Source organism: Rhizobium sp. Leaf321 (assembly GCF_001423215.1).
GTDB lineage: Bacteria > Pseudomonadota > Alphaproteobacteria > Rhizobiales > Rhizobiaceae > Neorhizobium > Neorhizobium soli.
The window spans coordinates 56522-112779 of sequence record NZ_LMOF01000006.1 but is presented as its reverse complement, the minus strand read 5'-3'; the positions used below and the strand labels follow the sequence as shown (position 1 = coordinate 112779).

Here is a 56258-nt window from a genome sequence, read left to right as displayed (position 1 = left end):
CGCGAAGGCCTGACGCAGCTGCGGAATGTCGGCGACGTGGGCGAGGACGCGCAGCTCGATCTGGCTGTAATCCGCGGAGAGAAGCTTGTGGCCGGGGGTCGCGATGAATGCGGTGCGGATCTTGCGGCCTTCGGCATTGCGGACCGGGATGTTCTGAAGGTTGGGTTCCGACGAGGAAAGACGCCCGGTCGTGGTCGACGCCAGCGAATAGGACGTGTGGACGCGCTTGGTCTGCGGATGGACGTAGCCTGGAAGCGCATCGGTGTAGGTGGATTTCAGCTTTGTCAGCTGGCGCCAGTCGACGATCTTGCGCGGCAGATCGTGACCAGTCGCGGCCAGATCCTCCAGCACGCTTGCCGAAGTCGACCACTGGCCGGTCTTGGTCTTGGCACCGCCGGGCAGGCCCATCTTGCCGAACAGGATATCGCCGAGTTGCTTGGGAGAGCCGATGGTGAATTTCTCGCCGGCGAGCGCATAGATCTCGTCTTCGAAGGCCGCCGCCTTCTGCGCAAGCTCGCCGGAAAGGCGCGACAGGATCTGCCGATCGATAGTGATGCCGCGTTCTTCCATATCGGCGAGAACAGAGACCAGCGGTCGCTCGAGCCGTTCGTAGACGCGTGTTAGGCCCGCTGCGGCGAGCTGCGGTTTCAGCACCATCCAGAGACGCAGCGTGACATCCGCGTCCTCGGCCGCATAGGCAGTCGCCTTCTCGATATCGACGTAATCGAACGTCACCCCGCTCTTGCCGGAACCGGCAACATCCTTGAAAGCGATCGGCTTATGATTGAGCCAGCGTTCGGACAATGCGTCCATGCCGTGGTTGGCCTTTCCGGCCTCCAGCACGTAGGACATCAGCATCGTATCGTCATGGGCCTGGACGGTTATGCCGTGCCGCTTCATGACGAGGTAATCGAACTTGAGGTTCTGCGCGACCTTGAGGACGGTCGGATCTTCCAGCAGCGGCTTCAGGCGATCCAGCGCTTCGCGGCTGGCCATCTGGTTTTCGGCCAGACCGCCGCCTAGGAGATCGCCGACACCGGTCTTGTGGGTGAGCGGGACATAGGCGGCGCGGACTTCGAGACCGGACGGGCTGTCGGTATTGTCGGCGATCGCCAGCGAGAAGCCGACCAGTTCGGCCTGCATCGGGTCGAGCGAGTTCGTCTCCGTGTCGAAGGCGACGAAACCGGTCTCGCGCGCCGCGCGGATCCAGTCATCAAGCACTTCCACATCGCGGATCGTGACGTAGTTTTCCATATCGAGCTTGGCCTGCCCGAATGCGGCGATACGAGCTTCGGCAAAGGAGGCTGGCGTCGCTTCGCCGGTTACCTTTGCGACCGTCGAAACCGCTCGCTCGACCGGCGCCGCGGCTGCGGTCTCTCCCGTGTCGGCCTTCGCCGCCTCGCCCGCATCGAGGTCTGGACCGTGGGCGGCATCGCCCCATTCGACCTCGACATCCGCCGCTTCGATTTCATCGGCGTTGCAGTCGCAGGCTGTGGCAACCCTTCGCGTCAACGTTCCGAAGTTCATGGCCTTGAGGAAGCCGATCAGCTTTGGTCCGTTCTGGGGTTCGAGAACCAGCGCATCGAGTTCGAGCTCCAGGGGTACATCGGTGCGCAGCTCCACCAGTCGCCTCGACAGGCGCGCCTGCTCGGCAAAGGCGATGATGCTTTCGCGGCGCTTGACCTGCTTGATCTCTCCGGCGCGGGAAAGAAGCGTTTCGAGATCGCCGAACTCTTCCAAAAGCTGCGCTGCCGTCTTCGGCCCGATGCCCGGAATACCCGGCACGTTGTCGACCGAATCGCCGACCAGAGCCTGGAGATCGATCATCTTTTCAGGCGCTACCCCCCACTTTTCGACGACGTCGGGCACGCTGATCTGCTTGTCCTTCATGCTGTCGTACATGTGGACCATCGGCGTCACCAGCTGCATCAGATCCTTGTCGGAGGACACGATGGTGACGTCGGCGCCGGTCGCTTCGGCCTGGCGGGCATAGGTGGCAATGATGTCATCCGCCTCGAACCCCTCCGTCTCGATGCAGGGCAGGTTGAAGGCGCGGGTCGCCTGGCGGATCAGACCGAACTGCGGAACGAGCTCTTCCGGCGGCGCGGACCGGTTGGCTTTGTACGCATCGTAGATCTCCTTGCGGAAGGTCTTTGAGGAATAGTCGAAAATGACGGCGAAATGCGTCGGCGTGACGCCGACAGACGTATCGCGCGCATCGGTCAGAAGCTTCCACAACATGTTGCAGAACCCCGACACGGCGCCCACCGGCAGCCCGTCTGATTTGCGGGTGAGCGGGGGCAATGCATGAAACGCCCGGAAGATGAAACCGGAGCCGTCGATGAGGAAGAGATGATCGCCTTTTTTCATGGGGATGGAATACCCCGAGGCATCTTCGGCGTCCACGAAAAGTTCGCCGGCAGCGCCACCGAACGCTCACCGCAACGTTACCGATTTGTAATAGACCAATCCCTTGAAAAGCCGCATTTCGCCGCACATTTCAAGCTTACCGGCGATTGATCACGCCGCAGTCTGGCACCCGGCTTGCCCCCTGCCGCGTCAGACCGGACAAAGGCTCACCCCCCTCTCCGGGCCTTTGTTCTTCTATCATGCCGCCACGACCGCTCCCCTCCCGGTCGTGGCGGTTTTTGTTTGCGGCTCACAGCATCTAGCGAAGCGTTGCAGGGTTGGCGAAAGCACGGCGTGCGATATATCCTTCCGGGCAAGGTCTGTTTGGACTTTCAACCGGGAAGCAAGATACCGAAGCCATGGCATTCGATCGCTCTCATTCCGCAACCTATCTCGCCAACCAGCTTGCGAAGGGTTTTGCGCGATCCCTGCAACAGCGCTCAAGCAGCCTCGGCTTTTCCCCGGGCCAGTTTCCCGTTCTCCTGGAACTCTGGCAGCAGGATGGCCTTACCCAGAAGCAACTCCTGGACAAGCTCGAGGTGGAGCAGGCGACGGTCGCCAATACGCTCGCGCGGATGCAGCGCGACGGTCTCATCGAGCGCATCCCCCATCCTGACGACAAGCGGGCAAAGATCATTACCCTGACGGCGCTTGGCCGCAGCCTGGAGGCCCGTGCGGTGGAGGCGGCAGCGGAAGCCGACGCGGCCCTGTTTTCCGGGTTCAAGCGATTCGAGCGTGACCTGATGATCGAATACATGCGGATGATTTTGGAGAACGCCCGCAAGCTCTAGGGGGCGCCAGAGACTTGTCAGTGCAAGGTTGCAGTCGACGTTACTGCCCGCTAGTTGTCCTGCACCAATCAGCCTTTTCCATTGTACGGTGACATAAAGGCTTGCTAGTTTCCGGAACGAGCGTCGCAAGCCACGTCTACAGCGGCGCCGAGCATCCACACACAGGATATTGTTATGACCGAACTTTCCCCCGTTCTTGACCGTGCCGATCAGAACCTCAGCGCCAGCATCGATCGGATGTTCGATCTCGTGCGCATCAAGTCCATCTCGACTGATCCGGCCTTCAAGGACGATTGCCGCAAAGCTGCTGAGTGGCTTGTCCAGGAATTGACGACGCTGGGCTTCGAAGCGTCCTTGCGCGACACCCCCGGTCATCCGATGGTGGTCGGTCATCACGCGGGAGCAACGCCGGATGCGCCGCACGTTCTGTTCTACGGTCACTACGACGTGCAGCCGGTTGATCCGATCGAGCTCTGGGAAGATGATCCCTTCGATCCGAAGCTGAAGGAGCTCCCGGGTGGCCGCAAGATCATGACCGGACGCGGGACATCCGACGACAAGGGCCAGTTGCTGACCTTCGTCGAAGCCTGCCGCGCCTACAAGGACGTGCATGGCGCGCTGCCGATCCGCATCACCATCCTGTTTGAGGGCGAGGAAGAATCCGGTTCGCCGTCGCTGAAGCCTTTCCTCGAAGCCAATGCCGAAGAGCTCAAGGCCGACTTCGCCCTGGTCTGCGATACGGGCATGTGGGACACCGACACACCGGCAATCGCTGCCGCCCTTCGCGGCCTGGTCGGCGAAGAGATCACTGTCACCGCTGCCGATCGCGACCTGCATTCCGGCCTTTACGGCGGTGCTGCCGCAAACCCGATCCACATTCTCACCGGTATCATCGCCGGCCTTCGCGACGACACAGGCCGCATCACCCTTGAGGGTTTCTACGACGGCGTCGAGGAAACGCCTGAAAACATCAAGGCAAGCTGGGAGACGCTTGGTCGCTCGGCCGAAAAGTTCCTCGGCGAAATCGGGCTCTCAGAGCCGGCCGGCGAAAAGGGCCGTTCGGTTCTGGAAATGACCTGGGCCCGACCGACCTGCGAGGTCAACGGGATTTGGGGTGGCTATACCGGCGATGGCTTCAAGACCGTGATTGCAGCCAAGGCTTCGGCAAAGATCTCGTTCCGCCTCGTCGGCACGCAGGACCCGGACAAGATCCGCGACGCGTTCCGCGCCTATGTGACATCCAAGATCCCGGCGGACTGCAACGTCGAGTTCCACCCGCATGGTGGCTCGCCTGCGATCCAGCTTTCCTACGACTCACCGGCCCTGACCAAGGCCAAGAGTGCGCTTTCGGACGAATGGGCAAATCCAGCCGTCATCATCGGCATGGGCGGCTCCATTCCGATCGTTGGCGATTTCCAGAAGATGCTCGGAATGGATAGTCTGCTGGTCGGCTTCGGACTCAATGACGACCGGATCCACTCGCCGAACGAGAAGTATGACCTGAAGTCCTACCACAAGGGGATCAGGTCCTGGGTCCGGATCATCACGGCCCTCGCAAAGTGAGGGCATCGGCGGGGCGCAGCAGACAGCGCCTTTGCCGATACACGTCCAACTCATACGAAACGAAAAAGGTCGGGCTAGCCCGACCTTTCTGATCCCAATCACAAGTGCCAGTACATCCGTGGTCACTCTTATGGGCATGCAATGCGAAACAGCCGCCGTCGACGACATTGGCTCTAATGTTCATCGTCTCGCTAATTGGTTAATATTTGGTTAACGGCGCTCTGTGCCCTGCTCGAAAGGCATCGTCGGAACGCAAAAAGGCCGGTCGATGACCGGCCTTCATAAATAAATGAAACGGGTATCTTAGACGGCGCGGAGGCTGTCAGCCGATTCCTTGCCGGAACGGCGGTCGGTCGTCAGTTCGAAGCCGATCTTCTGACCGTCCTGCAGCTGGCCGAGGCCTGCGCGCTCGACCGCGGTGACGTGAACGAAAACGTCCTTGCCACCGTCGTCAGGGGTGATGAAGCCGTAGCCCTTGGTTGCGTTGAACCATTTTACAGTACCAGTCGCCATAACGATGCCTTTCTCTTGCAAATGACCGACTGCCCCGTTCGGAATTTCCCGGGGCGTTTGTGTTTCGTATTTGAAGAAAGATCGTCGCAGGCGGGGCAGTTTAGCCACGTGCTGGCTTGTCAAACAAATATCGATGCAGAGGATTTAAGGTCTGGCCGTTTTGGCGTCAAGCCTGCAGGACCGGGCGCAAATCGATCGATCCAGACGCGATCGTGGTGCCCTGCATCCGCTACATCGACGCAAGTTCTTGGAGTTGCGGGCCTTTTCGAGAGCTTCAGGCGCTTAAGATATCTCATCGCTCCAGCCCCTCAGAAAACAGAAAAGCCCGACGCGGGAGGAGGTGCGTCGGGCTTCTGAAACTGGCCAACAACTGGGAGGAGGAGTGTTGCCGGCCCCATCGGGGACGCTGGGAGGAGGAGTGCGTCCGTCGATGATTTAAAAATACAGCGGAAACGCACAAAAAACAGACGTAATTTCGCACCGCAGCATTGCAAGAATTGCATGCCTCGCGAGACTTGCCCGCTGGATGCGCTTCGGTCATGCTGCACCCATGAGCCTTGAATCCGTACGCAGCTTTTTCGCGACCCACGCGCCTGACATCGAGATCATCGAGACCGAACAGAGTGCGGCGACCGTTCCGCTTGCAGCACTCGCGCATGGCGTCGATCCTGACCAGATCGCGAAGACAATCTGCCTGCGAGCGGGCGACGTCATGCTGTTGGTCGTAATGTCGGGAAACAGTCGCATCGACAATAAGAAGTTCAGGTCGGTCTTCAGCGCCAAACCGCGGATGCTGTCCGGCGATGAGGTCATGGCAGCAACTGGCCATCCGATCGGAGGGGTATGCCCGTTTGGTCTTGCGACTGAGCTCCAGGTCTATTGCGACCTTTCGCTAAGGGATTACCCTGAGGTCGTGCCCGCAGCTGGAGCAACGAATGCTGCGATCAGGATAGACCCGGAACGACTTGCAGAACTCACCAAGGCCTTCTGGATCGACTGCGCCAGCCGAACGGATAGTTCGGCCGGCTAGACGGATAAGGTATTCTTAGAAGCGGTCGTTGATGTAACGCTGATACCAGGCCTGCTTGCTGTCGACGGACGCGTTGGCGACGAGATAGCCGATCGCAAAGCCGATACCGCCAATCAGGGTGATCAGGGTCGTGGTTGCTGCAGGATGCTCGCGGACAGTGGCGGCCACGGAATTTGCTTCTTCCGAAACGTAGCTTGCGGCATCGGACGCGCGGCTTGCAACGCGGTCATAAGCAACGCTGCCTTTTTCTGCCAACAGATCACGCAAATTGGCGATCTCGGACTTGAGGCTGGCGATCTCGGAATTAAATGCCGAATTTTCGCTCGGCACATGATCGAAGGATGGCGACTGGGATTCGGTTGGCTTCAGGCTCTTTACGGATTCTGCCATTTTGGCCTCCTGTCTGTTGTTGATCGAGAGCACGGTCAACTTTCGAAGACAGGATATGTTCCTTGAATGGCCCGAATGTCTGTTCGACCCGGAATCTACCGCGCCTTGGCGAGAGTTTCCGCCAATGCAGCCAGTTTCTCTTTTTCGTCGGCGCCCTTTTGAAGCGAGTTGACGAGAATGAGCGCCAGTGCTTCTGCATCTGGACTGCTTTTATCGATGTGGTGCTCGGAGCAGGTCTCGTCGAAGACTTGCTGCAATAGGTTGAGCTGGCCGGAACTGACCGGCTTGCGGATAAGCTGACTTGGCATTTGCCCCTCACGTGCGGATGGCGAGGCTCCTCCCCATACCCCTGGGAGCCGCGATCAGGCTAAAAGACTTATCCGCTTGCAGCCTCCAAACCTCAGCGAAGGAAACGAGTGGATGCAGCCGGCAGTGTGAGATCTGACTAATTGAATAGCAATAACAAGATCGCACGGGTGCAATTTAGGGGGTTATTAACAATAGCCACACCCTTATCGCGAGCCACGCCGCCCAGCGCGCTTGTCACCGGACGGCGTAGATCATCAATTTCTTCGGACCACGAATCAGGCAGCGCCTGCCGGGTCTCCCGTCGGCATCAGAGCCGGCTCCAATGTGGGATCCTGCGGGTTTTTCGTATCCCCCGGATCCTGCGTCGGGGTCAGCGGCGGCTTTTCCTGCGTGCGGTCGGGCACTCCGCCAGTCCCCACGGGACCACGGGGAGTCTCGACGCCGGGAGTTGGCAATGGGTCACGATTCGGCATGAATGCCTCCTTTGTCTCCGGGTAGGTCTAGAGGAAACGGCTATAACCAATGATTGTTCCGGTCCGCTCATCGGGCAGGGCTAGCGCTGCACGCGGATCGCGGGTCAAAGCCAGCGTTGCCTGTCGTGGGGCCGGGACGAAACGCCTAGCAGATAACCGAGTAGAAATGCCGCCACGCCGATGGATGCGGCAACGGATGCAGTAGCGGCCGGGTGATCCACAGCATGCGCTGCGACCATTCCCGCTTCGTCCTTCACCTTCGCGGCTGTGGATTTTGCTTTTTCAACGACGCCCGTTTCAGGGTCGATATCACCGGTGAAGCCGACATTGAGTGGTTTTCTCGCCATGGTCATCTCCTTTTGAAGACAATCCACGGGCCGGAATGAAGTTCCGTCCGCAAGACGCGACTGGGCATGCAGCGCCGCCGTAGCGGGTTTGCGGGCAAGGCCACCGAGCTTCTACATGAGCTGCAACTTCGACAGCGCCTCTCGCGTCAGAAACACATCGGTCTTTCCAGCCTCATAGGCCGGATGACTGAATTCAAACATGCCGCTGGAAAAGACACCGTTATGTGGCATCTCGAGCGCCTGCTTGACGCTAACGAGACCGACCGGAACACGCCGGTCGCCATTGATGACCACAGCCTCAACGATCCTGTTCATGCACTCCCCTCCTCCAAGGTGGAACTCAAACCGATCCGACAGGCAAATTACCGTATATAGAAAGCAACTGTTTTACGTAGAAATCCAGCCTTTTTTAGGCGGCACTCATATTAAATAGCGTCCGATCGGATTTTACATCTCCTTAAATCGCCGCATTTACACTGCAGCGAGATAACTCGGGCGACAATTTGTGAGAACAGCGCATTCAGGATGCGCGTAACGGGGATATGCCGGCTCATCATGGCAGCCAGAAAATCGGACAAACGCGTCGAACCGTCTTTTGGCGGATCGCAGGACAAAGACGACTTCCGTCTCGACGCGGACGACCGCATCATTGGCAATGGACGCTCTACCCGGCGTGCGCAGAAGGCCGATGACGAGTACGACGATCTCCCGCCTCGCAAGACACGCAAGCAGTCCGACCCGTCCAACGACCGCGACAGATCTTCGCGCAAGGCATCGTCAAATCGCGGTGGCGACAATGGTGGCTTCTTCGCGCCCCTGAAACGACTGGTTTACTGGTGCGTCGTCCTGTCGATCTGGGCAGCGATCGGCATCGGTGGACTTGTTCTCTACTACGGCGCGCAGATGCCGTCTGCCAGCAGCTGGACCATTCCAGACCGTCCGCCAAACATGAAGATCACCTCGACCGATGGGTCGGTGATCGCGAACCGCGGCACGACCGGTGGCGAGGCGCTGGCGCTGGAAGACATGTCGCCTTATCTACCCCAGGCCGTCATGTCGATCGAGGACCGGCGCTTCTATTCCCATTTCGGCGTCGATCCGCTGGGTCTGGCGCGCGCCTTCGTCAACAATCTGACAGGCCAGCCGATCCAGGGCGGTTCGACGATCACCCAGCAGCTTGCCAAGAACCTGTTCCTATCCCCGGACCGCACGTTCGAGCGAAAGATCCAGGAAGTGCTCTTGTCCTTCTGGCTGGAGACGAAATTCACCAAGGACCAGATCCTGGCGATGTACCTCAACCGGGTGTACTTCGGCGCGAATGCCTATGGTGTAGAGGCCGCTTCGCGTCGCTACTTCAACAAGTCGGCACGGGACGTCAACCTCGGCGAGGCGGCAACGCTTGCGGGTCTCTTGAAGGCGCCCTCGCGGCTTTCGCCTGCCAGAGATCCGAAAGCGGCCGAAGAGCGGGCACAGGTCGTTCTCGGCACGATGCGGGAAGAAGGCTACATCACTGACAGCGACCTCAAGACCGCGATGGCGCAGCCGCCTTCCAACGCCAAGAGCTCCTGGAACGGCGCCCAGCACTACGCCGCAGACATGGTGGTCGATGAGGTCAAGCGTCTGATCGGGGAGCCGAAGGTCGATGTCGTCGTCGAGACCACCGTCGATCTGCGTCTTGAGGAAGCCGCCGAAAAGGCTTTGAAAGATGTGCTGACCAAGGAAGGCGGCAAGCTGAACGCCTCGCAGGCGGCGCTTGTGTCCGTTGATGCGACCGGCGCCATCCGCGCAATGGTGGGCGGCCGCGATTACGCCCAAAGCCAGTTCAACCGGGCCGTCAAGGCCAAGCGCCAGCCGGGCTCCGCGTTCAAGCCGTTCGTCTATGCCTCGGCTCTCGAAGCGGGCTACAATCCGGACACGATCGTCAACGACGCGCCTGTCCGCATCGGCAACTGGACGCCGGAGAATTACGAAAAGGAATACAAGGGGCCGGTTCCGCTTTCCTATGCGATGGCCCATTCGCTCAACACCGTCGCCGCCCAACTGGTGATGGCGGTGGGGCCTGAAAAGGTCGTGTCGATGGCGCATCGGCTCGGCGTCGATTCCGACATCCAGCCGAACGCCTCGATCGCGCTCGGGACATCCGAAGTCTCGCTGACGGAACTCACCTCATCCTATGCGGCCTTCATGAACGGCGGCTACAAGGCGACGCCCTATATCGTGAAGCGGATCGCGGATACGGACGGCAAGGTTCTCTATGAGGCCGACTACACCAACCCTCCGCGTGTTCTCAGCGCGCCGGTTGCCGCTGCCATGAACAGCATGATGTCGGGCGTCGTCCGTGACGGCACCGGCCGGGCCGCGCGCCTCGACGGCTGGCAGGTTGCCGGCAAGTCCGGGACGACCCAGTCGTTCCGCGATGCGCTGTTTGTCGGTTATACAAGCATCATGACGACAGGGATCTGGTTCGGCAACGACGACGGCGCCTTCATGAAAAAGGTGACGGGTGGCGGCCTGCCGGCAAAAGCCTGGAAGGAATACATGACGGTGGCAATGAAGGGCTATACCCCGACGCCACTGTTCGGATTCAACAGCGGCCTTCAGCTGCCACCGCCCGTTGAGGAAGAACAATCGCCATCGACATCGATTGGCGACATCATTTCCGGCATCATACCGGGGGCGAGCGATCAGCGTGAAGCGCCTGCGCCCGACAATTTTCCGCCAGCTCCGCGTGCGCCGGTCCAACAGGCGGCACCTCGTGGAGAAGCCTCTCTCGAACAGCCGGCACGCAGGCCTCCGCCCGCGACGCGCCAGCAAGTCCAGCCTGCCACCCCGGGCCAGCCCGATTGCGCCTATGGTGACAACGCGGTCTGCAACACCGGGACGGTTTATGACAACAGACCGCCGCCGCGACAGTATCGCGAAGGCGGTTCTGCCAACCGGGCGCAACCCGGAGAATACAGGGATTACCGCGAATATCGTGCCCCTTACGATAGCCAGGCACCGGTGCCGCCCGGCGATGTCGGCGGCCGCCCGATGCCGCCTTCGGACGTCGGACAAGTCTACCAGCCGCAGGAAACGCGTCGCACGACGCTGTACGATATCCTCATGGGCCAGTAGCCCGTTAGAAAGACAGAAGGAAAATTGCATTTTTTTGCGTGAATGCAGGCGAATTCCCGCCTTGCAGTCCGAAAAACCCGTCCTTATATACCCCGCATGACAGCAGCCGGTGCTGCGAAAATTCCCAGTCGAGGAACTGTCAAAGGAATGCCTTTCACGGGGTTCCGACAGTTCGCTTAAAGGAGAGAGAAGATATGGCAAAAGTAATTGGCATCGACCTTGGCACTACCAACTCCTGCGTCGCCATCATGGACGGCAAGGATTCCAAAGTCATCGAGAATGCGGAAGGCGCGCGCACGACGCCGTCCATGGTCGCATTTTCTGACGACGGCGAACGTCTCGTCGGTCAGCCGGCCAAGCGCCAGGCTGTAACCAACCCAACCAATACGCTCTTCGCAGTGAAGCGCCTTATCGGCCGCCGCTACGAAGACCCGACCGTTGAGAAGGACAAGGGCCTCGTACCCTTCGACATCGTCAAGGGCGACAACGGCGACGCTTGGGTGAAGGCTCAGGACAAGGCCTACTCTCCGGCCCAGATCTCCGCGATGATCCTTCAGAAGATGAAGGAAACCGCAGAAGCCTATCTCGGTGAGAAGGTCACGCAGGCTGTCATCACGGTTCCCGCATACTTCAACGATGCCCAGCGCCAGGCAACCAAGGATGCCGGCCGCATTTCGGGTCTTGAAGTTCTGCGCATCATCAACGAGCCGACGGCTGCAGCACTTGCCTACGGCCTCGACAAGAAGGAAGGCAAGACGATTGCCGTTTACGACTTGGGCGGCGGCACGTTCGATATCTCGGTTCTCGAAATCGGCGATGGCGTCTTCGAAGTGAAGTCGACCAACGGTGACACCTTCCTCGGTGGTGAAGACTTCGACATGCGTCTCGTCGAATATCTCGCAAACGAGTTCAAGAAGGAAAACGGCATCGACCTGAAGAACGACAAGCTCGCTCTGCAGCGCCTCAAGGAAGCATCCGAGAAGGCAAAGATCGAACTGTCGTCGTCGCAGCAGACCGAAATCAACCTGCCGTTCATCACGGCCGATGCTTCCGGTCCGAAGCACCTGACCTTGAAGCTGACCCGCTCGAAGTTCGAAAGCCTGGTCGACGATCTCGTCCAGCGCACTGTCGCACCGTGCAAGGCAGCCTTGAAGGATGCCGGCGTGACTGCCGCTGAAATCGACGAAGTCGTTCTGGTCGGCGGCATGAGCCGCATGCCGAAGGTACAGGAAGTCGTCAAGCAGCTGTTCGGCAAGGAGCCGCACAAGGGCGTCAACCCGGATGAGGTGGTTGCCATGGGCGCCGCGATCCAGGGCGGCGTTCTGCAGGGCGACGTCAAGGACGTTCTCCTTCTCGACGTGACCCCGCTGTCGCTCGGCATCGAAACGCTCGGTGGCGTCTTTACCCGCCTGATCGACCGCAACACGACGATCCCGACGAAGAAGTCGCAGACCTTCTCGACCGCCGACGATAACCAGTCGGCCGTGACGATCCGCGTTTCGCAGGGCGAGCGTGAAATGGCGCAGGACAACAAGCTGCTCGGTCAGTTCGACCTCGTCGGTCTGCCGCCGGCTCCGCGCGGCATGCCGCAGATCGAAGTCACGTTCGACATCGACGCCAACGGTATCGTCCAGGTTTCGGCCAAGGACAAGGGTACCGGCAAGGAACAGCAGATCCGCATCCAGGCATCTGGTGGTCTGTCCGACGCCGACATCGAGAAGATGGTCAAGGACGCCGAAGCGAACGCCGAAACCGATAAGAAGCGTCGTGCCGGTGTGGAAGCCAAGAACCAGGCCGAAAGCCTCATTCACTCCAGCGAGAAGTCGCTGGCTGAATATGGCGACAAGGTAACCGAGACCGACCGCAAGGCGATCGAGGATGCCATTGCCGCGCTCAAGGCTTCTGTCGAGGCTCCCGAGCCTGATGCAGATGACATCCAGGCGAAGACCCAGACCCTCATGGAAACATCCATGAAGCTTGGTCAGGCCATCTATGAGGCCCAGCAGGCTGATGGTGGCGCTGCCGAAGCCGGCAAGGACGACGGTGTCGTCGATGCCGACTACGAGGAAATCAAGGACGACAAGAAGTCGGCCTAAGTCTGGTTCCGTTGACGGATACCGCTAGATAGTCGACTAAGATATCCGGCTGCCATCGTGCAGCCGGAACCCTTTCTGGAGCCGGTTACCGCTTATGGCTAAAGCAGATTTTTACGAAACGCTGGGTGTCGGCAAATCCGCTGACGAGAAGGAGCTGAAAAGCGCCTTCCGTAAGCTTGCGATGAAATACCATCCCGACAAGAACCCCGGCGATGCGGAAGCTGAGAAGAAATTCAAGGAGATCGGCGAAGCTTACGAGACGCTGAAGGATCCCCAGAAGCGCGCGGCCTACGATCGCTTCGGTCATGCTGCCTTCGAACAGGGTGGCATGGGCGGCGGCGGTGGCGGCTTCTCCGGCGGCGCAGGAGCAGGTGGCTTCTCCGACATTTTCGAAGACATTTTCGGCGACATGATGGGCGGCGGCCGTGCGCGCCGGTCCTCCGGCGGTCGCGAACGTGGCGCCGATCTTCGCTACAATATGGAGATCACCCTCGACGAGGCCTATGCCGGCAAGACGGCGCAGATCCGGGTTCCGTCCTCGATCACCTGTGACGTCTGTTCGGGTTCGGGCGCCAAGCCCGGCACCCAGCCGAAGACCTGCGGCACCTGCCAGGGGTCCGGGCGCGTCCGTGCATCCCAGGGCTTCTTCTCGGTTGAGCGGACCTGCCCGACCTGTCATGGCCGCGGACAGACCATCACCGATCCGTGCACCAAGTGCCACGGCCAGGGTCGCGTCACCGAAGAGCGTTCGCTGTCGGTAAACATTCCATCGGGCATCGAAGACGGCACGCGCATTCGCCTGCAGGGCGAAGGCGAAGCCGGTGCGCGCGGTGGCCCAACCGGGGATCTCTACATCTTCCTGTCGGTCCGACCGCACGAGTTCTTCCAGCGTGATGGCGCCGATCTCTACTGCGCCGTGCCGATCTCCATGACGACGGCAGCGCTTGGCGGCACGTTCGATGTCGGGACGCTGGATGGATCGAAGTCACGTGTGACCGTTCCTGAGGGCACACAGGCCGGCAAGCAGTTCCGCCTCAAGGGCAAGGGAATGCCGGTGTTGCGGTCTTCACAGACGGGTGACCTCTACATCCAGATCCAGATCGAGACGCCGCAGAAGCTGACCAAGCGCCAGCGTGAGCTGCTGCAGGAGTTCGAGGACATCTCGTCCAAGGAGAACAATCCGGAATCGACGGGCTTCTTTGCCCGGATGAAGGAATTCTTCGACACCTGATGGCTGTCGCAAAGACGAAGATTGCAAAACGCCGGCCCTGCGCCGGCGTTTTTCTTCGTTAAAACCCTTATAGACACCGCAATCTGCCCAGCCATTATTATAGAGCTGAACAATCCCGCTCTGTAGTTGCGGGACTGAAACAATCGAGACCAGACATGACGGACGGTAAACACTACTGGCTTCGCAAAGACGACAAGCAGGCGACCAAGGCCAACTTCCCGGAACTGTTCTTCGACCTGGTCTTCGTCTTCGCCTTCATCCAGTTGTCGGAAACGCTGGCCGCGGATTTCTCACTCGGGATCGCCGCCGAAGCGCTGATTTTCATCTTCGCGCTCTGGTGGGTCTGGATCCACACGACCTGGGTCACCAATCTTCTCGATGCCGAAATAGAGCCGGTGCGGATCCTGCTGTTCGGCCTGATGTTTCTCGGCGTCATTCTGGCAATTGCCCTGCCGAGGGCGTTTCAGGACATGGGCCTGACCTTCGCGCTCGCCTATTCGGCCATGCAGATCATTCGATCGCTGTTTGCGCTCTACGCCTTCCGACACGCCGATCGGGCCTCCTATGTCACCTTCCAGCGGATTACCGTCTGGCTTTCGGTTTCAAGCGCCTTGTGGATCGCCGGCGGCCTCAGTGAACAGTCCGTCCGGGTGTATTTCTGGATCGCTGCGCTGGCGATCGAATATATCGCCCCGATCCTGCGTTACCGGGTGCCCGGGCTAGGTGCCGCGCCTGCGGAAACGCTTGACATCAACGGCGAGCATATGGCCGAACGCTGCGCGCTGTTCGTCATCATCGCACTTGGGGAAACGATCCTCACCACGGGCAAGAATGCATCCAGTCATCTGGAAAGCAGCTTGACGCCACTCGTGCTGTTTGTAGCCTTCCTTTCGACCGTGCTGATGTGGTGGATCTACTTCCATGACGGGCAGGAAAAGGCAGCCGACAAGGCGGAAGAAAGTTCAGAGCCACAGGCGACCGCGAATCATCTTTTCACCTACGGTCACCTGCCGATTATCGCTGGCATCATCCTTACTGCAGTCGGTGAAGACTTCGCACTGTCGCATGCGCACGAGCATGCAACGCTTGCTCAGGCTTTCGCGCTTCTAGGCGGTCCGATCCTGTTCTTAAGCGGCATGATCTGGGTAAAGACGCATTCGACAAAGCATGTGCCATGGTCGCATTGTGCCGGCATTGCCGTCCTTGTTGCCTGCTTTCTGCTTGTTGCGAGCCTGACAACCGTCCACATCCAGATGCTTGCGACGGGTTCGCTTCTGGCCGTCGCAATCTGGGAATATGTGGCCCTGAGGCGCTTTGCCCGCGCCGCCGCGTGACGGTCAGTAGTGTGGCGGCCTAGTGTTGGCCGGCGCTTCCAGCGAGGTTTCCTCGAGGGACAGAAAGCGTACGGTCAGCCGGTCGAGCTTCGAGCGGGTCTGCTCGACGACCTTCCACTGTTCGGCAAGCTGGTCGGACAGTTCCTCGATGACCTTGGCCTGATGCGCCGCCAATTCCTCCAGCTTCAAAATTCTATCGTCTTCGGTCACACTATTCACTCGCACTCGATTTCGGGCATTCGCCGGATCCTTCCGGCTGAGGCTTTCTCCGAGACTACAGCGTTTGGAACGGGAAGAAAACGGCGGGCACGGCCTGCAACTCGCCAAGGGTGATGTCAGTTACAGACCTGCGCTTGCCTTCTTGGCGCGAAGTCCTTAGCTCCTACGTGGAAACAACGCGATACAAGATGGCGCAAAAGACCTTCCTTTCCCGGTTGAAGCTGACCGACTTTCGAAATTACACCCAGGCTTCGCTCGATCTCGACGGCCGGCATGTCGTCCTGACCGGCGAGAACGGTGCAGGCAAGACCAACCTTCTCGAAGCCGTGTCCTTCCTGTCTCCCGGCCGTGGCCTGCGCCGCGCCGTGCTGAGCGATGTCACGCGCGTCGGCGCTGCCGCAGGTTTCAGCGTCTTTGCGGATGTGGACGGGATGGAGGGCGAGGTTTCGCTCGGCACCGGCATCGAAGCGAATGACGGCGACGGTGTCAGCCGTAAGCTCCGCATCAACGGCACGCCGGCAAAATCGACCGAAGAACTCTCCGACCATCTGCGCGCCCTTTGGCTGACCCCGGCTATGGATGGGCTGTTCACCGGCCCCTCGGCCGACCGCCGCCGCTTTCTCGACCGACTGGTTCTCTCGCTCGATGCAGGCCACGGCCGGCGGGCGGGCGATTTCGAGCGGGCCATGCGCAGCCGCAACCGGTTGCTGTCCGAAGGCCGGTTCGACCCTGCGTGGCTTTCCGCAATCGAGGCGCAGATGGCGGGTCTCGGTATATCCATGGCGGCTGCCCGGCACGAGATGCTGGGACTGCTGAAGACGCTGTCTGCCAATCTCGGCGACACGCCGTTTCCAACGCCAGAGCTTTCGCTGGAAGGGTTTCTGGACGGTGCCATGGATCGGCCCGCGGCGGACCTCGAAGATGAATATCTCGCCATGCTCGCGTCAGGGCGTGGCCGCGACGCTGCAGCGGGACGAACACTGGATGGTCCGCACCGTGTCGACCTAACCGTTCGTCACCGCGAGAAGGACATCGAGGCTTCGCGCTGCTCGACCGGGGAGCAGAAAGCCCTGCTGATCGGGCTCGTGCTTGCCCATGCCCGCCTGACGGCTGATATGACCGGCCATGCGCCAATCCTGCTTCTGGACGAGATTGCAGCACATCTGGACGAGGGACGGCGCGCGACATTGTTCGATCTCGTGCATGGACTGGGCGGGCAGGCCTTCATGACCGGCACCGATCGCCACATGTTTGCAGCGCTTGCCGATCGGGCGCAGTTCCTGACAGTTTCCCATGGCGGCATAACCCGCTGAACCTGCTTACACTCGATTTCTGCGGTGCTATGATCCCATGATGGAAAACCAGAATTCGGACACGCTCCGCCCAGATGAAATCGAGCGCTATCGCCGCCATATCCTGCTGCCGGAGATCGGCGGTCAGGGCCAGCAGAAGCTCAAGAGCGCACGTGTGCTGGTGATCGGTGCGGGCGGTCTTGGGGCGCCCATACTCGAATATCTCGCAGCGGCCGGCGTTGGCACGATCGGCATCGTCGACGACGACCGCGTTTCGCTCTCCAACCTGCAGCGACAGGTGATCCACGATACCGGCACGATCGGCGAGATGAAGACACGGAGTGCCCGAGAGGCGATCGCCCGGTTGAACCCGAATACGCGGGTGATGGATTTCGAGGAGCGCTTCTCCGCCGAATGGGCTCAGATGCATCTCTCCCGTTTCCGCCTGCTGATCGACGGCTCGGACAATTTCGACACGCGCTATGCAGCAGCGGACGCGGCGGAAGCGGCCCGCATCCCCTTGGTGACGGGTGCGGTCGGGCGCTTCGACGGATCGTTGACGGTGCTGAAACCTTACGAGGCCGGCGAGGACGGAGATCTCAACCCCACCTACCGCGACCTCTTCCCCGAGCAGCCGCCGGAAGGCCTCATCCCCGCCTGCGCGGAGACTGGCGTGGTTGGTGCGTTGACCGGCGTGATCGGGACGCTGATGGCGATGGAAGCGATCAAGTTGGTGACAGGGATTGGCGAACCGCTGGTTAGGCGCCTGTTGCTCTACGATGGACTTGCAACGCGGTTCGATGTGATCAAGTACAAGCGCCGTGCGAAACGGACGGCTACCGAATGACTGAGATCGTTCGTATCGACGAGAGTTTCACCGGCTGGGAAGACCTGCTGACGCTGATCATCTCATCCTTCGCCTATATGGACGGGGTGATCGATCCGCCCTCCTCTGCCCACCGGCTCACGCTTGTGTCGCTTGAGCAGAAGGCGCGCGACGAGATTGCGTTCGTCGCGGTGGAAGAGGGACAGCTTGCAGGTTGCGTGTTTCTGAAGCCTGAACCCGGATGTCTCTATGTGGGCAAGCTGGCGATATCGCCTGCGTTCCAGAACCGAGGTCTCGGCCGGCGGCTGCTCTCGGTGGCGGAGGATATCGCGCGGCAACACGGCCTGCCTGCGCTGAGGCTGGAGACGCGCATCGAGCTTACCGGCAATCACGCGACCTTCGAGAAGTGGGGCTTCGTGAAGACGGCCGAGAATGCCCATGCGGGCTATGCCAGAACGACATCGATCGAGATGCGGAAGCGCTCGCGTAAGAACCGTTAGTTCCGGCCAGGCAGAACCCGGTTCGGTGGGCGATGGCCGTCGAAATACGTGCGAATATTGATGATCACCTTGTCGCCCATGTCGATGCGACCTTCGATCGTTGCCGAGCCCATATGCGGCAGCAGCACGACACGTCCCTCGCGGGCGAGCTTGACCAGCTTCGGATTGACGGCCGGTTCGTTCTGATAGACGTCGAGCCCTGCGCCTGCAATTTTCCCATCGCGCAGCAGCTGCACCATCGCGACCTCGTCGATGATATCGCCGCGGGCGGTGTTGACGATGATCGAACCGGGCTGCAGCAAGGCCAGCCGGCGGGCCGAGAGAAGGTGGAAGGTCGCCGGCGTCGACGGGCAGTTGATCGAGACGATATCGACGCGCGCAAGCATCTGGTCGAGGCTGTCCCAATAGGTCGCCTCCAGCTCTTCCTCGGTGGCCGGGCTGACCGGCTTGCGATTGTGATAATGGATGGCGAGGCCGAAGGCCTTGGCCCGGCGCGCCACGGCACTGCCGATGCGGCCCATGCCGACGATGCCGATACGCTTGCCCCAGATCCGCCGGCCGAGCATCCAGGTCGGGCTCCAGCCTTCCCAGTCTCCGGGCTTGTCGGTGAGGATCCGCGATCCTTCCGCCAGGCGTCGGTTGACGGCAAGAATCAGCGCCAAGGTCATGTCGGCCGTGTCTTCGGTCAGGACGTTCGGCGTGTTGGTGACCGTGATTCCTTTCTTCGCGGCCGCATCCACATCGATATGATCGGTACCGTTGGAAAAACTGGCGATCAGCTTCAGCTGCGGGCCTGCTTCCGCGATCAGCCCTCCGTCGATCCTATCGGTAACCGTCGGTACCAGCACATCGGCGGTCTTCATCGCAGCGATAAGCTCTTCGCGCGAACGGGGACAATCGTCGATATTGAGCTCTGCGTCGAAAAGCTCGCGCATGCGCGTTTCAACGGCGTCCGGAAGTTTGCGAGTGATGTAAACCTGAGGTTTTTTCTTCGCTGTCATGGTTTCAAAGCCGCATTGCAATCAGCTGCCATTAGGACGTCCTTAACCAAGGTGCGCAATAGTCTGAGGCATCCAGGGCGTTTTCTTAACAGACCCGTCGGCGAAGACAAACAAAACCTCGCATGGACAGGAACGCTTGTGGAATTTCAGCCGGAATGAGATTCATGCGCAGAACATTCTTTACATCCTTCCTTGCAGCCTCGATCGGGCTCCTCACCTGCCTTTCCGGCGCCGACGGCGCACTTGCACAGGGCGTTGCCAAGGGCGCAAGCGGCCTGCCGCTTCCCCGTTTCGTCAGCCTGAAATCGAGAAAAGTGAACATCCGCATCGGTCCGAGCACGGATTATGCGGTGTCATGGATGTACATGAAGTCGGGAACCCCGATGGAAATCATCCAGGAATACGACAACTGGCGCCGTGTTCGCGATGCCGAGGGCACGGAGGGCTGGGTCAACCAGGCCCTGCTATCGGGCGAGCGCACTGCCGTTGCAGCGCCGTGGATGCGCGGCAAGGGCAAGGACATCTATGTCAACATGCGCAACGAGCCGCAGCAATCCGCGGGCCTCACTGCAAAGCTCGAGCCCGGCGTGATGATCAAGATCAGCGAATGCAATGGCGACTGGTGCCATGCAGAAGCGAATGGTGCAGAGGGCTGGATCGCCCAGGCGGAAATCTGGGGCGCTTACCCGGGAGAGGCCTTTAAATAAGGCCTCTTTCCTTCGCCGCCTGCGCGAGCGAGACCATCGGCCGCGGCCCGATCTGCTGAATGACGATGGCCGCGACGAGGCAGCCGAGCTTGCCGCAATCCTCAAGCGAACGATCTGCGGTATAGCCGTAGAGAAAGCCGGCGGCGAACAGATCGCCGGCTCCGGTCGTATCGACGAGTTCCTCGATGGCATAGGCCGGGATCGCGATCCGCTCCTTGCCACGCACGAGAACCGCACCTTCCTCGCTCAACGTGATGGCCGCCAGCTTGCAATCGTGAGCGATCTTGCCGAGGGCGAGCTCGAAATCGTCCGTCTCGTAGAGCGACAGAAGTTCCTGCTTGTTGGCAAAGACGATATCCACGGTGCCGGATTTCATCAGCTCCAGGAATTCCTCACGGTAGCGGCCGACGCAGAACGGATCCGACAGCGTCATCGAGACTTCACGACCATGCGCATGGGCGATGCGGGCTGCTTCGCGGATAGCATCCTTGGCGCGCGGCGGATCCCACAGGTAACCTTCGAAATAGGTCACCTTCGATTCGGCCACCACGTCTTCCTCGACATGTTCAGGACCGAGTTCGACGCAGGCGCCGAGATAGGTGTTCATCGAGCGCTCGCCATCCGGCGTCACGAAAATCATCGAGCGGGCGGTCGGGGGATGAACACCGTCAGGCTTTGTTTCGTAGTGGACACCCTGGGCACGGATATCATGCTGGAAAATGGTGCCAAGCTGATCGTTGGCGACCTTGCCGAAGTAGGCAGCCCTGCCGCCGAGACTGGCAACGCCTGCCGCTGTGTTGCCGGCGGAACCGCCTGAGGCTTCGACCGCAGGACCCATCTTCGAGTAGAGAAGTTCGGCGCGCTCGGCATTGATCAGGTTCATCGCACCCTTAATGATCGCGTTGTCGCCGAGGAACTGATCGTCGCAGCGCGCGAGGATGTCCACGATGGCATTGCCGATGGTTAGCACGTCGAATTTCGGCATCCGGCTCTGATCCTCTTTCGAATGAATGGATGAGAGAACGGGTATTCGCCTTTAGCCGTGATGGGAAGCAAAAAACGCTGTCGGCACTAAGGCTCCAAAAATCCGCAGCTGTCATTCTCCCGTCATGGTGAGCCGCTAGATAACGATCATCCGATTGCTGATGTCGACCACGGATGAACTGGCGACGAAGCGTTTGGACACCCCTGGCTCGACCGGGGAAGGAAGCGGGGATCAAGCCCCGCTTTTCTGTTTTCGGCTTTCGCCTGCAACGGGTTTGCGCCCGACGCATTTGTCGTTCAGCCAGATCTGCGCTAGACGCAGATAACAGTCTCCTCCGAAAGCCGCCTCCGTGTCGTCAGTCTTCGCCAATGTGCTGCCCGTCTTCATCCTGATCCTGATGGGCTGGCTCGCCGCCAAAACCGGGCTTTTGAAGGCCGAAACCGGTGACGCGCTGGGGGAATACGTCTTCAAGATCGCGGTTCCGATGCTGATCTTCCGGACGGTTGCGGACGCCCATTTTGGCGGCGTCTCTCCCTTCGGGCTGTGGAGCGCCTATTTCATTGCCGTTGCCGTCACATGGACGACCGGGCATCTGATGGCCACGCGGTTCTTCGCAAGGGATGCCAAGGTCGGCGTCATCGCGGGCATGTCGAGTGCGTTTGCCAACAACATCTTCATCGGCCTGCCGTTGATCGATCACATGGTCGGCAAGGAAGGGCTTCTTGCCGTCTCGATCCTGCTCGCCATCCATCTGCCGATCATGATGATCGCCGGCTCGATCCTGATGGAGGGGGCAACTGCGCGGGTCGACGGCACACAGAAGCGCACGCTTTCCGTGGTTCTGCGGCAGGTCGCCAGCAACCTGGTCCGCAATCCGCTCGTGATCGCGATCGCGATCGGGATACCGTTCAATCTTCTGGGCTTCTCGATCCCCACGTCCGTGCTGCCTGTCGTCAACCAGATCGCCGCCTCAGCCGGGCCGGTGGCGCTGATTTCAATCGGCATGGCGCTGACCCGTTATCCGATCCGTGGCGATATCAATCTCGCCACGGCCGTTGCAGTCCTGAAGCTTACCCTGATGCCGGCGATCGTGTTCGCCACAAGCCATGCGATCGGGCTGCCGCGGGACTGGGCGGCCGCTCTGGTTTTGACCTCTTCTGTTCCAACGGGCATCAATGCCTGGCTGATTGCCCAGCGGTTCCGGTCCGGGCAAAGCCTTGCGGCCTCGACCATCAGCATCACGACAGCGTTCGGCCTTATCACCGTAAGCTTCTGGGGTTGGCTGCTGTCGTGATTGGAATGTCTGCCGCCGGGTGGGATCAGTTCGTCGGGGCGGGAGCGGGTGCAGCGCCGGGTTCAGGCAGTGGCGCAGGGCTATCAGACTGTTCGCGGATATAAGCAAGCAGGTTGCCGCGTTCCTTGTCGTTCTTCAATCCGGCAAAGCCCATCGCTGTCCCCTTCACGTAGGCCTTGGGCGCAACGAGGAAGTGGTTGAGGTGATCGAACGTCCAGGTCTCCGCGCCGCCCTTGGAGAAATCCTTCATGGCAGCAGAGTAGGAAAAGCCCTCATGGCTGGCGATCGGACGGTTTACAACACCCCATAGATCGGGACCCACCTTGTTGGGGCCTCCCTTTTCAATGGAGTGACAGCTCTGACACTTCTTGAATACCGTTGCGCCGGCAGCGGCATCGGCACCTGCCATCAGCTGACCAACAGGGACAACTTCCGCGGCACCGCCACCGGCAGCCGCTTCGCCGCCGGCTGGCTCTTCCAGCGCGGCGATTGCAAATCCTTCCTTCTCAGGCGACGGCGAGTGGAAAATCCCCTCCGACGCGATCGATACGGACATCATCACGAAAACCGTGGCAAGCAATGCGCCTACCGACATGTTTACATAGGGATTCATCAGCAAATTCTCCTCACCGGCCCGCCGTCCCAAAGCAGGCACCTTGAATTTGTTTGGAAGCTATGTCTTTTGCAGAGGCCTTGCAACACGATACGCTCGTTCTGCTTGAGACTTTTTGCCACTGCACAGGCTGGATTGGAAGGTTTTACGATGACTTACACGGCTTTCGACCGGACGCTCGTCCTCATTCCAGCACGAATGGCGTCGACGCGCCTTCCCGGCAAGCCGCTCGCAGACATCGCCGGGCTGCCCATGATCGTGCAGGTCGCAAAGCGCGCCGAGGAGGCCAATGTCGGTCGCATCGTCGTTGCCGTGGACCATCAGGACATTTTCGATGTGGTGAAAGCTGCAGGCTTCGAGGTAGTCATGACCCGCGAAGACCACCAATCGGGTTCCGATCGGATCTTTGAAGCGCTGACCAAGGCAGACCCTGATGGCAAGGTGGAATACGTCATCAACGTGCAGGGCGACCTGCCGACCGTGGAAGCCGACGTCGTGCGCGCCTCGCTCAAACCGCTGCTGGACAGCCCGCAGACGGATATCGCCACGCTGACCGTCGAAATCACCGACGAGCACGAGAAGACCAATCCAAATGTGGTCAAGATCGTCGGTTCGCCTCTTTCGGACGGGCGGCTGAAGGCGCTCTATTTTACCCGCGCCACAGCTCCTTACGGCAACGGACCACTTTACCATCATATCGGGCTTTATGCCTATCGCCGCACTGCGCTCGAGAAATTCGTGGCGCTCGGCCCTTCGGTGCTGGAAAAGCGCGAATCGCTTGAGCAATTGCGGGCGCTCGAAGCCGGCATGCGCATCGATGCCGAAATCGTCGCGTCGGTGCCGCTGGGTGTCGACACGCCGGCCGACCTTGAAAAGGCGCGCGCCATCTTATCCTCCCGCGGTTTGTAACGGATCAGCCTCATGAATGCCTCGACCAACCGCATTTCCTTCCAGGGCGAATTCGGCGCCAATTCCGATATGGCGTCCAGGGACATGTTTCCGGATATGGAACCCCTGCCCTGCCCGACCTTCGAGGATGCGTTCCAGGCGCTGGAGAACGGTGATTCGGATCTCGCAATGATTCCGATCGAAAACACCATCGCCGGACGTGTGGCCGACATTCACTACCTGCTGCCGGAATCGCGTCTGCATATCGTCGGCGAATATTTCATGCCGATCCGGTTCCAGCTGATGGTGTTGCCGGGTGTGGAGCGCGAAGAAATCCGCACCGTCCACAGCCATATCCACGCGCTTGGCCAGTGCCGCAAGATCATCCGCGCCAATGGCTGGAAGGCCGTCGTTGCCGGCGACACGGCGGGCGCTGCGAAACTCGTTTCCGAAAAGGGCGACCGCTCGATGGCGGCCCTTGCGCCACGGCTTGCGGCCAGCCTCTACGGGCTCGATATTCTCGCCGAAAATGTCGAGGACACGGAAAACAACGTCACCCGTTTCGTGGTTCTGTCGCGCGACGAGAAGTGGGTACAGCGCAACGAGGCGGATGACGTGATCGTCACCACCTTCGTGTTCAACGTGCGCAACATACCGGCTGCGCTCTACAAGGCGATGGGTGGATTTGCCACCAACGGCATCAACATGACCAAGCTCGAAAGCTATCAACTGGGCGGCAAGTTCGTGGCGACGCAGTTCTATGCGGATATCGAGGGGCATCCGGACGATGCCCCTGTGCGCCGCGCGCTCGAGGAGCTGCGGTTCTTTTCCGAAAAAGTCCGCATTCTCGGCACCTACAAGGGTCATCCGATGCGCGGCGCACTACAGAAAAGCTGACGGTCGGAAGCGCTGCCTTCAGCGCTTCCAGTCGATCCAATCGCGCATCAGCCGATAGGCAATCGCTCCCTTGGCGGGACCAAACGGCTTGTCATCCGGACCGGCTTCCAGCATCGCCTGAACCTCGGCGCGCGAAAACCAGCGAACGTCAGACATTTCGTGGGCATCGATGGTGATCTCCGTCGACGTCGCCTCGGCGAAACAGCCGATCATCAGCGAATGCGGCATCGGCCAGGGCTGCGATGCGTGATAGCGCACGCGTCCGATCTCGATCGCCGATTCCTCGACGGTTTCACGTCTCACGGCCTGTTCGATCGTTTCGCCGGGTTCGACGAAGCCAGCCAGGCAGGAATACATACCCTCCTGGAAATGATGGCTGCGTCCCAAAAGGCAGCGGTCGTTTTCCTCATCGATCGTCATCATGATGACGACGGGGTCGGTGCGAGGAAACATCATGTGCTGACACTTGGTGCAGACGCGCTTGTAGCCGCCGATGTTCATTTCGGTGGGCGAGCCGCATTTGCCGCAGAAGATATTGGCGGCATTCCAGTTGAGCAAGGACACGGCCTGGGCGACCTCGCCCTGAAGCTCGTCATCGAGCAGGCCTTCACGGAAAAGAGCTCGCGCCTCGGTCGGCTTGTAATGGCTTGCAAGCTCTTCATCGGCGATCGTGACCGGGACGGCGACGCGCGGCTCGCCGTTCTGGTGATGGCCGAGCAGCACGGCCCGGTCGAAATCCGGCTTCAGCTCCGCCAGCTCGTAAGCCGCAAACAGCGGATCGAGGATCTGGCCGTCGTGCTTCAGAATGACCCGGCTGCCGGAGAAGGCGAGGATATGGGTGCCATCGACGGACAGCGCCTTCTCGATGCAGTCGTCCTCCCGGTTTTCCGCCTGCCGGTCGAGCTTGTTGCCGGAGAACGCCGTGAGGCTGCTGGGGTCGGGATGGGGTGTATCGGTATCGAATATGCTGCTCATCGGGAAAGCTTTTCCATCAGTCTGTTCATCAGGGCCTGCCTCTTTTCGCCATCATACGGTTCTGCGGATCCGTAGCCCCAGATCGGGCCCGGCCAGTTCGCATCGCCTTCGAAGCGGGCAATCACATGAACATGGAGCTGCCGGACGATGTTGCCAAGCGCACCGACATTAATCTTGGTCGCGCCCGTTATCTCTTTCAACGCTGCCGCAACCTGATTGACCTCGGCCGCCAGGTGCGCCTGATCCGCTTCTGAAAGCTCGAAGATCTCGGTCATGTCGGCCCGCTGCGGCACCATGACAAGCCACGGCCAGCGGCTGTCATTCTGGATCCGCAGCTGGCAGAGATCGAGGGTGGCGATGAGATCGGAGTCCCGCGCAATGCGCCCGTCCAGTTCGAACTCGCTCAAGCATTCCTCCTAATGTTTTTATCTGGTCGTAGTTTTTTACAGGCTTGGCTTGCATTTGAAAGCGTTATTGACGATATGAGCGGTGGGAGGTTGGTGGTGGACGAGCCACTCGCCAACCGGGTCAGGTCCGGAAGGAAGCAGCCCTAACGAGCCAGGCACGGGTCGCCGTGCCAGCCTCCCACCCTCTCATCTTGGTCAGCATCCGGCGCGCTCAGTCTCTGACGGCCGGAATGGCCCGTACAGGCTGGCAGGATTTTCATGAGCGACGACGGGCCGACATATTCCAGCAACCCGACTGCGCCGACGCCTTCCGGCAGTGGCTACCGGGTTCTCGCCCGCAAATACCGTCCCAAGGATTTTTCCGACCTGATGGTCGGCCAGGAGCCGATGGTGAGAACACTCACCAACGCCTTCGAGACCGGCCGCATCGCCCAGGCCTATATGCTGACCGGTGTGCGCGGTGTCGGCAAGACGACGACTGCCCGCATTCTGGCGCGTGCGCTCAATTACAAGACCGCCGAGATCGACCGCCCGACGATCGATCTGCGTATCCCCGGCGAACACTGCCAGGCGATCATGGAAGGTCGGCATGTCGATGTCATCGAGATGGACGCAGCCTCGCACACCGGCATCGACGATATCAGAGAGATCATCGAGCAGGTGCGCTATCGGCCTGTCTCGGCGCGCTACAAAGTCTACATCATCGACGAAGTGCACATGCTCTCCACGCAGGCTTTCAACGGCCTGCTGAAGACGCTCGAAGAGCCGCCGGAGCATGTGAAGTTCATCTTCGCGACGACGGAAATCCGCAAGGTGCCGATCACTGTCCTGTCGCGCTGCCAGCGGTTCGACCTCCGCCGGATCAGTGCTGCCGATCTCGTCGGCCTGTTCACGACCATCCTTGAAAAGGAAGGCATACCGGCCGAGACCGAGGCGTTGTCGATGATCGCGCGCGCGGCCGAAGGTTCGGCTCGCGACGGACTTTCCCTTCTCGACCAGGCGATTGCCCATGGCGCAGGCCATGTGGTGGCTGATACCGTGCGCGGCATGCTGGGTCTTGCCGACCGCGCCCGCATCGTCGATCTGTTCGAACAGATCGTGCAGGGCGACGTGACGGCTGCCCTTTCCGAATTCACCGCCCAATACGAGGCCGGCGCCAACCCTGTCGTGGTTCTGACCGACCTTGCAGACTTCACCCATCTCGTCACACGCTTCAAATATATCCCGGAAGCGGCGGACGATCCTTCGCTGAGCGAAGTGGAGCGTGTGCGCGGTCGCGAATTTTCCGAGACGATCGCCGTCAGCACCCTGTCGCGGATCTGGCAGATGCTGCTCAAGGGCATTCCGGAAGCGGAGAACTCTTCCCGCCCCGCCGGTGCCGCCGAAATGGTGCTGATCCGCCTCACTCATGCCGCCCACCTTCCCTCGCCGGAAGACGCGGCGCGCCGGCTTGCCGACCTTTCCGGTGGCGATGGCCAGCGCGGCGCGCCCAATGGGAACGGCGGCGGCAATGGCGCAGGCCAGATGCCGTCATCCCAGCCTCCGCTTAATGCCCGCGGGATCGATATGCAATCGCAGCGGATGCCGTCAGGCGGACCGACCGCGATGCTGAAAGCCGTGCCGAACGACAACCCGCGCGAGATGCCGGTCGGCCGTGTCGAGGAGAAGCCCGAGCCCAGCGTTGCGGTGCGCTCGCTGGCCGACATCGTCGATCTCTGCTCCAAGAACCGTGACGCGAAGCTGAAGGCGCTCGTGCGCAATTTCGTGCGGCTGGTGAAGATCGAGCCGGGCCGGCTCGACATGCGCCTGACCGACGGCGGACCAACGACGCTGCCCGGCGAACTCGGCGTCAAGCTGAAGGAATGGACCGGCATCCACTGGATCGTCTCCCTCAGCAAGGAAGACGGTTCGCCGACACTGGTCGAGGCAGAGGGTACGGCGCGCGAGGCGCGGCTGACCGACGCGCGCTCCGACCCGGATGTCGCGGCGATCCTGTCGCAGTTTCCCGGCGCAAAGATCACCGACGTCCGGATCCGCGTGAGCGAGGACGAAATCGACGCAGACGAATTGCCGCCGCCAGCCGTGGTGGAAAGCGCCGAGGGCGATATCCTGCCGGGCGACGACATCGAACTTTAAAAATCAGGAAGAGGAGATCCCGATGCGCGACATCATGGGCATGATGGGCAAGGTCAAGGAAATGCAGGCCAAGATGGAGAAGATGCAGGCGGATATCGCCGCTCTCGAAGTCGAAGGCACGGCCGGTGGCGGCCTCGTGACGATCCGGATGAACGGCAAGGGCGACATGCTGGGTCTGAAGATCGATCCGTCCCTGTTCAAGGAAGACGAATCCGAGATCCTCGAAGACCTGATCATTGCAGCCCACAAGCTGGCCAAGGACCGGGCTGAAGAGATCACTGCTGAAAAGACCAAGGAACTGACCGCCGGTCTGCCGATCCCGCCCGGCATGAAGCTGCCGTTCTAAGACGAGACCGGCGCTCCGCATAGGAACCGCCTGCCGGCAAGACCCGCCTATTCGCTAGAACTTGGCGGGTTTTCCGGCTTCGATCGCCTCTCGCATATCGGCGTGGATGGGTGCGGATAGAAACCGCTGCCGGTCGTCATCTCCCAGACACTTGCCGAATTTGGTTAGCAGTTCCGGGATGGAAACCCTCGTTCCCTGGTACGCGCTGAACTCAACGACATCGCCCGCTGAGGCGAATCCTGGCGTCAGCACCCGACAGTAGATGCCGGGGCGTGCCGCACTCCTGTAGGCTTTGACGAAGGTCGGATCGCCCATCTTGGCGGCGAGCGTCGCGCAGGGCGTGCGGGCGGATGTCGCCTGCAGCACAAGTTCGGCACCGATGCGGAAACAATCGCCGGCGGCCACGTCGCGGTTGTCGAGCCCTTCGATCACGAGGTTTTCGCCAAACGTGCCATCCGGCAAATCACGGCCGAGTTGCGACCGCCACCAATCCAGCGTCAGGCTGCCTTCGAGCAGGATCGCCTGCTCAGGGCCACCATGATATTTCGTATTGCAGACGGCATCGCCGACCAGGCCTTCCACGTCGATCATGACCGGATTTCTCATCGGCATCTTGTTGATGCCGGTCTTGTAGCTCTTGCCCTGAAGCTTTTCCGGATGACCAAGGCAGAGGCTAAGAAGTTTCATTCGGCTGGTCCTTCGTCGATTCCGTTTCCCCTGCATATGGGTTAAAGGAGAACCATGGCAAAGCGAGTCACCGGCCCCGAAATCGAAAAACTCATCCAGCTTCTGGCGAAAGTACCGGGTCTCGGCCCCCGTTCGGCCCGCCGGGCGGCATTGCATCTCATCAAGAAGAAGGACCAGCTGCTCGGTCCGCTGTCGAACGCGATGGGCGAGGCCTATGACAAGGTGAAGATCTGCTCGCGCTGCGGCAATGTCGATACGTCTGATCCATGCACGGTCTGCACCGATATCAGACGCGACCAGTCCACACTGATCGTCTGCGAAGATGTGTCCGATCTTTGGGCTCTGGAGCGCGCGGGCGCAATGAACGCGGCCTATCATGTGCTCGGCGGCACGCTGTCGCCGCTGGATGGCATCGGACCCGATGATCTCAACATTCGCGGCCTGATCGACCGGGTGAGCGAAGGCGTGGTCAAGGAAATCATCATCGCCGTCAACGCCACGGTCGAGGGACAAACCACAGCACACTATATAACCGACCAGCTCACCGGCATCGATGTGAAGATCACCCGATTGGCGCATGGCGTTCCTGTCGGCGGCGAGCTGGACTATCTCGACGAAGGCACGCTGACGGCGGCACTTCGGGCACGAACGGCGATCTGAGGAGATATCATGCGCAAGACACTCATCGCCTTTGGAGCCATCCTCTGTCTGCTTCCCCTACCCGTCATGGCGCAGAACAAGCCCGATGTGGAAAAGCAGTTCCAGCGATGGATCGCCAGCGATCTTGGGCCGGAAGCCCGCAAAGCCGGCATTTCCGAGCGGACACTGAAAACCGCCTTTAACGGGATCTCGCTCAACTGGAGCATTCCTGATCTGGTGCCGCCGGGGTCAAAGCCGCCGAAAAGCCAGGATCAGAGCCAGGCGGAGTTCTCTTCCCCCGGCGCCTATTTCTCCGAAAAGCGGCTGCAAGGACTGGCGGCAACGGGTCGCGGCCTTGCGTCGACACATGCCGCGACGCTGAAGCGGATCGAGGCCGCCTACGGCGTTCCCGGTGAGATCGTGGTCGCCATCTGGGGTCGCGAGTCCGGTTTCGGCAAGGCACGGCTTCCCTATTCGGCACTCGAGGTTCTCGCGACCAAGGCCTTCATGTCCACACGCAAGCCGATGTTCCGTGAGGAGTTGATTGCGGCGCTGACGATGATCGAGCGCGGCGACGTGGATGCGGCGACGATGAAGGGTTCGTGGGCGGGCGCTCTCGGCCAGCCGCAATTCATGCCGACCAGCTACCTGAAATACGCCGTCGATTTCGACAAGGACGGGCATCCGGACATCTGGAATTCCGTGCCCGACTCGCTCGCGTCCATAGCCCACTATCTTCAGAAGGAAGGCTGGCAGCGCGGGCGTGACTGGGGTTTCGAGGTTTCCATTCCTGCCAAGGTTTCCTGCGCCCAGGAAGGCCCGGATCTGGCCAAGCCGATCTCCGCCTGGGCGGCGACCGGGATCACCCGGGTGTCGGGCAAGCCTTTTCCTTCCGCCGATCTCAAGGCATCCGGCATGATGCTGGTACCTGCCGGCCGCAACGGACCGGAGTTCGTCGTCACGCCAAATTTCTACGTGCTGAAGGAATACAATAACTCCGACCTCTATGCGCTGTTCATCGGCAATCTTGCTGATCGTATCGCCCATGGTGCCGGCGCCTTCGAGGGCTCATGGGGTGACGTCGGCAAGATGCTTCGCTCCGACGTGCTTGCCATGCAAAAGGCGCTGGTGGCGAAGGGTTACGATGTCGGCAACGTGGACGGTCTGCCGGGTTTCAAAACCCGCCGGGCGCTTGGCGACTGGCAGGCCAAGAATGGTCTTTCGCCGACCTGCTATCCGGATGCGTCGCTGAAAACCCGGCTCAAGTAACGGACCACAGCCTTCGCCTTAGTGGTGAAGGTCGATATGCGGCTTGTGCATGATGTCGGAGGGCGGCGGGATCGTCTGACGCTCGATCATGCGATGAACCTTCGGTTCCTCATCGCCTTGATGCAGCTTGCGGATCGCGTCCCAGATTTCCGCATCCATCTGCATGCGCCGCTGATTGTGGCGCACGTAATCTGCCCAGGTGGCGGTATGATAGGTCTCCGTCCAGACGTCGGGATGTTCGAGATCGCGCATCAAGGCCCACTGCCTTGCACCGTCGCGGATCCGCACCCGTCTGCGGCGTGCCATCAGGGTCAGGAATTCGGGGATGTCCGCCTCGCCGATCAGGTAGTCGATCTGCAGTACGATCGGCCCGCTGCGTGGCTGCAGCGCGAGGCTCAGAAGCGGCGCGTTGAAGCGGTTGAGCGGATCGAGATTGACATCGCCGAACTGTGGCAGCGGCATGCGCCATCCGACGAGAGCGCCGACGAGCATGGCCAAGCTCGCGATGGACAGTGCAACCGATGCGCCAAAGTTTTCGGAAAGTAGACCCCACATCCAGCTGCCCGCAGCAATGCCGCCGAAGGTTGCCGTCTGGTAGAAGGACAGGGCCCGCCCCACGACCCAGCGCGGGGTGGAGAGCTGGACGGTGGTGTTGAACAGCGATAGCGCGAGAACCCAGCAGGCGCCTGGGAACAAGAGCGCAATCACCGTCAGTGTCGTGTTCGTGCTTGCGCCGATCACGGCGGAACTTGCGGCAAAGCCGAGGAACGCGAACCGGACGATCCATTCGCTCGAGAACTTTTCCCTGAGCCTCGCATTGGCAATGGCACCGGCGACGGCGCCGATGCCAAAAGCGCCCAGCATGATGCCGTAGGTGAACGGGCCACCGGACACGAGATCGCGGGCGACGATCGGCAGAAGGGCCAGAATAGCGCTTGCGGTCAGACCGAACAGCAGGCCGCGCAGCAGCACATTCAGAATGTTCGGCGACATCGCGACGTAGCCAAGGCCGGCAGACAGCGCCCGCAGCAAAGTTTCACGCGGAAGCGAATCGTCGGCACGCTGCGGTTTCCAGCGAACCAGTGCGTAGATGATGGCGAAATAGCTCATCGCGTTGACCGCGAAGGCGGCGGCAGCCCCTGCTGCTGCGACGATCGCGCCGCCGATCGCCGGGCCGACGCTGCGGGTGATGTTGAAGCCGACGCTGTTCAGCGTCACTGCGGTCGGCAGGATTTCGCGTGGTACGATATCGCCGACCGAGGCCTGCCAGGACGGGTTATTGAGCGCCGTGCCGCAGCCAATCAGGAAGGTGAACATCAAAAGAAGCCACGGCGTCAGCAGGCCGAGATAGGCAAACACCGTCAGCGCAATCGACACGGTCAGCATGAAGACCTGCGCCGTCAGCATTAGGCTTCGGCGATTGTAATTGTCGGCCAATGCCCCGGCGACAAGCGAAAACAGCATGATCGGCAACGCGTTGGACGCCTGCACCAGCGCCACCATGTCCTGCGAACTGGCGATCGCCGTCATCATCCAGGCGGCACCGACGGCCTGGATCAACCCACCGAAATTCGACGCGATGCTGGCAATCCAGATCATTCGGAACGTCGGCAGCCGAAACGGCGCCAGCGTCGAAATCCGATCGGGCAAGTCTCTTCCTCCCATCATGGCACTGTCACCAAAGGGTTATAGACCTGAAGACCACAAATTCCACCCGCGTCATGTCCTAAAATGCCTGATGATGGAGATCTGCCGTCACCAACCCCATCACGGACCGGAGCGAATGCGACGAGTCTTGCGGCGGTCTTGCAATCGCCGGTGTGAAAGCGTATATGCAGGCCATATTCTTGATCGTCCGATGAAGAGTGGGCCCTCCCGGACCCGCTCTTTTTTGTTAGGCGATCGCTTTTCTCCCCCTCGTCCGGAAACCGGACAGGGAGCACGAATTCGGAGGGCGCATGCCACAAACCGACAGCGAACCGCGCCTGATCGTCGAGACCGGGCTTGAACTCAGAGTGGCCGAGATCATCGAGCCCGTTCTGACATCCATGGACTTCCGCCTCGTGCGCGTCCGGATGCTCAATCAGAATGGCGCGACGCTGCAGATCATGGCCGAACGCAACGATGGCACGATGGATGTCGAGGGCTGTGAAGCCGTCTCGATGGCGATCTCGCCCGTTCTCGATGTGGAAGATCCGATCGATCGCGAGTATCATCTCGAAGTATCGTCGCCAGGCATCGATCGCCCGATGGTGCGCAAGTCCGATTTCGAGCGCTGGAACGGCCATATCGTGAAATGCGAGACGTCGATCCTGGTCGACAATCGCAAGCGTTTTCGCGGCAAGATCACCGACGTCACGTCCGAGGGCTTCACGATCGACCGCGATCAGGTCGCCGATGGCGAGACACAGCATTTGCTCATTCCGTTTACGGCGCTGTCCGAAGGAAAGCTTGTCCTCACCGACGAACTGATCCGCGACGCGTTGCGGGCTGACAAGGCGGCCAAGCAGCAGGCCGCCAATCAGAACGACGAAACCGACGAACACACTGACGAAGAATAACCGACAGCACGCCTTCCTTTGAGAAGGTCGCACATAGCTCGACTTACGGAGACCAACGACAATGGCAGTGAGCGCAAACCGGCTTGAACTTCTGCAGATCGCAGATGCAGTAGCCCGCGAAAAGGTCATCGACCGCGAAATCGTGCTGGCTGCGATGGCCGACGCCATCCAGAAGGCCGCCCGCTCGCGCTATGGTTCGGAAACCAACATCCGTGCCGACATCAATTCCAAGACCGGCGAGATCCGTCTCCAGCGTCTGCTGGAAGTGGTCGATGTCGCCGAGGATTACGGCACGCAGATCCCGCTGACGCTGGCGCTCGATCGCAACGTTGACGCCAAGATCGGCGACTTCATCGCCGATCCGCTGCCGCCGATGGATTTCGGTCGTATCGCTGCCCAGTCTGCCAAGCAGGTTATCGTCCAGAAGGTGCGCGAAGCGGAACGCGACCGTCAGTTCGACGAGTTCAAGGACCGCGTCGGCGAAATCGTCAATGGCACCGTCAAGCGCGTCGAATATGGCAACGTCATCGTCGACCTCGGTCGTGGCGAAGGCATCATTCGCCGTGACGAGATGATCCCGCGCGAAAACATGCGCTACGGTGACCGCGTTCGCGCCTATGTCTACGACGTGCGCCGCGAACAGCGTGGCCCGCAGATTTTCCTGTCGCGTACCCATCCGCAGTTCATGGTGAAGCTGTTCACCATGGAAGTGCCTGAAATCTACGACGGCATCATCCAGATCAAGTCCGTTGCCCGCGATCCGGGCTCGCGCGCCAAGATCGCTGTCGTTTCCAACGACTCGTCGATCGATCCGGTCGGCGCCTGCGTCGGTATGCGCGGTTCGCGCGTTCAGGCCGTCGTCGGCGAGCTGCAGGGCGAAAAGATCGACATCATTCCGTGGAGCCAGGATCCGGCATCGTTCATCGTCAACGCGCTGCAGCCGGCTGAAGTCTCCAAGGTTGTTCTCGACGAGGACAGCGAGCGGATCGAAGTCGTGGTTCCGGACGAGCAGCTGTCGCTGGCGATCGGTCGTCGTGGCCAGAACGTGCGCCTTGCATCGCAGCTGACCGGCTGGGATATCGACATCATGACGGAAGCCGAGGAATCGGAGCGCCGCCAGAAGGAATTCAACGAGCGCACCAACCTGTTCATGGACGCGCTCGATGTCGACGAGATGGTTGGCCAGGTGCTGGCTTCAGAAGGCTTTGCCGCCGTTGAAGAACTTGCCTATGTCGAGCTCGATGAGATCTCCTCCATCGACGGTTTCGACGAAGATACGGCGACCGAGATCCAGACCCGCGCCCGCGAATATCTCGAGCGGATCGAGTCTGAAAACGATGCAAAGCGCGTCGCACTCGGTGTTGCCGACGAACTGAAGCAGATCGAAGGCCTGACCGGTCAGATGCTGGTCGCGCTTGGCGAAGACGGCATCAAGACGATCGAGGATTTTGCCGGCTGCGCGGCTGACGACCTTGTCGGCTGGAGCGAGCGCAAGGACGGCGAGACCAAGAAGTTCGAAGGTCTGTTTTCGAAGTTCGAGGTTTCGCGCACCGAAGCTGAAAACATGGTGGTGCAGGCCCGCCTGCTGGCTGGCTGGATCACCGAAGCGGATCTTGCCACCGAAGAAGCACCAGAGGCCGAAGACGCCGAGGAGGCGCCTGCCGCCGAGCGGGAATGATCCCGATTGGCAATGAACCAGACGACGATGCAGACGACGAGCTTATCGTGAATGACCGTACCTGCATCGTCACCCGTGAAGCCGGATCACCGGAAACGCTGATCCGCTTCGTGGCCGGGCCTGATGGCCAGGTTGTTCCCGATCTCAAGCGTCGCCTTCCGGGGCGGGGCTGCTGGGTAAAGGCCGAACGGGCGTTGATCGACCGGGCGGTCCAGAAGAAATCCTTCGCCCGCGCGTTGAAGACGGACGCTAAGGCGGATGCCGATCTGGGGGCGACGGTTGACAGACTGCTCGCGGCCGATCTGATCGGCATGATGAACATGGCCCGCAAGGCAAGCCAGTTTATTTCGGGCGCGACGAAGGTCGATGCCGCAGTTCGCTCCGGCGGCGCGATTGCCGTCTTTCATGCCTCAGACGCTGCGGCAGACGGTATCCGGAAGATCGATCAGGCCCGCAAGGCCTTCAAATTCGGCTCGAATGCCGAGGAAGAAATTCCATCCTTTTTGCTCTTCACGGGGGCCGAACTGGACGAAGTGATGGGCCAGAATGCTTTTATCCATGCCTGCGCGCTTGCGGGACAGGCGGGTGAAGGTGTAGTGAAACGCGCAAACCTACTTGAACAGTACCGCAAGGGCGGTCTGTCCCAGACAAAAGGTGTCGCTGACATGCCGAAACAATGACGCGGTTACCGGTTTTTGCCGGACGCACATCGATATGTACGAATTGAACGACAGGCACTGATGGCTTCCATCTGTTCCTGTCCGAAGGAACAGGAACGGAATGACTGATAACAACGACGACAAGACACTGGGCGTGAAGAAGACCCTTACCCTGAAACCATCGGGTGTGACCCAGGGTACTGTGCGCCAGGACATGGGTCGCGGCCGGACCAAGGCGGTCGTCGTCGAGACGGTCAAGCGCCGTCCGACCCGTCCGCTCGACGAAAAGCCAATTACACCGATCGCAGCACCGGCCCCTCGGCCAGTCGAGGCAGCCGCTCCTGTAGCGCCACGCCCGCAGCCGGCAACCCCTGCAGCGCCGGCACCAGCCGCCCCTGTGGCCGCCGCCGCACCTGCAACCCCCGCCCCTGCTGCACCCGTCAGCCAGCCTAGCCCGCCGCAGCCGCGCGTCCAGCAGCCTTCATCGCAGGGATACCGCCCCGGTTCTTCGCAGGGCCAGCGCCCTTCGTCATCGCAGGGTCAGCGTCCCTCGTCGCATCAGGGCCAGCGTCCGCAGCAGCCGTCACAGCCGCAGCGCCAGCCGCAGCGTTCGGGTGGTGCTGTCCTGCACGACCTGTCCGCAAGCGAGATGGATGCACGCCGTCGCGCACTCGTCGAAGCCCAGGCGCGCGATGTGGTCGAAGCCAAGCAGCGCGTCGAGGATGATGCGCGCCGTAAGGTAGAAGACGAGCGCCGCAAGGTCGAAGAAGCAGCCGAGGCAGCACGTCTGGCCGAAGAAGCCAAGGCACGCGCTGCCGAGGAAGCTCTGCGTCCGGCACCGGTTGCGCCAGCGCCAGCCGCTGCAGATCGCAACGCCAATACCCAGGACAACCGTAACTCGGCTCGCCCGACGCCGGGAGCCGCACCTGTTGCCGCCCCCGTCATCGGACGTGGTCGCCGCAACGACGAGGAAGAGGATCGCGCACCTGCCCGGACCATTCCAGGTCGCGGCCGCGTTGCAGCGCCCGTTCCTGCCAAGCCACCGACACGCCCGAAGGTCGAAGAAGGCCGTCGCCAAGGCAAGCTGACAATCACTGCTGCCAGCACCGATGATGACGGCACCGGCCGCGGTCGTTCGATGGCTGCCATGCGCCGCCGGCAGGAAAAGTTCCGCCGCAGCCAAATGCAGGAAACCCGCGAAAAGGTTATGCGCGAGGTGATCCTGCCTGAGACCATCACCATTCAGGAACTGTCGCAGCGCATGTCTGAACGCGCCGTCGACGTTATCAAGTACCTGATGAAGGAAGGCCAGATGATGAAGGCCGGCGACGTCATCGACGCCGATCTCGCTGAAATCATTGCCGGTGAATTCGGCCATACGGTCAAGCGCGTTTCGGAATCGGACGTTGAAGAAGGTATCTTCAACCAGATGGACGACGCCGGCGAAATGGTGTCGCGTCCTCCGGTCGTGACGATCATGGGTCACGTCGACCATGGCAAGACCTCGCTTCTCGACGCGATCCGCCAGGCCAACGTAGTTTCGGGTGAAGCCGGTGGCATCACCCAGCATATCGGTGCCTATCAGGTCGAACAGAACGGCCAGAAGATCACCTTCATCGATACCCCCGGTCACGCCGCCTTTACGGCCATGCGTGCCCGTGGTGCGCAGGCGACTGACATCGCGATCCTCGTGGTTGCAGCCGACGACAGCGTGATGCCGCAGACGATCGAATCCATCAGCCACGCAAAGGCTGCCGGCGTTCCGATCATCGTGGCGATCAACAAGATCGACAAGCACGAAGCCAACCCGGACAAGGTGCGCCAGCAGCTGCTGCAGCACGAAGTGTTCGTTGAATCGCTGGGCGGTGAAGTTCTCGACGTCGAAGTTTCGGCCAAGAACAAGACCAATCTCGACAAGCTGCTCGAGGCTGTTCTGCTGCAGGCCGAAATTCTCGACCTGAAGGCAGATCCGGTCCGTACGGCCGAAGGCATCGTCATCGAAGCCCAGCTCGACCGTGGCCGCGGTGCGGTTGCAACCGTGCTCGTCCAGAAGGGCACGCTGAAGCCTGGCCAGATCATCGTTGCCGGCGATCAGTGGGGCCGCGTCCGCGCGCTCGTGACCGACAAGGGTGTTCACGTCAAGGAAGCCGGCCCGGCCATGCCGGTCGAAGTGCTCGGTCTTTCCAGCACGCCTGCTGCCGGCGACAAGTTTGCCGTCGTTGAAAACGAGAGCCGTGCTCGCGAGATTTCCGAATATCGCCAGCGGCTTGCCCGCGACAAGGCGGTTGCTCGCCAGTCCGGTCAGCGCGGTTCGCTCGAACAGATGATGAGCAAGCTGCAGAATACCGGCTACAAGGAATTCCCGCTGCTCATCAAGGGCGACGTTCAGGGTTCTGTCGAAGCCATCATCGGCGCTCTCGACAAGCTTGGCACCGACGAAGTCCGCGCCCGCATCGTCCATTCGGGCGCAGGTGCTATCACCGAGTCGGATCTGGCGCTTGCCGAATCCTCCGAAGCAGCGATCATCGGCTTCAACGTCCGTGCCAACGCACAGGCGCGCATAGCGGCCGATCGTGCCGGCACCGAGATCCGCTACTACAACATCATCTACGATCTGGTGGATGACGTGAAGGCAGCAATGTCCGGTCTGCTTTCGCCAGAACGTCGCGAGACCTTCCTTGGCAATGCCGAAATCCTCGAGGTGTTCAACATCACGAAGACCGGCAAGGTTGCAGGTTGCCGCGTCGTCGAAGGCAAGGTCGAGCGTGGTGCAGGTGTTCGCCTGCTGCGCGACAACGTTGTCATTCACGAAGGCAAGCTCAAGACGCTCAAGCGCTTCAAGGACGAAGTTGGCGAAGTGCCGATGGGTCAGGAATGCGGTATGGCGTTCGAAAACTACGAAGATATCCGCGCAGGCGACACGATCGAGTGCTTCCGCGTGGAGCACATCACGCGCACGCTGTAAGTTTAGCGCTGCCGAAACCATCAACCGCCGAAGAGAAATCTCCGGCGGTTTTTTCGTTTGTGCGGAGCTTTGGGAGACAGGCTGCGGCTGGCAGCAGGGCCATGCGGACCAAATCATGACGAAGCAGTCAAATATAAGCGATACTCTCCCGATTATAGTTGCCAACCACACTCATGTTTATTATCGCATAGCGGCAAGCCGCCGCCCTCAGTTTTCGGACCGGCTGAATGATATCGAGCCGTTGGGCCACCTGAGCCTTCCGGCGACCAGTCGGAGTATCGCTGCCATGTCCGTTGTCCCGAAGTCTCACCTCTACAGGAAGCAGTTGCGCGTTGCCGGGCCCGGTCCCCTCGTGACAACGATTGCTGCCTTGATGCTGATGACGACAAATGCGGTCGCGCAGGTCGAGGCGCCTGCACCGGAAGCGCCTGGTCCGGCACAACAGACGGCGCCGGCCCTTGCTCCTCCAAGCGCTGCTCCTACGACACAGCAGACCCCGCCACCCGTTCAAGACGCAACCCCGGCAGAACCTGCTGCTCCCTCCGTGACGCCAATCGAGCAGGCTCCGGCTGCAACGGGTGTATCTTCCCCCGAAGCGCGCGCCGATATTCCTCACAATCTTTCGCCCTGGGGCATGTTCATGGCGGCCGACTGGGTGGTGAAGGCCGTGATGATCGGCCTTGCCATTGCCTCGCTTCTCACATGGACGATCTGGATCGCAAAGACGCTTGAGCTGATGGGCGCCCGTACCCGCGCCAGGCGCGTCCTCAAGATCATCCAGGGCGCGCATACGCTGCCGGAAGCGCTTGAGACGACAGGCAGCCGCGGCGGGCCTGCGGCCCTGATGCTGCGCGCGGCGACCGAAGAGGTGGAGCTTTCCGAAGCTGCTCTCGACTACGCCCATACCGATGGTGTCAAGGAGCGCGTATCTTCGGTCCTGTCGCGCATCGAAGCCTATTCCGGACGGCGCATGGCCCGCGGCACGGGCATTCTTGCCTCGATCGGTTCGGTCGGTCCGTTTGTCGGCCTGTTCGGCACGGTCTGGGGCATCATGAATTCCTTCATCGGCATTTCGCAGTCCAACACGACCAACCTTGCGGTCGTGGCACCCGGCATCGCCGAAGCGCTGCTTGCGACCGCCCTTGGTCTGGTCGCCGCAATTCCTGCTGTCATCATCTACAACGCCTTCGCCCGCTCGGTCACCGGCTACCGCCAGCTGCTGGCCGACGCTGCTTCCGGTGTCGAACGACTGGTCAGCCGCGATCTCGATTTCCGCAAGGTGCCGCCAGGCGGACGCCGGCCTGCGTCAATGTCTCTGGTCGCGGGGGAATAATTCCATGGCAGGCGGCATTCGCGAACATCACGGCGATGAACTTCCCGAAAATCACGAGATCAACGTGACGCCGTTTATCGACGTCATGCTGGTGCTCCTGATCATTTTCATGGTGGCCGCGCCGCTGTCGACGGTCGACGTCAATGTCGATCTTCCCGCCTCCAGCGCAAAGCCCGCAGAACGACCGGACGAGCCTCTCTACGTGACGGTCAAGGACGACCTGTCGCTCAATATCGGCAACGATCAGGTCGCGCGCGAACAGTTTGCCGCAAATCTCGACCGTCAGACCGAAGGCAACAAGGATACGCGGATCTTCCTGCGGGCCGACAAGGCCGTCGATTACGGGCAGTTCATGGAAGTGATGAACCTGCTGCGCGATTCCGGCTACCTGAAGATTGCGCTGGTCGGGTTGGAGGCCGCGTCGGGTGCCCAACAGGCGCCAGCGTCTACACCCGCCGCACCAGCAGCGCCTGCACCAGCCGCTTCGCCGGCCACCGGAGGCGCTCCATGAGCCTTGCCATGCAGCGCAGAGGATATGCGAGCAGGATCGGCGAGATCGCGCTGTGGGGATCTGCCGCTATCCTTGTGCTCACGGTCCACATTGCCGCCGCAGCGCTTCTGATGAGGCAAGAGCCGGAGGAACTTGCCGACAACGGTCCGCAGGCCGCCATCATGATCGAGCTTGCGCCGGAGCCGGAGGCGGCGATCCCGGACGAAGAGCAGATCGCTACCGACACCGAAGACCGGCAACTGGTCGAGACCCAGCAGACCGAGCCGGTCGAAGAGGTCGAACCCGTCGAGGAGCCGCCACCGGTCGAACCGCCACCGGAAGTGGCTGAGGAGACACCCGAACCGCCGCCGGAACCCGTGATCGAGACGCCGCTGCCGGAGGAAACGCCCCCGCCGCCGGAGATCGTCGAAACGCCGCCGCCCGAGCCTGTCGATCCGATCGAGCAGAAGGTCACCGCAGCGTTGGAGAACGTGGAAGTCCCGCTGCCGGTCACTCGTCCACCACCACCGAAGCCGGTCCAGAAGGTAGAAAAGCCACGGCGTCAGCCGCAGGCGCAGAAGGAAAAGGCGCAGGCAAAGGTTCAGGCAAAGCCGTCGGAGCGCACGGCCGCTGCGCAGACCTCGAGCGGATCGGTGGCCTCGACGATGTCACCGTCCACCTGGATGACCCGCGTGCGCACGAAGATCGCCCGTAATGCCCGCCGCTGCCCGTCAAACCAGAAGGGGATCGTGACGATCAGCTTCAATTTCGATAGCGCTGGCAATATCGGGCGCGTGTCCGTTGCCAGATCGTCTGGAGATACGCGTATAGACGACTACGTCGTCTCAGCCGTTCGACGCGCATCACCTGTTCCGATCGCACCGGCAGGTGTTGCAAGCCTCATCACTCAGTCGGTAGAGTGCAAGTAGCCGTGCTTTCGGGTTCGGTTGCCCTCCTTAACACTCGCTCCCGGAACAGCTTGTCCATGCAGATTACCCTTGAAGAAGCCGAAACGCTGGTGAGCGGCGTTTTCGAAGCCAACGGCGTGCTTGATAGCACCGCACGCTCGGTTGCCCGCGCCCTGGTGCAGGCGGAAGCCGCCGGCCAGTCCGGTCACGGGCTTCGCCGCATCCCGGCCTATGTCAAACAGGTGCGGACCGGCAAGGTGGATGGCACTGCTCGGCCTAAGGCGAGCAGGCCAAGGCCCGCAGTTCTTGCAATCGACGCGGACTTTAGCTTTGCCTATCCGGCGCTCGATCTCGCTGTCTTGGAACTTCCAGCGATTGCGCGCGAACAGGGCATCGCCTTTGCCGCCATCAACCGTTCGCACCATGCAGGCGTCATGGCGTTGACCGTGGAGCGCTTTGCCGAGCAGGGGCTGGTTGCGATGATGTTTGCCAACGCGCCCGCCTCCATGGCCCCCTGGGGTGGCAAGGTGCCGCTGTTCGGCACCAATCCGATCGCTTTTGCGGCGCCTATTGCCGGTGACGAGCCGCTGGTCATCGATCTAGCACTCTCCAAGGTTGCCCGCGGCAAGGTGATGGAAGCGACCCAGAAGGGCACCAGTATTCCCGACGACTGGGCGTTCGACACCGACGGCAATCCGACAACCGACGCATTTGCCGCGATCAAGGGAACGATGGCGCCATCCGGGGGCGCCAAGGGGGCAGCGCTTGCACTCATGGTCGAAGTGATGGCGGCCGGCATCGGCGGTGCGCATTACTCCTACCAGGCCAGCTCGCTGTTTGACGAGACCGGATCTCCGCCGGCGCTTGGCCAGTCGCTGATCGTCATCGATCCGGATGCCACGACGGGTGGCGGCGCGGCAGAACGCTTTGCGGCATTGGCGAGCGAAATGGCAAAGCAGGACGGTGTCCGCCTGCCCGGCCGGCGAGGCCGCGGTCTTCGCGCCGAAAGCATCCAGCACGGTCTCAAGATCGACGACGACGTGATGAAGGCGATAGAAGCTCTGGGCTGACCTGCAGATCCACCTTTATGCCGGACAAGCCAGTGCAGCGATGCGCTGGCTTTTTCTTATTGCGCAGCAAGGCGTTCTGCGGAGGCAGAGCCGGTCATAGAGGATTTTAAGGGATACAAAACGAGAAAAGCCTGGCGCGGGAGGAGGATGCGCCAGGCTTTAAACTTGATCAACAACTGGGAGGAGGAGGGTGTTGTTGATCCGTATCGAACGACACTGGGAGGAGGAGGTGCGTCGTTCGATGACCAAACTTCTAGCCATATCTTCCCGGTGCGCCAAGAGGCTCTGCTGCAATGCAGCAATGCGTTTGCTGCATTGCTGGGCAATTGCTCACGCGTTCGTGTTTCGTCGTCGCCAAGCGATAGCCATAGTCCGGGATAAGACGATGCGGCCGCGTGCTTCCACCGGAGCTTTCCTCTAGGTTATCCCGCATAGAGCCTGACAGCGGAGACACGCATGAAGACGTCGATACGGTACCATCAGGGGGACATCCCGGCCTCCGACGCGTCGCGCTACACAGGCGCGATCGCAATCGATACAGAAACGCTTGGCCTCGTCCCGCGCCGCGACAGGCTTTGTGTCGTGCAGCTCTCACCAGGCGACGGAACCGCGGACGTCATCCGGATCGCAGCCGGGCAGAAGCAAGCTCCCAATCTCGTCGCACTGCTTGCCGATCCCGCCCGGCAGAAGATCTTCCACTACGGACGGTTCGATATCGCAGTTCTGTTTCACACGTTCGGGGTTACGACCACGCCTGTCTTCTGCACCAAGGTCGCATCGCGGCTTGTGCGGACCTATACGGATCGACATGGCCTCAAGGACAATCTGAGAGAGTTGCTCGACGTCGACATCTCCAAGGCGCAGCAGCAGACCGACTGGGCGGCCGAAACCCTGTCGCAGGCCCAACTGGAATATGCGGCGTCCGACGTGCTTCACCTTCATGCGCTGCGCGACAAGCTGACCGAACGCCTGCTCCGCGATGAGCGTATCGAACACGCCACGGCTTGTTTCGAGTTCCTGCCGACCCGTGCAAAGCTCGATCTGCTCGGATGGGGCGAGACCGACATTTTTGCGCACAGCTGACCATCGGCCCGTGAAAACCAGTGATTAGCGATGATTTAACCATAGCGCGCTTAAAATTGCTGATCGGCAAATCGTGCGCCATGAGATGGCGGCACAGTTTCGGCGTGCTCCTTGCGCGTGCGGTCGTGTGCGGCCGAGTTGTCCCCTCCCTTCACACGCGAGAGATGGAAGCACGCCATGCTGACCCCCGTCGGTGCTACGCAAAGCATGCAGGCCGACCCACTCTCTTCGGCACGTCCGATTGCGGCAACGCGTTCCATCGCTGCATCCGCAGAAGGTGATCCCGCAATCTCCTCCAGAGGCGGAATGCTTACGGGGGACCGCCTGAACCTACTCTCGCTGTCTGGACAGTTGCAGCTCGCCTACGGGTCGTCCATCTTCGCGGAAACGATCGGCCAAATCCTGCAGATACCACGAAACGACGGCGAGACGCTGGCAGACTACGCGGAGCGCCTGACTGTCACCGTGCAGTCCATGAATGCGGACGACATTGCAGCGCTCGAGAAAACGCTAAGCCAGCTGGTGAAGGGCATGTCCGTGTCGCTGCTGGCTGAAATTCTCAAGAACCCGGCAGGTCTCGATGCAGCACGGCTGATCCTGTCGCTCGAAGCAGCGCTGGTAGCGGATAGCGATCAGGCGGAGAATGCAGCGGTCAGCTCGTATCGACAGAATGAAATCGCCAGCCTTCCAAAAGACGGTGCGACACCCTCTCCTGCGACGCGGCCCGGCCCCCCGCCGGCAGTTGCCCAGACTGGCCCCTCCTTGCCCGGCCCATCATCGCCCGCGCCCTCAGCGCTCCAGCCCTCGACGCCCAGCCCCGCATCGCCGGTAGTGCCTCTGCCAGCTTCTGCTCCGGACACAGCAAGTACAGAGACCCCCAGGCCATCCCCCGGTGCTTTGCCTGATATCGGAGCAAAATCGCAGTCGGTGACGTCACCCGCCACCAGCGCAACGCCGCCCGCCACCGGTGCAGCGGCACCAGCTATCGCTCCGTTCTCGCCACCCACGAGCGGGTCAGCCGCCGCGGCTCCTGACACTAAGGTTCCCGGTAAGGAGCTTCAAAGACCCCAACTGCTGCCGCCCCTCGTTGACTTGCAGGAAGAGCCGACCCGCGAGGCGATCCTTGCGCGGCCGATGCCGGTCCGATCAGAAGGTCCCGCGACGGCAACCTCCGACCTGCAAACCAAACCCGCCACGCCGTCTCCCGCCGTCCCAAACGCGGTTCCGATCAAGCCGGACGCGAGCCCGGCGCCTGCGCAAGCCGCACCGATCTTGGCTGCAGATGCGAAGCCGGTGCCGCAAGTCTTGCCAGGAGCCCTGCCGCGGACCGCCGTGCCGGGCATCGCGACCGTGACGAATACCGGGGCTCTGGTCGCAGCGGTTATCGACGCCTTCGACAACGAATTGAAGATCCCGCAGTTTGGAGACGCCACGACGGCGCCAAAACCCGCTGTGGAATGGCCCAGCAATCTCGCGCAACTCGTGTCTGCGATCGCACCAAGCGCGCTTCAGGCGGCGCTGCTCGCGACAGGAGCTCCGGTCGAGAATTCGACAGCGGCACTTTTCAAGAACCTGTTTGGCGGAGGGGGCAGTGGAACGGTGGCACATGCCGGCAGACAGGGACAACCTGCCCCGGCTGCTCCGGACATAGACGCGGTGCATACGGCCGGGATAACGCATGCCGAGGACGATCTGCTACGCATCGCAAACGAACGTCACGCCACCACCGCAAAAACCAGCGGCCCCCCGGAGGCCGTGCCAGACCCTGACATCCAGCCGATGCCGGTGCCGCTCCCGCTTGTCCAGCGCGAGGCGATAGGCTTGCACTTTGTCCCCTACCCCATGGCTGAAGATGAGCCAAAGCGCGAAAACCGCAAGACGCAGCCGGTGACGGCAGTCGACGAGGATGGCGAAGCCGACCACAGCCAGGACCAGGCGTTCGATCACCCTGATGACGGCAACGAGCCGACTGACGACGACAACCCGGGCGACGGCGAAGCCGCGTCCTCGGAGGCCAGCAACGACGATCGTCGTCCGAACGACCTCTACTGGCGCATGGCTGGATGGACCTGAGCAGCCGCTCAATACGCGGCCGAGATAAATAGCGGGCACGAAAAAAGCCGCCGGATCTTTCGATCCGGCGGCTTTCGCATTTCAAGCTACAACGATTACTCGCCGCCGCGGTTCTTCAGAGCCGCGCCGAGGATGTCGCCGAGCGAAGCGCCTGAGTCGGACGAACCGAACTGTGCAACTGCTTCCTTTTCTTCAGCGATCTCGAGAGCCTTGATCGACAGCATGACCTTGCGATCCTTCTTGGAGAAGTTCGTGACGCGGGCGTCAAAAACCTGACCAACCGAGAAACGCTCCGGACGCTGATCGTCGCGATCGCGTGCCAGGTCGTTGCGGCGGATGAAGGACGTGATGTCTTCGTGAGCAACAAGCTTCACTTCAACACCACCGTCGTTGACGGCGATGACTTCGCACGAAACGACAGCGTTCTTGCGCAGTTCGCCGGATGTTGCGGCTTCGCCGACAGCATCCTTGCCAAGCTGCTTGATGCCGAGCGAGATACGCTCCTTCTCGACGTCCACATCCAGAACGACAGCCTTGACGACGTCGCCCTTGTTGAACTCCTCGATGACCTGTTCGCCTGGACGGTTCCAGTCGAGGTCGGAGAGGTGAACCATGCCGTCAACGTCGCCGTCGAGGCCGATGAACAGGCCGAATTCGGTCTTGTTCTTGACTTCGCCTTCGACTTCAGTGCCGGCCGGATGGCTGAACGCAAATGCCTGCCATGGGTTCTCGAGGGTCTGCTTGAGACCGAGCGAGATGCGGCGCTTCGACGGATCGACTTCGAGAACGACAACGTCGACGTCCTGCGTGGTCGAAAGGATCTTGCCGGGATGTACGTTCTTCTTGGTCCAGGACATTTCCGAGATGTGGATCAGGCCTTCGATGCCTGGCTCCAGCTCGACGAATGCGCCGTAGTCCGTGATGTTCGTGACGGTACCGGAGATCTTCTTGCCAACCGGGTACTTGGCAGCAATGCCATCCCACGGATCCGACTCGAGCTGCTTCATGCCGAGCGAGATGCGGTGGGTTTCCTGGTTGATGCGGATGATCTGAACCTTGACCTGCTGGCCAATGGACAGGATTTCCGACGGATGGTTGACGCGGCGCCATGCCATGTCGGTCACGTGCAGCAGGCCATCGATGCCGCCGAGGTCAACGAACGCACCGTAATCGGTGATGTTCTTGACGACGCCGTCAACAACCTGACCTTCTTCAAGGTTCTGAACGATTTCCGAGCGCTGTTCTGCACGGGACTCTTCGAGAACCGTACGACGCGAAACAACGATGTTGCCGCGACGCTTGTCCATCTTGAGGATTTCGAAGGGCTGCGGGTTGTGCATCAGCGGGGTCACGTCGCGGATCGGACGAATGTCGACCTGGCTGCGCGGAAGGAAGGCAACAGCGCCGTCGAGATCGACCGTGAAGCCGCCCTTGACCTGGTTGAAGATAACGCCTTCAACGCGTTCGCCAGCTTCGAACTTGACTTCGAGCTTGACCCAGCTCTCTTCGCGGCGAGCCTTCTCGCGCGACAGAACTGCTTCGCCAAGCGCGTTTTCGATGCGCTCGACATAGACTTCGACTTCGTCGCCGACCTTCAGCGAACCGTCTTTGCCCTTGACGCCGAATTCCTTCAGCGCGATGCGACCTTCGACCTTGAGGCCGACGTCAACAACGGCCATGTCCTTTTCGATCGCCGTTACCAGACCTTTGGTAACGTAGCCTTCGGCCAGATCATTGGTTGCGAAGGATTCTTCGAGAAGGGCTGCGAAGTCCTCCCGCGACGGGTTAGTTACTGCCATGAAATCTCCTGGTCGTGTCCAGTCAAGGACACATTGCGCCGTGGGTTCGTGTTGATCACACCCGAAATCCAAGCCCGCCTCGTCATGTTCAGAGGCAATCCGGCGCAAGGACTAAGATATCGGGCTCGAATGCGCCGCCGGTTATCCGGTCGGTCATCATCCTTTCAGGGCGGCGTCGATAATCGCCTTCGCGGCCTGAAACGCGGCCTCTATACCCATTTCTGACGTATCAAGCAAGTGCGCGTCTTTCGCAGGCTTCAAAGGGCTGTCGGCACGCCCCATGTCGCGCTCGTCGCGCTTTCGCACATCGGCAAAAATCTCGTCGAAATCTGCGGCATCGCCGCGGCCAACGATCTCGTCGTAACGGCGTCTGGCGCGCACTTCAGGCGATGCGGTGACATATAGTTTCACGGGTGCATCGGGGCAGACGACGGTGCCGATATCGCGCCCGTCGAGCACCGTTCCGGGCTTGCGCTTCGAAAACGCCTGCTGCGCTTCCACCAGCGCCCGGCGCACGGCGGGCATGACGGCGATCTTCGAGGCCGCTTCGCCAATCGCATGGGCCGAGAGGATTTCGCGGTCGAGGCCTGCAAGTTCAACGTCTCGCGCCATCGTCTCGGCAACGGCCTCGTCGTTGAGGGGCAGACCCCGGTCGAGTAGCGCCTTGGCCGCTGCGCGGTAGGTGAGGCCCGTATCGAGATGCTGGAAGCCGTAGGTTTCGGCGATCTGGCGCGACAGGGTTCCCTTGCCGGCTGCCGCAGGGCCATCGATTGCGATCACCAGAGGCGTAGTGTTATCTGCAGAATTCATGTCAGGCGGGAGGCTCCGTAGCGGCGGACAAGTTCAGCCATTTGGTCCTGTCCGGGCATGTTATCAAGTCCGGAGGCAACGCCTTCGCGATCTCCGACCGGGCGGTTCTGACTGACCTTCCACTTTCCTTCGATCTCCGAGATCTCGATCTCGACACCGACGATACCCTTCAACTGGGCGGAAATGAAATCGTCTGGTGCATCGTTGACGGACCAGGGCATCGGCCGGCTGTTTTCATGCTGGCTGGTGATCGCCTCGATCTGGGCAAGCAGCCAGCCGGCGTCTTCGACGATGCGGGCCGGGCCGCGGGCCTGAACGATGGCATAGTTCCAGGTGGGCACGACCTTACCCGTCTCCTGCTTGGTCTGGTACCAGGACGGTGTGACGTAGCTATCGGCGCCCTGAAACACAGCAAGGACACTCGCGCCGTCGCGGATGTCTTTCCACTGGCTGTTCGCCCGGGCAAGATGCAGCCGCAGCACGCCTTTATCAGAGGCTTCTCCATCGAGGTGAAACGGCACCGGGTTGGCCAGCAGACCGGCATTTCCCGATGTGATCAGCATGCCCAGCGGATAGGCGCGGATCAGCGCATGCTGGGTGCCGAGATCGTCTTCGCGGAAATGCGGCGGTTGGTACATTGGCGTGCGCCTCAGATCTTTCCGTCGGTCTGGTTCTCGATCTGCGCGCCGAGACCGGTCATCAGATCCATGAATTCTGGAAAGCTGGTGGCGATGATCGAGGCGTCGTCGACAGTGACTTCGTGTTCCGATGCGAGACCGAGAACGAGGAAGCTCATGGCGATGCGGTGATCGAGATAGGTGACGACGGCAGCGCCGGACGGATTGCCGTAGCCCTTGCCGCCTGGACGGCCGCGCACCACCAGCGTTTCCTTGCCTTCATCGCAATCGACGCCGTTCAGCTTCAGACCTTCAGCGACGGCCGAGAGACGGTCGGACTCCTTGACGCGCAGTTCCTCGAGACCGAGCATCGTCGTCGTTCCCTCCGCAAAGGCTGCGGCGACCGCGAGGACGGGATATTCGTCGATCATCGATGGTGCACGATCGGCGGGAACAGTGACGCCCTTGAGGTCGGAGCCGCGGACGCGCAGGTCGGCCACATCCTCGCCACCGGCGCTGCGGGCATTCATCACCTCGATATCCGCGCCCATTTCCTGCAGCGTCAGAATAAGACCGGTGCGGGTGGGGTTCATCAGGACGTTCATGATGGTCACGTCCGAACCCGGCACCAGGATGGCGGCCACAAGCGGGAACGCGGTCGAGGACGGATCGCCGGGCACGTCGATCACCTGCCCCTTGAGAGCGCCGCGACCTTCCAGCCGGATCGTGCGAACGCCGTCGGCATCCGTCTCGACGGTCAGATCGGCGCCGAAACCCTGCAGCATCTTTTCGGTATGGTCGCGGGTCATCACCGGTTCGATCACCGTGGTGACACCAGGCGTGTTGAGGCCGGCAAGCAGCACCGCGGACTTGACCTGCGCCGAGGCCATGGGCACGCGGTAGACGATGGGGTTGGGCGTGCGCGGACCACGCAGCGTGACGGGCAGCCTGTCGCCGGCCATCGACGTCACCTGGACGCCCATCTCGCGCAATGGATCGAGCACCCGGCCCATCGGCCGCTTGGACAGCGAGGCATCGCCGATAAAGGTGGACTCGAAATCGTAGACGCCGACCAGACCCATCGTCAGGCGGCAGCCGGTGCCGGCATTGCCGAAATCGAGAGGCGCCTGCGGTGCCAGCAGCGCGCCGTTGCCGGTGCCCTGGATGATCCACTCAGCGCCGACCTTGTCGATCTTCGCGCCCATGGCACGCATCGCCTTGCCGGTGTTGATGACGTCTTCGCCTTCCAGGAGGCCGGTGATCCGCGTCTCTCCGGCAGCCAGGCCTCCGAACATGAAGGAACGATGCGAGATGGACTTGTCGCCCGGGATGCGGACGGTCCCGGTGAGGTTTGTCGATCTTCTCGACTTTGCCGGTTTGAGGGCAATCCCATGCGACATGATCGGTCCTTGCTCGTATGCCTTTGATTTCCGCCGTCGTTATCACAAAGCAAAAGGCGGGTCATTAGCCTGCCTGCCAAGGAATTCAGGAAAAGTTAGTCTTTGACATGGAGCCCGCCAGGCCTTATGGGGACCGGCTTAGATTTTTCACCCATTGATTGCCGCTTTATGCGGCTTCGCCGACCTGTTCGGCCATCTCATGAGGCTTTGATAGTGGCTAAAGCGGAACTCGGAACCAAGCGCACCGACCCGGATACCGGCAAGAAGTTTTACGATCTGAACCGCGATCCCGTCGTTTCCCCCTATAGCGGCAAGTCCTGGCCGTTGTCGTTCTTCGCCGAAAACAGCGCCGCTGCAAAGCTGGAGCAGGCGGAAGAAGAAGATGTCGAGGAAGTCGACGTCGAGAACCCAACTGTCGAGCCCGTCGCAACCGACGACGCCGACGATGCGGCAACCGGCGACGACATCCCGGATCTGGGCGACGACGATGATGTCGATATCGGCGACGATGACGACAACACCTTCCTCGAAGCCGACGAAGACGATGAAGACGACGACGTAACCGGCATTGTCGGCGTTGGCGGCGACGACGACGAGAATTGATCTTTCGACCTAAAGCCCGGTAATTTGAAGAAAAATTGCCGGGCTTTGAAAAACAGGCTTGCACTCTCCGAAAACCGGACGTAATAAGCCGCCACTCCGGTCAGCATCGCTGCTTCGGAGTTCCCAAGGACCGGAACACCCGGACCACCCTGATGGGGCTATAGCTCAGCTGGGAGAGCGCTTGCATGGCATGCAAGAGGTCAGCGGTTCGATCCCGCTTAGCTCCACCAAACCTTTCTCGCAATAAACCGACTGCTGAATAGAGGCCGACAAAGCTTAATTCGCGAAGTACGCGGCTGTGCTGTGTGCAGCTTTGGTCTGATGGATCCGGGTGCGGCGGGCGGCGAGTTTGCGGGTTTTGTGGGCCGCGTGCCGGAAGCGCTTCTTGGTGCGCTCGACTTCGCGCAGATAGCCGAGATCTGAGGCCAGAACCTCGTCCTGGTACTGCTGGCGGCGAGCATCCGCGATCTGGCGAACCACCAGGGCGCCGGTCCCTGCGAGAGTGGCGACCGCTGCAATCATAATTAAAATTACCGTCATTGCCGTTTCCTCCATCCCCATAACGCGGAAGGAGCGCAAAGGTTCGCTTTCCCGCATTGGAGGTAGTGGAACACGAAACTGGTTACAGCCGATTTAAAGGTTAACCGATCGCCTGATCGTTTTCGTCGAACCGGTGCAGCGAGGCCTTGTCCGGTGTGGCAAAGACGATGTCGTCTGGACCATAGCGATGCTCGCCGAACAGACGGACCGTGATGAGGCCCGCCGTCTCGGTTTCGAGATAGAGGATGGTATCGGCGCCGAGGTGCTCGGCATGGACTACCTTGGCCTTCCAGTCGCCGCTTTCTCGCGACAGGGCGATATGCTCCGGCCGGATGCCGATGGTCTTGATGCCGCTTTCGGAAAGCGTTTCGCCCGGGATGAAGTTCATCTGCGGCGAGCCGATGAAACCGGCGACGAAGACGTTGGCCGGCTTGTTGTAAAGCTCCATTGGAGACCCGACCTGCTCGATCGCGCCGGCGCTGAGGACGACGATCTTGTCGGCAAGCGTCATCGCCTCAACCTGGTCGTGGGTGACGTAGATCATCGTCGCCTTCAGGCGCCGGTGCAGGCGGGCGATCTCGAGCCGCGTCTGGACGCGCAGCGCCGCATCGAGGTTGGAAAGCGGCTCGTCGAACAGGAAGAGTTTCGGTTCCCGCACGATGGCACGACCGATCGCCACGCGCTGGCGCTGACCACCCGAGAGCTCTGCCGGGCGTCGGGCGAGATAGGGATCGAGCGATAGGAGCGACGAGGCATTCGACACCCGCGTCTCGATCTCGGCCTTGTCCGTTCCGGCCTGCTTCAGACCTAGGCCCATATTGTCCTTCACCGTCAGATGCGGGTAGAGCGCATAGGACTGGAAGACCATGGCGATGCCGCGCTTGGCGGGCGGGGTCGTTGCCATTTCCTGGTCGTCGATCCGGATCGAGCCGGATGACGCATCCTCAAGGCCTGCAATGACCCGCAGCAGCGTGGACTTGCCGCAGCCGGATGGACCCACGAAGATGACGAACTCGCCATCCTTAACCTCGAGGTCGATGCCCTTCAGCACTTCATGATCGCCGAAGGCCTTTCGGATGGATTTCAGTTGCAGCGAACCCACGAGCGTATTCCCACTTCTGTCGTTTGGTGCAATCGCGGACGTTTGTCCGCCCGGCTGTCTTGCTTGCGTTGCTTTCAGAGATAGATTGGCTTGCCGGTCCTTGCGCTTTCATCCGCCGCAAGGCAGATGCGCAGCGACTGGACCGCATCATCCATGTGCCTGGTCAGATCGATATCCTCGCGGATCGCCTTCAGCATATAGGCCTGCTCAAAATCGCAAAGCTCCTGATGGCCGGGCTCGCCCGCCATCGTCATATCCTCGTCGGGCCTGATGAACCTGCCGTCCGGGCCCGTCTCGGCGCTGTGAAGGCGGATGACGGAGGTTTTGGTATGCGTGTCGATATCGTCGGACTTGGCATTGGGGTCCATTACGATGGAGACCGAGCCTTTCGGCGACATCACGTCCTTCACGAAGAACGCAGTTTCGGAGATCATCGGCCCCCAGCCCGCCTCGTACCAGCCGACCGACTTGTCATCGAAGATCACCTGAAGGTGGCCGTAATTATACATGTCGGGCGCAATTTCATCGGAAAGGCGCAGACCCATGCCGCGCACTTCCACCGGCTTGGCATCGGTGATCTGGCACATGACATCGACATAATGAACGCCGCAATCAACGATCGGCGGCGTCGTCTGCATCAGCGCCTTGTGGACATCCCAGGTGGGGCCTGACGATTGCTGGTTGAGGTTCATGCGGAACACATAGGGCGGGCCGAGCTTGCGGGCTTCGGCAATCAGGCGGATCCAGGACGGATGGTGGCGCAGGATATAGCCGATCACCAGTTTCTTGCCCGCGGCCTTGGCGGCGGAAACGACGCGCTCGGCATCGGCAACCGTGGTTGCCAGCGGCTTTTCGACAAACACGTCGCAGCCGGCTTGGAAGGCTGCGACCGCATAGTCCGCATGGCTGTCGGAATAGGTGCAGATGGCGCAGAGGTCTGGCTTCAACTCGGCAAGGGCAGTCAGGAAATCGGCATGGATCTCGTAGCCGGCAAGGGCCGGATCGAGCGTCGGCTTCGAGCGGTTGACGAGACCGACGATCTCGAAGCCCGGGTTGTTGTGATAGGCCAGCGCATGGCTGCGGCCCATATTGCCGAGGCCTGCGACGAGAACGCGGATCGGCTTTTCGGTTGAACTCACTTGACGGCTCCAGACGTGATGCCGCGGATCAGTTGCCGCGAGAAGATGACGTAAAGGACGAGGATCGGCAGGATGGCGAGCGACAGGGCTGCCAGCACCGCGTTCCAGTTGGTGACGAACTGGCCGATGAAGATCTGCGATCCGAGCGTTACCGTCTTGGTGGCCTCAGACGGTGCAAGGATCAGCGGGAACCACAGGTCGTTCCAGATCGGGATCATGGTGAAGACGGCAACCGTTGCCATGGCCGGCCTGATCAGCGGCAGGACCAGGCGGAAGAAGATCGCATATTCCGAAAGACCATCGATGCGGCCGGCATTCTTTAGGTCATCGGAGACCGAGCGCATGAATTCGGACAGGATGAAGATCGCAAGCGGTATCCCTTGCGCCGTGTAGACGAGGATCAACGCGGTGAGCGTGTTGACGAGGCCCGACGCGACCATGCCCTGCAGGATCGCGACCGTGCCGAGCCGGATGGGGATCATGATGCCGATCGCCATGTAGAGGCCGAGCAGCGTGTTGCCGCGGAAGCGATACTCTGACAGCGCAAAGGCGGCCATCGCGCCGAACAACAGCACGAGCGCGATCGAGACGACCGTGACGATCATGCTGTTCTGGAAATAGCCGATGAAATCCGCCTGTCCGAGAACCGTCTGGTAGCCGATCAGGCTGAAGCTCGACGGTGTGGGAACCTGCATCGGATTGCGGAAGATCGAATTGCGATCCTTGAACGAGTTGATGATGGTGAGAAAGACCGGAAACAGCGCAATCAGCGTGTAGGCGATCAAAGCCAGATGCACGAGGCTTGAGCGGATCGGTGAAGAGCGTGCCTTGTTGGACATGTCTGGACGCCCTCTAGAACTGGTAGCGGCGCATGCGCCGCTGGATGGCAAAAAGGTAAAACGAGACGCCGGCGAGAATGATGACGAACATCACCGCTGCGATCGTTGCCCCCATGGAGCGATCTCCGAGTTGCAGCTGGAAACCGAAGAAGGTGCGGTAGAGAAGCGTGCCGAGAATATCCGTCGACATATCAGGGCCCGCAAGCGCGCCCTGCACCGTGTAGACCAGATCGAAGGCGTTGAAATTTCCGACGAAAGTCAGGATCGAGATGATGCCGATCGCCGGCAGAATGAGCGGCAGCTTGATCTTCCAGAACTGGCTCCAGCCGGTAATGCCGTCGCATTCGGCAGCTTCGACCACCTCTTCGGGGATGCTGAGCAACGCCGCATAGATCAGCATCATGGGTATGCCGACATATTGCCATACCGAAATCAGGGAAACGGCAATCAGCGCCGGCCCGGACTGACCGAGCCAAGGCGCAAACAGCCATTTGGCACCGGCAAGGCTCATCAGCCAGGGCGCAACGCCCCAGATGGGCGAGAGGATGAGCTTCCAGATAAAGCCGACGATGACGAAGGAGAGAAGCGTCGGAAGAAAGATGGCGGTGCGGTAAAAGGCGGCGAAACGCAGTTTCGGCAGCGACAGGAGTGCTGCGAGCGCAATGCCGATCGGGTTCTGCACGCACATGTGGATGGCGAAGAAGATCAGGTTGTTGGTGAGCGCATTCCAGAAATCGCGCGCCCAGCGCACATCACCGAACAGGACCTGGTAGTTTGCAAAGCCGACGAAGGACTGAGCACCATCGACAGTGTTGTAGAACGAAAGCCTGAGCGTCTCGATCAGCGGCAGGATCATGATCGCCGTGTAGACCAGCAGCGCCGGCGCCATGAAGACGACGATATGCCAGCGGAACGGGCGCTTGATCGATACCAGCTGCAGGGCAGATGAAGGGTGGATGTCGCTCATGGCTTTGCCTGTTTTCTTGTGCTTGCGCTGGCGCAGCATGATCACGATACCTCCCCCTTGAAGGGGGAGGTCGCAGCGAAGCTGCAGGTGGGGGTGACACCACACGCACAAGGATCACCCCACCCCGGCCCGTCGGGCCGACCCTCCCCATCAAGGGGAGGGTAAGCTTGTCACTTACCTGGCTTGTACCAGCTGTCGAGGCCCTTCTGGAGCTTTTCGGCGGCAACGGCCGGGGTATCGGTGCCGTTGATGACGTTGGCCGATTCGACCCAGGTCTCGTTTTCGAGGTTCGGGGTGCCGCGCGACAGGATTTGATAGGTCGAGCGGACCGTCGGCTT

General features: G+C 60.9%; 55 protein-coding genes, 1 tRNA gene and 1 other RNA gene (2 of these 57 running past the window's edge). 32 read left to right on the top strand and 25 right to left on the bottom strand.

Features of this window, described 5'->3' with window-relative positions; translation table 11 throughout:
* Positions 1-2370, bottom strand: the 5' portion of a protein-coding gene (polA, locus tag ASF70_RS06915) for a DNA polymerase I (protein ID WP_062578614.1). 621 nt of this gene lie to the left of the window's left edge; the window shows 2370 of its 2991 coding nt (coding positions 1-2370); it begins with the start codon at positions 2368-2370; the stop codon falls past the left edge of the window.
* Here polA and ASF70_RS24165 point away from each other — a divergent pair.
* From ASF70_RS24165 to ASF70_RS06905, 3 genes are all read left to right on the top strand, one after another.
* Positions 2308-2520: a hypothetical protein gene (locus ASF70_RS24165; RefSeq protein ID WP_162237958.1), complete on the top strand. Its 213-nt coding sequence runs from the start codon at positions 2308-2310 to the stop codon at positions 2518-2520. The two genes, polA and ASF70_RS24165, sit on opposite strands and share 63 nt — an antisense overlap.
* Before the next feature lie 248 nt (positions 2521-2768).
* Positions 2769-3200 carry a MarR family transcriptional regulator gene (locus ASF70_RS06910; RefSeq protein WP_062454171.1) on the top strand — a complete coding sequence of 144 codons (432 nt, stop codon included), beginning with the start codon at positions 2769-2771 and terminating at the stop codon, positions 3198-3200.
* 174 nt (positions 3201-3374) lie between these two features.
* The gene (locus tag ASF70_RS06905; RefSeq protein ID WP_062454172.1) at positions 3375-4763 is read left to right on the top strand and encodes a dipeptidase; all 1389 of its coding nucleotides are present in this window, start codon (positions 3375-3377) and stop codon (positions 4761-4763) included.
* A gap of 303 nt (positions 4764-5066) precedes the next feature.
* On the opposite strand, the gene ASF70_RS06900 is transcribed toward ASF70_RS06905, so the two are convergent.
* Complete coding sequence (locus ASF70_RS06900; RefSeq protein WP_062454173.1) at positions 5067-5276, bottom strand: cold-shock protein; 210 nt, start codon at positions 5274-5276, stop codon at positions 5067-5069.
* Between the two features lie 550 nt (positions 5277-5826).
* Between ASF70_RS06900 and ASF70_RS06895 the strand changes: the two genes are divergently transcribed.
* Entirely contained in the window at positions 5827-6306 is a 480-nt protein-coding gene (locus tag ASF70_RS06895) for a YbaK/EbsC family protein (protein WP_062580095.1), read from the top strand.
* Positions 6307-6321: 15 nt separating this feature from the next.
* On the opposite strand, the gene ASF70_RS06890 is transcribed toward ASF70_RS06895, so the two are convergent.
* The 5 genes from ASF70_RS06890 to ASF70_RS06875 form a co-directional block, all read right to left on the bottom strand.
* Positions 6322-6696: a hypothetical protein gene (locus ASF70_RS06890; RefSeq protein WP_139283901.1), complete on the bottom strand. Its 375-nt coding sequence runs from the start codon at positions 6694-6696 to the stop codon at positions 6322-6324.
* A gap of 95 nt (positions 6697-6791) precedes the next feature.
* Positions 6792-7004 (bottom strand): hypothetical protein, encoded by a 213-nt coding sequence (locus tag ASF70_RS06885; protein WP_062454175.1) that lies wholly within the window; start codon positions 7002-7004, stop codon positions 6792-6794.
* 276 nt (positions 7005-7280) lie between these two features.
* The gene (locus ASF70_RS23565) at positions 7281-7478 is read right to left on the bottom strand and encodes a hypothetical protein (RefSeq protein ID WP_062454176.1); all 198 of its coding nucleotides are present in this window, start codon (positions 7476-7478) and stop codon (positions 7281-7283) included.
* A 104-nt stretch (positions 7479-7582) separates the two neighbouring features.
* A complete protein-coding gene (locus ASF70_RS06880; RefSeq protein WP_062454177.1) occupies positions 7583-7825 on the bottom strand; it encodes a hypothetical protein in 243 nt (80 codons plus the stop codon).
* 111 nt (positions 7826-7936) lie between these two features.
* Positions 7937-8140: a hypothetical protein gene (locus ASF70_RS06875; RefSeq protein ID WP_062454178.1), complete on the bottom strand. Its 204-nt coding sequence runs from the start codon at positions 8138-8140 to the stop codon at positions 7937-7939.
* A gap of 240 nt (positions 8141-8380) precedes the next feature.
* On the opposite strand from ASF70_RS06875, the gene ASF70_RS06870 reads away from it, so the two are divergent.
* From ASF70_RS06870 to ASF70_RS06855, 4 genes are all read left to right on the top strand, one after another.
* Positions 8381-10942: a transglycosylase domain-containing protein gene (locus ASF70_RS06870; RefSeq protein ID WP_062578610.1), complete on the top strand. Its 2562-nt coding sequence runs from the start codon at positions 8381-8383 to the stop codon at positions 10940-10942.
* A 194-nt stretch (positions 10943-11136) separates the two neighbouring features.
* Positions 11137-13038: a molecular chaperone DnaK gene (gene dnaK / locus ASF70_RS06865; protein WP_062578609.1), complete on the top strand. Its 1902-nt coding sequence runs from the start codon at positions 11137-11139 to the stop codon at positions 13036-13038.
* A 94-nt stretch (positions 13039-13132) separates the two neighbouring features.
* A complete protein-coding gene (gene dnaJ, locus ASF70_RS06860) occupies positions 13133-14269 on the top strand; it encodes a molecular chaperone DnaJ (protein WP_062454181.1) in 1137 nt (378 codons plus the stop codon).
* Between the two features lie 155 nt (positions 14270-14424).
* A complete protein-coding gene (locus ASF70_RS06855) occupies positions 14425-15603 on the top strand; it encodes a low temperature requirement protein A (RefSeq protein WP_062578606.1) in 1179 nt (392 codons plus the stop codon).
* Between the two features lie 3 nt (positions 15604-15606).
* Here ASF70_RS06855 and ASF70_RS06850 read toward each other — a convergent pair whose 3' ends face one another.
* Entirely contained in the window at positions 15607-15822 is a 216-nt protein-coding gene (locus ASF70_RS06850) for a SlyX family protein (protein WP_062578605.1), read from the bottom strand.
* Between the two features lie 188 nt (positions 15823-16010).
* Here ASF70_RS06850 and recF point away from each other — a divergent pair, with 188 nt between their 5' ends.
* The 3 genes from recF to ASF70_RS06835 are packed head-to-tail and all read left to right on the top strand — an operon-like array spanning position 16011 to position 18440.
* Positions 16011-17135 carry a DNA replication/repair protein RecF gene (gene recF, locus ASF70_RS06845; RefSeq protein ID WP_062578603.1) on the top strand — a complete coding sequence of 375 codons (1125 nt, stop codon included), beginning with the start codon at positions 16011-16013 and terminating at the stop codon, positions 17133-17135.
* Positions 17136-17172: 37 nt separating this feature from the next.
* A complete protein-coding gene (gene moeB, locus ASF70_RS06840; RefSeq protein WP_156461793.1) occupies positions 17173-17961 on the top strand; it encodes a molybdopterin-synthase adenylyltransferase MoeB in 789 nt (262 codons plus the stop codon).
* Positions 17958-18440, top strand: a complete 483-nt coding sequence (locus ASF70_RS06835) for a GNAT family N-acetyltransferase (protein WP_062578601.1) — start codon at positions 17958-17960, stop codon at positions 18438-18440. Before moeB ends, ASF70_RS06835 begins: the two co-directional genes overlap by 4 nt.
* On the opposite strand, the gene ASF70_RS06830 is transcribed toward ASF70_RS06835, so the two are convergent.
* Positions 18437-19441 carry a D-glycerate dehydrogenase gene (locus ASF70_RS06830; RefSeq protein WP_062578599.1) on the bottom strand — a complete coding sequence of 335 codons (1005 nt, stop codon included), beginning with the start codon at positions 19439-19441 and terminating at the stop codon, positions 18437-18439. The genes ASF70_RS06835 and ASF70_RS06830 overlap by 4 nt on opposite strands.
* A 164-nt stretch (positions 19442-19605) precedes the next feature.
* Between ASF70_RS06830 and ASF70_RS06825 the strand changes: the two genes are divergently transcribed.
* On the top strand, positions 19606-20148 hold the full coding sequence (locus tag ASF70_RS06825) for an SH3 domain-containing protein (RefSeq protein WP_062454187.1): 543 nt from the start codon (positions 19606-19608) through the stop codon (positions 20146-20148).
* Here ASF70_RS06825 and ASF70_RS06820 read toward each other — a convergent pair.
* Positions 20141-21133: an adenosine kinase gene (locus ASF70_RS06820; RefSeq protein ID WP_062578597.1), complete on the bottom strand. Its 993-nt coding sequence runs from the start codon at positions 21131-21133 to the stop codon at positions 20141-20143. The two genes, ASF70_RS06825 and ASF70_RS06820, sit on opposite strands and share 8 nt — an antisense overlap.
* A gap of 349 nt (positions 21134-21482) precedes the next feature.
* Here ASF70_RS06820 and ASF70_RS06815 point away from each other — a divergent pair, with 349 nt between their 5' ends.
* Entirely contained in the window at positions 21483-22427 is a 945-nt protein-coding gene (locus ASF70_RS06815; RefSeq protein WP_062454189.1) for an AEC family transporter, read from the top strand.
* A gap of 25 nt (positions 22428-22452) precedes the next feature.
* Here ASF70_RS06815 and ASF70_RS06810 read toward each other — a convergent pair whose 3' ends face one another.
* Positions 22453-23040, bottom strand: a complete 588-nt coding sequence (locus tag ASF70_RS06810; RefSeq protein WP_062454190.1) for a cytochrome c family protein — start codon at positions 23038-23040, stop codon at positions 22453-22455.
* A 150-nt stretch (positions 23041-23190) separates the two neighbouring features.
* Here ASF70_RS06810 and ASF70_RS06805 point away from each other — a divergent pair, with 150 nt between their 5' ends.
* Positions 23191-23949, top strand: coding sequence for a 3-deoxy-manno-octulosonate cytidylyltransferase (locus ASF70_RS06805; RefSeq protein ID WP_062578595.1), 759 nt, complete (start codon positions 23191-23193; stop codon positions 23947-23949).
* Positions 23950-23961: 12 nt separating this feature from the next.
* Positions 23962-24825, top strand: coding sequence for a prephenate dehydratase (locus ASF70_RS06800; protein ID WP_062578593.1), 864 nt, complete (start codon positions 23962-23964; stop codon positions 24823-24825).
* A gap of 18 nt (positions 24826-24843) precedes the next feature.
* On the opposite strand, the gene nudC is transcribed toward ASF70_RS06800, so the two are convergent.
* Both nudC and ASF70_RS06790 read right to left on the bottom strand, forming a co-directional pair.
* Positions 24844-25800, bottom strand: a complete 957-nt coding sequence (gene nudC / locus ASF70_RS06795) for an NAD(+) diphosphatase (RefSeq protein WP_062578591.1) — start codon at positions 25798-25800, stop codon at positions 24844-24846.
* On the bottom strand, positions 25797-26192 hold the full coding sequence (locus tag ASF70_RS06790) for an HIT family protein (RefSeq protein WP_244474019.1): 396 nt from the start codon (positions 26190-26192) through the stop codon (positions 25797-25799). The genes nudC and ASF70_RS06790 overlap by 4 nt, the downstream gene beginning before the upstream one ends.
* Positions 26193-26292: 100 nt before the next feature.
* Between ASF70_RS06790 and ffs the strand changes: the two genes are divergently transcribed.
* The 3 genes from ffs to ASF70_RS06775 all read left to right on the top strand — a co-directional run bounded on the left by ffs (position 26293) and on the right by ASF70_RS06775 (position 28689).
* Positions 26293-26389, top strand: an RNA gene (gene ffs, locus ASF70_RS06785) — signal recognition particle sRNA small type.
* Positions 26390-26465: 76 nt separating this feature from the next.
* Positions 26466-28343 carry a DNA polymerase III subunit gamma/tau gene (locus tag ASF70_RS06780; protein WP_062578588.1) on the top strand — a complete coding sequence of 626 codons (1878 nt, stop codon included), beginning with the start codon at positions 26466-26468 and terminating at the stop codon, positions 28341-28343.
* Between the two features lie 22 nt (positions 28344-28365).
* On the top strand, positions 28366-28689 hold the full coding sequence (locus tag ASF70_RS06775) for a YbaB/EbfC family nucleoid-associated protein (protein ID WP_062454196.1): 324 nt from the start codon (positions 28366-28368) through the stop codon (positions 28687-28689).
* 54 nt (positions 28690-28743) lie between these two features.
* Here the strand turns inward: ASF70_RS06775 and ASF70_RS06770 are convergent, their stop codons facing one another.
* Positions 28744-29376: an MOSC domain-containing protein gene (locus ASF70_RS06770; RefSeq protein WP_062578587.1), complete on the bottom strand. Its 633-nt coding sequence runs from the start codon at positions 29374-29376 to the stop codon at positions 28744-28746.
* A gap of 54 nt (positions 29377-29430) precedes the next feature.
* On the opposite strand from ASF70_RS06770, the gene recR reads away from it, so the two are divergent.
* Together recR and ASF70_RS06760 are read left to right on the top strand one after the other, a co-directional pair.
* Positions 29431-30036, top strand: a complete 606-nt coding sequence (gene recR / locus ASF70_RS06765; protein WP_062578585.1) for a recombination mediator RecR — start codon at positions 29431-29433, stop codon at positions 30034-30036.
* Positions 30037-30102: 66 nt separating this feature from the next.
* Positions 30103-31284 (top strand): lytic murein transglycosylase, encoded by a 1182-nt coding sequence (locus tag ASF70_RS06760; RefSeq protein WP_244474018.1) that lies wholly within the window; start codon positions 30103-30105, stop codon positions 31282-31284.
* 18 nt (positions 31285-31302) lie between these two features.
* On the opposite strand, the gene ASF70_RS06755 is transcribed toward ASF70_RS06760, so the two are convergent.
* A complete protein-coding gene (locus ASF70_RS06755) occupies positions 31303-32952 on the bottom strand; it encodes an MFS transporter (protein ID WP_062578583.1) in 1650 nt (549 codons plus the stop codon).
* A 290-nt stretch (positions 32953-33242) separates the two neighbouring features.
* On the opposite strand from ASF70_RS06755, the gene rimP reads away from it, so the two are divergent.
* The 10 genes from rimP to ASF70_RS06705 all read left to right on the top strand — a co-directional run bounded on the left by rimP (position 33243) and on the right by ASF70_RS06705 (position 46104).
* Positions 33243-33845, top strand: coding sequence for a ribosome maturation factor RimP (rimP, locus tag ASF70_RS06750; protein WP_062578581.1), 603 nt, complete (start codon positions 33243-33245; stop codon positions 33843-33845).
* Between the two features lie 61 nt (positions 33846-33906).
* A complete protein-coding gene (gene nusA, locus ASF70_RS06745) occupies positions 33907-35523 on the top strand; it encodes a transcription termination factor NusA (RefSeq protein ID WP_062578575.1) in 1617 nt (538 codons plus the stop codon).
* Positions 35520-36203 (top strand): RNA-binding protein, encoded by a 684-nt coding sequence (locus ASF70_RS06740; protein ID WP_062578573.1) that lies wholly within the window; start codon positions 35520-35522, stop codon positions 36201-36203. Before nusA ends, ASF70_RS06740 begins: the two co-directional genes overlap by 4 nt.
* A 100-nt stretch (positions 36204-36303) precedes the next feature.
* Positions 36304-39147 (top strand): translation initiation factor IF-2, encoded by a 2844-nt coding sequence (gene infB / locus ASF70_RS06735; protein WP_062578571.1) that lies wholly within the window; start codon positions 36304-36306, stop codon positions 39145-39147.
* A 373-nt stretch (positions 39148-39520) separates the two neighbouring features.
* Positions 39521-40480, top strand: a complete 960-nt coding sequence (gene exbB, locus ASF70_RS06730) for a tonB-system energizer ExbB (protein WP_244474017.1) — start codon at positions 39521-39523, stop codon at positions 40478-40480.
* Positions 40481-40484: 4 nt separating this feature from the next.
* Entirely contained in the window at positions 40485-40991 is a 507-nt protein-coding gene (exbD, locus tag ASF70_RS06725; RefSeq protein WP_062578568.1) for a TonB system transport protein ExbD, read from the top strand.
* Entirely contained in the window at positions 40988-41899 is a 912-nt protein-coding gene (locus tag ASF70_RS06720; RefSeq protein WP_062578566.1) for an energy transducer TonB, read from the top strand. Before exbD ends, ASF70_RS06720 begins: the two co-directional genes overlap by 4 nt.
* A gap of 56 nt (positions 41900-41955) precedes the next feature.
* The gene (locus ASF70_RS06715; protein WP_062578564.1) at positions 41956-42948 is read left to right on the top strand and encodes an Ldh family oxidoreductase; all 993 of its coding nucleotides are present in this window, start codon (positions 41956-41958) and stop codon (positions 42946-42948) included.
* Positions 42949-43404: 456 nt separating this feature from the next.
* Positions 43405-44031 carry a ribonuclease D gene (locus ASF70_RS06710; RefSeq protein WP_062578562.1) on the top strand — a complete coding sequence of 209 codons (627 nt, stop codon included), beginning with the start codon at positions 43405-43407 and terminating at the stop codon, positions 44029-44031.
* 177 nt (positions 44032-44208) lie between these two features.
* Positions 44209-46104, top strand: a complete 1896-nt coding sequence (locus ASF70_RS06705) for a hypothetical protein (RefSeq protein ID WP_062578560.1) — start codon at positions 44209-44211, stop codon at positions 46102-46104.
* 95 nt (positions 46105-46199) lie between these two features.
* On the opposite strand, the gene rpsA is transcribed toward ASF70_RS06705, so the two are convergent.
* From rpsA to aroA, 4 genes are all read right to left on the bottom strand, one after another.
* Entirely contained in the window at positions 46200-47903 is a 1704-nt protein-coding gene (rpsA, locus tag ASF70_RS06700) for a 30S ribosomal protein S1 (RefSeq protein WP_062578558.1), read from the bottom strand.
* A gap of 156 nt (positions 47904-48059) precedes the next feature.
* On the bottom strand, positions 48060-48713 hold the full coding sequence (gene cmk, locus ASF70_RS06695; RefSeq protein WP_062578556.1) for a (d)CMP kinase: 654 nt from the start codon (positions 48711-48713) through the stop codon (positions 48060-48062).
* Positions 48710-49351 (bottom strand): FMN-binding negative transcriptional regulator, encoded by a 642-nt coding sequence (locus ASF70_RS06690; protein WP_062578554.1) that lies wholly within the window; start codon positions 49349-49351, stop codon positions 48710-48712. The genes cmk and ASF70_RS06690 overlap by 4 nt, the downstream gene beginning before the upstream one ends.
* A gap of 11 nt (positions 49352-49362) precedes the next feature.
* A complete protein-coding gene (gene aroA, locus ASF70_RS06685; RefSeq protein WP_062578552.1) occupies positions 49363-50730 on the bottom strand; it encodes a 3-phosphoshikimate 1-carboxyvinyltransferase in 1368 nt (455 codons plus the stop codon).
* Positions 50731-50943: 213 nt separating this feature from the next.
* On the opposite strand from aroA, the gene ASF70_RS06680 reads away from it, so the two are divergent.
* Together ASF70_RS06680 and ASF70_RS06675 are read left to right on the top strand one after the other, a co-directional pair.
* Positions 50944-51333 carry a TIGR02300 family protein gene (locus ASF70_RS06680; RefSeq protein ID WP_062454214.1) on the top strand — a complete coding sequence of 130 codons (390 nt, stop codon included), beginning with the start codon at positions 50944-50946 and terminating at the stop codon, positions 51331-51333.
* 154 nt (positions 51334-51487) lie between these two features.
* Positions 51488-51563, top strand: a tRNA-Ala gene (locus tag ASF70_RS06675).
* A gap of 46 nt (positions 51564-51609) precedes the next feature.
* On the opposite strand, the gene ASF70_RS06670 is transcribed toward ASF70_RS06675, so the two are convergent.
* The 6 genes from ASF70_RS06670 to ASF70_RS06645 all read right to left on the bottom strand — a co-directional run.
* Positions 51610-51873 carry a hypothetical protein gene (locus ASF70_RS06670; RefSeq protein ID WP_139283902.1) on the bottom strand — a complete coding sequence of 88 codons (264 nt, stop codon included), beginning with the start codon at positions 51871-51873 and terminating at the stop codon, positions 51610-51612.
* 100 nt (positions 51874-51973) lie between these two features.
* Positions 51974-52975, bottom strand: a complete 1002-nt coding sequence (locus ASF70_RS06665; RefSeq protein ID WP_062578549.1) for an ABC transporter ATP-binding protein — start codon at positions 52973-52975, stop codon at positions 51974-51976.
* A 74-nt stretch (positions 52976-53049) separates the two neighbouring features.
* A complete protein-coding gene (locus tag ASF70_RS06660) occupies positions 53050-54114 on the bottom strand; it encodes a Gfo/Idh/MocA family oxidoreductase (protein WP_062578547.1) in 1065 nt (354 codons plus the stop codon).
* The gene (locus ASF70_RS06655; RefSeq protein ID WP_062578546.1) at positions 54111-54953 is read right to left on the bottom strand and encodes a carbohydrate ABC transporter permease; all 843 of its coding nucleotides are present in this window, start codon (positions 54951-54953) and stop codon (positions 54111-54113) included. The genes ASF70_RS06660 and ASF70_RS06655 overlap by 4 nt, the downstream gene beginning before the upstream one ends.
* Positions 54954-54966: 13 nt before the next feature.
* The gene (locus ASF70_RS06650) at positions 54967-55920 is read right to left on the bottom strand and encodes a sugar ABC transporter permease (RefSeq protein ID WP_062454957.1); all 954 of its coding nucleotides are present in this window, start codon (positions 55918-55920) and stop codon (positions 54967-54969) included.
* A 170-nt stretch (positions 55921-56090) separates the two neighbouring features.
* Positions 56091-56258, bottom strand: the end of a protein-coding gene (locus ASF70_RS06645; RefSeq protein ID WP_062578544.1) for an ABC transporter substrate-binding protein. The gene runs 1089 nt beyond the window's last position; 168 of the gene's 1257 nt are visible here — the last part of the coding sequence; its start codon lies off the right edge, out of view; it ends in the stop codon at positions 56091-56093.

What these genes read in the sequence shown, in the direction of transcription:
- ASF70_RS06780 (WP_062578588.1), top strand. Translation starts at nt 26,466, where the DNA reads ATGAGCGACGACGGGCCGACATATTCCAGCAACCCGACTGCGCCGACG.
- ASF70_RS06895 (WP_062580095.1), top strand. Translation starts at nt 5,827, where the DNA reads ATGAGCCTTGAATCCGTACGCAGCTTTTTCGCGACCCACGCGCCTGAC.
- ASF70_RS06870 (WP_062578610.1), top strand. Translation starts at nt 8,381, where the DNA reads ATGGCAGCCAGAAAATCGGACAAACGCGTCGAACCGTCTTTTGGCGGA.
- ASF70_RS06670 (WP_139283902.1), bottom strand. Translation starts at nt 51,873, where the DNA reads ATGACGGTAATTTTAATTATGATTGCAGCGGTCGCCACTCTCGCAGGG.
- ASF70_RS23565 (WP_062454176.1), bottom strand. Translation starts at nt 7,478, where the DNA reads ATGCCGAATCGTGACCCATTGCCAACTCCCGGCGTCGAGACTCCCCGT.
- rimP (WP_062578581.1), top strand. Translation starts at nt 33,243, where the DNA reads ATGCCACAAACCGACAGCGAACCGCGCCTGATCGTCGAGACCGGGCTT.
- ASF70_RS06800 (WP_062578593.1), top strand. Translation starts at nt 23,962, where the DNA reads ATGAATGCCTCGACCAACCGCATTTCCTTCCAGGGCGAATTCGGCGCC.
- exbD (WP_062578568.1), top strand. Translation starts at nt 40,485, where the DNA reads ATGGCAGGCGGCATTCGCGAACATCACGGCGATGAACTTCCCGAAAAT.
- ASF70_RS06720 (WP_062578566.1), top strand. Translation starts at nt 40,988, where the DNA reads ATGAGCCTTGCCATGCAGCGCAGAGGATATGCGAGCAGGATCGGCGAG.
- ASF70_RS06760 (WP_244474018.1), top strand. Translation starts at nt 30,103, where the DNA reads ATGGCGCAGAACAAGCCCGATGTGGAAAAGCAGTTCCAGCGATGGATC.
- ASF70_RS06830 (WP_062578599.1), bottom strand. Translation starts at nt 19,441, where the DNA reads ATGACAGCGAAGAAAAAACCTCAGGTTTACATCACTCGCAAACTTCCG.
- ASF70_RS06825 (WP_062454187.1), top strand. Translation starts at nt 19,606, where the DNA reads ATGCGCAGAACATTCTTTACATCCTTCCTTGCAGCCTCGATCGGGCTC.
- recF (WP_062578603.1), top strand. Translation starts at nt 16,011, where the DNA reads ATGGCGCAAAAGACCTTCCTTTCCCGGTTGAAGCTGACCGACTTTCGA.
- ASF70_RS06885 (WP_062454175.1), bottom strand. Translation starts at nt 7,004, where the DNA reads ATGCCAAGTCAGCTTATCCGCAAGCCGGTCAGTTCCGGCCAGCTCAAC.
- ASF70_RS06740 (WP_062578573.1), top strand. Translation starts at nt 35,520, where the DNA reads ATGATCCCGATTGGCAATGAACCAGACGACGATGCAGACGACGAGCTT.
- moeB (WP_156461793.1), top strand. Translation starts at nt 17,173, where the DNA reads ATGATGGAAAACCAGAATTCGGACACGCTCCGCCCAGATGAAATCGAG.
- dnaK (WP_062578609.1), top strand. Translation starts at nt 11,137, where the DNA reads ATGGCAAAAGTAATTGGCATCGACCTTGGCACTACCAACTCCTGCGTC.
- ASF70_RS06835 (WP_062578601.1), top strand. Translation starts at nt 17,958, where the DNA reads ATGACTGAGATCGTTCGTATCGACGAGAGTTTCACCGGCTGGGAAGAC.
- ASF70_RS06910 (WP_062454171.1), top strand. Translation starts at nt 2,769, where the DNA reads ATGGCATTCGATCGCTCTCATTCCGCAACCTATCTCGCCAACCAGCTT.
- rpsA (WP_062578558.1), bottom strand. Translation starts at nt 47,903, where the DNA reads ATGGCAGTAACTAACCCGTCGCGGGAGGACTTCGCAGCCCTTCTCGAA.
- ASF70_RS06705 (WP_062578560.1), top strand. Translation starts at nt 44,209, where the DNA reads ATGCTGACCCCCGTCGGTGCTACGCAAAGCATGCAGGCCGACCCACTC.
- ASF70_RS06820 (WP_062578597.1), bottom strand. Translation starts at nt 21,133, where the DNA reads ATGCCGAAATTCGACGTGCTAACCATCGGCAATGCCATCGTGGACATC.
- ASF70_RS06805 (WP_062578595.1), top strand. Translation starts at nt 23,191, where the DNA reads ATGACTTACACGGCTTTCGACCGGACGCTCGTCCTCATTCCAGCACGA.
- ASF70_RS06755 (WP_062578583.1), bottom strand. Translation starts at nt 32,952, where the DNA reads ATGATGGGAGGAAGAGACTTGCCCGATCGGATTTCGACGCTGGCGCCG.
- ASF70_RS06770 (WP_062578587.1), bottom strand. Translation starts at nt 29,376, where the DNA reads ATGAAACTTCTTAGCCTCTGCCTTGGTCATCCGGAAAAGCTTCAGGGC.
- ASF70_RS06855 (WP_062578606.1), top strand. Translation starts at nt 14,425, where the DNA reads ATGACGGACGGTAAACACTACTGGCTTCGCAAAGACGACAAGCAGGCG.
- cmk (WP_062578556.1), bottom strand. Translation starts at nt 48,713, where the DNA reads ATGAATTCTGCAGATAACACTACGCCTCTGGTGATCGCAATCGATGGC.
- dnaJ (WP_062454181.1), top strand. Translation starts at nt 13,133, where the DNA reads ATGGCTAAAGCAGATTTTTACGAAACGCTGGGTGTCGGCAAATCCGCT.
- infB (WP_062578571.1), top strand. Translation starts at nt 36,304, where the DNA reads ATGACTGATAACAACGACGACAAGACACTGGGCGTGAAGAAGACCCTT.
- ASF70_RS06715 (WP_062578564.1), top strand. Translation starts at nt 41,956, where the DNA reads ATGCAGATTACCCTTGAAGAAGCCGAAACGCTGGTGAGCGGCGTTTTC.
- nusA (WP_062578575.1), top strand. Translation starts at nt 33,907, where the DNA reads ATGGCAGTGAGCGCAAACCGGCTTGAACTTCTGCAGATCGCAGATGCA.
- ASF70_RS06880 (WP_062454177.1), bottom strand. Translation starts at nt 7,825, where the DNA reads ATGGCGAGAAAACCACTCAATGTCGGCTTCACCGGTGATATCGACCCT.
- ASF70_RS06890 (WP_139283901.1), bottom strand. Translation starts at nt 6,696, where the DNA reads ATGGCAGAATCCGTAAAGAGCCTGAAGCCAACCGAATCCCAGTCGCCA.
- ASF70_RS06900 (WP_062454173.1), bottom strand. Translation starts at nt 5,276, where the DNA reads ATGGCGACTGGTACTGTAAAATGGTTCAACGCAACCAAGGGCTACGGC.
- ASF70_RS06650 (WP_062454957.1), bottom strand. Translation starts at nt 55,920, where the DNA reads ATGAGCGACATCCACCCTTCATCTGCCCTGCAGCTGGTATCGATCAAG.
- ASF70_RS06655 (WP_062578546.1), bottom strand. Translation starts at nt 54,953, where the DNA reads ATGTCCAACAAGGCACGCTCTTCACCGATCCGCTCAAGCCTCGTGCAT.
- recR (WP_062578585.1), top strand. Translation starts at nt 29,431, where the DNA reads ATGGCAAAGCGAGTCACCGGCCCCGAAATCGAAAAACTCATCCAGCTT.
- aroA (WP_062578552.1), bottom strand. Translation starts at nt 50,730, where the DNA reads ATGTCGCATGGGATTGCCCTCAAACCGGCAAAGTCGAGAAGATCGACA.
- ASF70_RS06710 (WP_062578562.1), top strand. Translation starts at nt 43,405, where the DNA reads ATGAAGACGTCGATACGGTACCATCAGGGGGACATCCCGGCCTCCGAC.
- ASF70_RS06875 (WP_062454178.1), bottom strand. Translation starts at nt 8,140, where the DNA reads ATGAACAGGATCGTTGAGGCTGTGGTCATCAATGGCGACCGGCGTGTT.
- exbB (WP_244474017.1), top strand. Translation starts at nt 39,521, where the DNA reads ATGCTGATGACGACAAATGCGGTCGCGCAGGTCGAGGCGCCTGCACCG.
- ASF70_RS06775 (WP_062454196.1), top strand. Translation starts at nt 28,366, where the DNA reads ATGCGCGACATCATGGGCATGATGGGCAAGGTCAAGGAAATGCAGGCC.
- ASF70_RS24165 (WP_162237958.1), top strand. Translation starts at nt 2,308, where the DNA reads ATGAAACGCCCGGAAGATGAAACCGGAGCCGTCGATGAGGAAGAGATG.
- ASF70_RS06810 (WP_062454190.1), bottom strand. Translation starts at nt 23,040, where the DNA reads ATGAATCCCTATGTAAACATGTCGGTAGGCGCATTGCTTGCCACGGTT.
- ASF70_RS06905 (WP_062454172.1), top strand. Translation starts at nt 3,375, where the DNA reads ATGACCGAACTTTCCCCCGTTCTTGACCGTGCCGATCAGAACCTCAGC.
- ASF70_RS06690 (WP_062578554.1), bottom strand. Translation starts at nt 49,351, where the DNA reads ATGTACCAACCGCCGCATTTCCGCGAAGACGATCTCGGCACCCAGCAT.
- nudC (WP_062578591.1), bottom strand. Translation starts at nt 25,800, where the DNA reads ATGAGCAGCATATTCGATACCGATACACCCCATCCCGACCCCAGCAGC.